The sequence below is a fragment of the uncultured Gilvimarinus sp. genome (genome assembly GCF_963975215.1).
GTDB lineage: Bacteria > Pseudomonadota > Gammaproteobacteria > Pseudomonadales > Cellvibrionaceae > Gilvimarinus.
The window spans coordinates 1-48,771 of record NZ_CAXBFW010000026.1 but is presented as its reverse complement, the minus strand read 5'-3'; the positions used below and the strand labels follow the sequence as shown (position 1 = coordinate 48,771).

Sequence of the window (48,771 nt, the reverse complement as noted above, 5' to 3'; positions counted from 1 at the left end):
CCCCCCAGCCGCTAAACCAAACGTGATTGTCGTGGGCGTAGTAAACCGCATCATCATGCAACAATCCACGCCTTACGCCATCACCGTAATCGTACTGGTTATTACCCGCGGTTTCGGCGACCAGTGTGCCCTTATCAATCATGGCACCATCCGGCCCATCCAGCCCCTTCAACGACACCATTTGCAGGCCGCTGTATTGCCATACGTCGGGTTCGCTGTTCACACTCACCGGAAACGACACGCGCATATCGCCATCCCCCACGGGCAAAAAGTTAAGCGCGCGCAAATCGTATAAGGCCTTACTGTGGCTGCCCCGCTCGCCGATTAACATCTCGCCCACCAATTCAGGTGTGCCCGCGTCCACTTTTACCAGCTGGGCCTTAATGCCTTTTGCCCACCCGGTCTGGTTATCGGCATCCTGCCCCAGGGTAAACAGGTAATTATCGTTAATCGGATGAATGTAAGTCGCAAACCCCGGCACCTCTAACTCACCGCTGATTTTAGGGTCGGCTCTGTCGGACAAATCCAGCACATAGAGCGGATCAACCCGTTCAAAAGTCACCACATAAGCGGTCGGACCGGCAAAACGCACCGCATAAATATCTTCACCCGGCTTACCAATTGGGGCGGGGCGGGCGCTGTTGGGCAACTCGGCCACAATGTCAAAACCCGAGCCCGACTGGCGCAAAATACTAAGGTGGTGCGAAGGCTGATTCCAGTCGCCCCGCGTGGTCACCACCCTTAAGTCGCCGTTGTATTCGTTTACCCGGTAAGGAGCGTCGCCGTTAATATGGCCCAGCACACTGGTGGTAGCGCTGTAGCTGGCGCCGCTATCGGTGAGATCAAACTTGTGAATAATGGTGCGCGATTCGCTCTCGCGCCAGTCATTAGAGGTTAGGTAGAGGGCGTTGGGGCTCATGGTCATGGAGTTAACGCCGGTGCTCAAGCACTCACTGGACACCACTTGCCGGGCGGTTAAATCAATGGCCGTGATATTCACCATAGAATAGTAACCGTGCTCGGGCTGGGTATCGCTGGGGGCGTAACAATCATCGCTTAACGGAGCCGCCATATCGCCCTGACGGTATTGCGGTAACAGTTCGGCAAGCTCGGTACCGCTTAACGCAGCCTCGTTGTCGCTGCGAGCTTGCCCGGCAACTTCCTCAAACTGCAAAGCTGCCAACCAAGGATCATAGCGGGTAATCACGTACAGGGTATCGCCCACCCGGCGGCTGTCGATTAACGTGCCGTCTAAAGAGATAGATGTGGCAAGGGCAGGCGTAGCGGGCTGATTGACATCGATAAACTCAATCTTGAGCTCGCTATTTCCGGGCCCTGGCCAAATACTCATATCCGACGTCGAAAACTCGATACCCCAGCCTGGAAGCTCAGGCTGCATCGCCCCCCAATGGCTACGCATAGCGATCAGGTGCGAGGCAGCATCATTGTCCTTTTGCAGATACAAAGAATAAGCAGGCCCCCAGGAGCCATCATCAAAACTGTAGGTGCCGGCGATTGAAGCGTCAGGAATATCCGGGTTGGTGGCGATAATCTGCACCCCCGGCAACTCACCATTATGGTTTTGTGGTTGATAAGCGACAAACCAGTGGCGGCCATCGTACTTGGCGACATCGGACTCGCCGACGCCCTCAACGTGAACATTGGTATCCGAATAGTGGTTACTATGGCCGCCATTAGCGCCATCGGGCGAAGCAGAAAAGTCGATACCGTCCGACTCGGCGCCACCGGCATAATCATAACGGCTGGCTAACTGCAGGCGCAGGCCATTTTTAACCAGACGCTCAAAGTCATCACTGGATAACAGCGCCAAAGGCGCCTCACTGGGTTCGCTGGGTCTAAGCTGGGTATAATCAACCGAATTGTCAGGCGCCCTAGGCTCAGGATTTGGACCACCGCCACCCGATGACGAGCCGCCACATCCACCAAGCCCTACCGCCAAAATTGCCGCTAACCACTGCGCTCTCATAAGTCACCTTTCCTGGTAATGTTATTCATCCCAGCAGCTTAACGCTTTTTAACGGAGATTCTGTGCGATTTTGTTAACGACGGGAAAGCTTGCGCTATCGCTAAACACCTTTGTATACGCCAGCCACAATGAAAAATCCGCCTGTCAATTTGTCATCCTGGGGGGCATAATTATCACTTTTACCGTGAGCAACCTCATGATCAATCAGCTGCAGGAAAAATATCAACTCTCCTTATTGTGGCTGCTTAGCTCTGTCGCGATTTTGGGGGTTTTTCCGTTTGGGGTTATACGCTACTTAGAGGGTAATCTTACGGCGGCCGTCATCGATATAGCTCTGGTAATCGGCATTCTTGTGCTAGTGGCCTATGCTCATCAATCAAAAAAAATCCGAGTCGTAAGCGCGATATTAGCCATATTTATTAATATCGGTGTAGTAGCCATCGCGCAAGCTAACGGTATCGATAGCTTTTTATGGGTTTATCCTGTTTTTGCCAGTACCTTTATTCTCGTTAAGCCCATTGAGGCACTCAGCATTAACGTAGTCGCCGGGGCTGCTCTCGCCGCCCTATCCGACATCTTTACGGCGGTATCAATCGAATCCTACGCGGTGACCATCTTAATGCTGTCACTCAGCGCCTTTGTCTACGCCAGCCACAGTGAAAAACAGTTTCGATTACTCGACACCCTCAATACCATTGATGCACTAACCGGAGTCTTTAATCGCAGGGCCATGAGCGCGGACATAAAAGCGGCCCTGGCCACCTCAGAGCGCAATGGCACCCAGCAATTACTGGCGATACTGGATCTGGATTACTTTAAGTCCGTGAACGATAAATACGGCCATGCCGCAGGCGACGAAGTACTAATGAATTTTGCCGCCATAATCACATCCAACATTCGCCAATATGACCGACTTTATCGCTTCGGCGGAGAAGAGTTTGTACTATTAATATCCCAAACAAACGATCAACAGCATACCTTTATCAACAATGTAAGGGCGGCCATTAAACAAGGGCTAAAAACACCAGACGGCAAAGAAATAACCGTCTCGTTAGGCGTAGCGCCCTGGACACCAGGCACCACGGAAGACACCTGGCTACAGCGCGCGGATGAAGCACTTTATAAAGCCAAAGCCGAAGGACGCGATCGCACCGTATTCAGCGACTAATGCGGGCATATGGCTCAACTTGGATTAAGTAAACTCTCTCTGTAACTCGAGCCCCGGAGGGGCGATGCTGCTTTTACTTTATAACAGTTTCTTGATCAATAGTTTTAATCTGTTTCTGCGCCTCATCTCTTAGCGCGTAATCTACTTCTGCTAGTTTAGAGAACAGCTGTCTGGCCTCAACAAGCTGCCCGGACTTCACTAGTGCTTTACCGCCAAAATAAAGTGCGTCAACTCTATTGGGATATTTCTCTCGAATTCTCTTAGATTCACGAAGGAGCGCATCGATTTCATCTTTATCCCAAAGCTCAGCCAGACGATCGATCTCCTCCTGTTCTGGCCGATTATACTCTCGACGAAAACTCTTCCAGTTGCAGGTAATGTTAATCCCCAAGAGCAATCCGATCACACCTAGAAGAAGCCAATTTTGAATTATTATAAGATCGAGTTTATCTTCCATTCTTGACCCTCGTATTGACGGCTAATGCTAAGCTAGGTGGCTGCCGAAACGTAGAGTGGGCAGTCCGTATTAAGCGCCTTGTTATAACTTTTTTAGTCACCGCCGCCATCAGAACCACCTCCAAATGATCCGCTATGAGCACCAGGCACTTCTTCGCCATTGCTTCCTGCACCACCAGTGCGAATAGACTTGTTCAATATAACTTTCCTTAAAGGCCATGGGATATAAAACCTATCTATCACTTCTGGGGAATGGCTATTTACCAGAAACAAAATGAAAGTCGCCCCAAAGAACGGAAATAAAACAGCAATGAAGGTTTGCCCCCAACGTTGTATAGGTTCGAGCTCTGGATCTAAGAAAAGGCATGCGATCGCCAATACATTTATCCAAAGCCACATACAGACAATAACAGCTATGATTATTGTTCCAAGATCCATCCTGTTTGGTTCCTTAAAAGTTATCACGCCCAGCACACGCGAAACTGGGTTGGCGTGGTTTTGGTTTAGAGTGTAGCGCCAGCGGAATGGAAACCAAAACCGCGACGGCCCAGTTTTCGCCGTGGTGCTGATTGTTATATTTACCGCGCACTCCCAAATATTTTGGCTACACAACGATCACACCCAAATATAGATGTGATTAAGCCAAGCAATGCTAGCCCGCCAAGAAAGCCGAATAGTGCGTTAAAGTAAATATTCTGAACACCTTCGTTAAGTACAACCTGATGCACAGCATAGCCACCGCCAAAAAGCATGATGGCACTCAAAACCCCTAAAATTGGTCGTTTCCATTTTTTCTGTGGCATGTCGCCCCAAAAGCACACGATGCTATTTAATGTGCAAAGAGAGCACTTTTCCTCGGAGTAGATCATCTAAGACTCGCAAATATAACGCCCGCAGCACGCGCGGCTTTGTAGTGAAGGCGCAGCCGCAACGAAAAAGCCGTCGCTGTGCCTGCGATTGTTATGAGCGGCCTTCATTCTGCGACAAAAGCCTTGACGGACTTGATGCTCAGTGACCTCTTGCAACCTGGAGACAAGCCAGCCATGCAACAGTATTGCAGAGTTATTGCCATGTCGTAGCCCGATGCCGGCATGTGGAGCAAAACACTTGGCGGAGAGCTTCCAACTTTATAGTCCATTGATGAGCTGGAAATTTCATTTTCACCAATGAAAAGCGATGTTTGGACTCGACCCGCTGAGCACTTCTCAAGCTTGCCAGAGAACTCAAGCTGATATAAAACGACATCTGGACTTCCAGAGCCGATCTGCTTCAGCTCGATAGAGTACGCCTCTGCGTTTTTAGGTGTAATTTCTGTATTAGTTGGAAACCCAGCCGCCAATGCACTGCTGTAAAGTATAAAAAGAAGAGCTACAAAAATTTGCCTCAACATAACGCTGGTTTCTCATAACAGCTAATTCATGCGACTAAGTCGCACTTTGTCCCGGCACCCTATCACCGCTAGAAGCTGGCTTAACGTATGCTCGGAGATGCTTGAAAAATAAGAAAAAATAGACATTTTTTGACAGCTCCTTGTCTGGGAAAAGTGCGACTAATGTTAAGTGAGAGTTTAATTTAATCTTTTTTATTCCACCGTGCAAGCTCTACTAACTTATTGAATTGTTTAGAAAATATTATTCTTACACCTCAATTCCATACCTAGCGCTCAAGGGTTTCCCCTGAATACTGGGTGCCGCGTTAATTATCCGATACCAACACGCAAATTCACAGCCAGTTACGAAGTGCCCCTACAGCGCCCGGCGACACGGGCATATAAAAAAGCCCGCTTTAGCGGCACCCCAACCAGATAACGCGATACAACCAAATCAAGTAAGCCACCATAGCACTTCGCTCGCTGGATACCGGCTCAAGGCCGGTATGACGCTGTAAGAAAATGTGCAACAAGTCAGCTACGAAGCACCGCTTTTAACTCCCCCGTAGATACAGCCGAACGGAGGCTTATTTTATCGGTTGAGCACACAGGACGTGTGCGAGAGGATTGTCAGGGCATGGACGCCCTGTCAATCCGTGCCGTTAAAATTAGCTGGAGTGAGGGAACCCGCAGGGCTGGATATGTGGGGGCGCGCCTTTTGAGTACTTTTCGTCGCGAAACGAAAAGTACTTCGCAACGCCCGGCGACACGGGCATATAAAAAAGCCCGCTTTAGCGGCACCCCAACCAAATGACACAATACAACCAGATCAAGTAAGCCACCATAGCACTACGCTAGCTGGATACCGGCTCAAGGCCGGTATGACGATGCAGCTTAGCCGGCGGCTGAGTGTACAAAAAACAGTAGCCAAGTAGCCAACCAACGCAATCGTATGGCCCCCAAGACACTCGGTAGGCACAAAAGCCTCTGGATTCCGGGCCAAGCCCGGAATCACGATAAAACGGTGCGGCCCCAGCCCGAGGCCTGCCCGTATACCCCGGCCATAAAGACAACCCCAAAAACCAAAAAGCCCCGCACTGATTTCTCAGCACAGGGCTTTCTAAAAGCACACGATTAAAACGTGTGCCTTAGCAAAAATTTAAAGCAACTTTCGCTATAACTAGCTTAGGCTTTAAATTCCGCACGGCCTTTATAAGGCGCGCTACCATTCAACTCGGCTTCAATGCGCAGCAGACGGTTGTACTTAGATACGCGGTCTGAGCGGCACAGTGAGCCGGTTTTGATTTGGCCGGCAGCGGTGGCTACCGCCAAGTCGGCGATGGTGGTGTCTTCGGTTTCACCTGAACGGTGCGAGATAACGGCGGTGTAGCCGGCGTCTTGCGCCATTTTAATCGCGTCCAGTGTTTCAGACAGCGAACCGATTTGGTTGAACTTGATCAGGATCGAGTTGGCGATCTTCTTGTCGATGCCTTCTTTTAAGATCTTGGTGTTGGTCACAAACAAGTCGTCACCTACCAGCTGGATTTTGTCGCCCAGGATTTTGGTTTGGTACGCCCAACCTTCCCAGTCGCTTTCGTCCAAGCCATCTTCGATAGAGATGATCGGGTACTTGTTGGTCAGCTCGGCCAGGTAATCGCTAAAGCCTTCGGCGTTGAAGGTTTTGTTCTCGCCAGAGAGTTTGTACTCGCCGTCTTTGTAAAACTCAGAGGCGGCGCAGTCGAGTGCCAGGGTAACGTCTTCGCCCAGCTTGTAACCGGCGTTGGCAACGGCGGTGCCGATAACGGCCAGCGCTTCTTCGTTAGATGGCAGGTTAGGGGCAAAGCCACCTTCGTCACCGACGGCGGTGCTAAGGCCTTTTTCGCTGAGAACTTTTTTCAGGGCGTGAAAAATCTCGGCGCCGGTTTGCAGTGCCTCAGAGAAGGTTTTAGCGCCTACTGGCTGAACCATAAACTCTTGGATGTCGACGTTGTTGTCGGCGTGCTCACCACCGTTGATGATGTTCATCATAGGTACGGGCATGGTGTACTTGCCCGGAGTGCCGTTAATGTCGGCAATGTGCGCGTACAAAGGCACGCCTTTAGCGATGGCAGCGGCTTTAGCAGCAGCCAAAGACACGGCCAGAATGGCGTTGGCGCCCAATTTGGATTTGTTCTCGGTGCCGTCGGCTTCGAGCATGGCGTTATCCAGCGCGCGCTGATCGGTGGCATCCATACCTACCAACAATGGCTTGATGGTGTCGTTGATGTTGGCAACGGCTTTTAATACGCCTTTACCCAAGTAGCGAGATTTATCGCCATCGCGCAGTTCCAGTGCTTCACGCGAGCCAGTTGAGGCACCCGATGGTGCACAGGCCGCGCCTACGGCGCCAGACTCAAGAATCACTTCAGCGCTTACGGTTGGGTTACCGCGGCTGTCCAGCACTTCAAAGGCTTTAATGTCTACTATCTTGCTCATTGGGGATTGGCTCCAATTGTCGTTTCAGTAATGTCGGTTAACTTTACAAATTAGGTTAACGGGTTAACGTGGTGCAGATGTTACAAAATCGGGTTTTGCTGGTGCTATTTAATATCCAGCGGCGCCATGGCTTTTACCAGCGCATCAATGCTTTGCATTTGCGCTAAAAAGGGCTCGAGCTTATCCAGCGGCAAAGCACTGGGGCCGTCGCACTTGGCGTTGTCCGGGTCTGGGTGCGCCTCTAAAAACAAACCGGCTAAACCCAGCGCCATACCGGCACGACCAAGCTCGGCCACTTGCTGGCGGCGGCCACCGGAGGCGGCGCCAAACGGGTCGCGGCACTGCAGTGAGTGGGTCACATCAAAGATGACCGGTGCGCCGCCCGAGGCCTCTTTCATGGTGCTAAAGCCGAGCATATCGACCACTAAGTTGTCGTAGCCAAAGTTGCTGCCGCGATCACACAGAATCAGGTTGTCGTTGCCGCACTCACGAAACTTCTCGCAGATGTTTTTCATCTGGCCGGGGCTTAAAAACTGTGGCTTTTTAATATTAATAACGCTGCCGGTTTCGGCCATGGCCTGCACCAAATCTGTTTGGCGCGCTAAAAACGCCGGCAGCTGAATAACGTCGGCCACTTCACTCACGGGCTGGCACTGATAAATCTCGTGCACGTCGGTAATCACCGGCACGTTAAAGGTGCTTTTGATCTCTTGAAAGATTTTTAAGCCCTCGTCCATGCCCGGCCCGCGAAACGAGTGGATGGATGAGCGGTTGGCTTTATCGAAAGAAGCTTTAAAAACGTAGGGGATACCGAGTTTTTGTGTTGCCTCAACATAGGCTTCGGCAGTGCGCAGCGCTAAATCGCGCGACTCAAGCACATTCATGCCGCCAAACAACACAAACGGTAGGTTGTTGCCGACACTGACACTTCCGGCATCAGTACCGCCAATACGAACAGTTTTATCAGTCACAGAGGAATCCTTACAGTAAAATCCCGCAGCGCCAAGCGTGCGGGATGATCGTATTTTAGCCTTTGGCTTTTAACGTAGCCGCCACAAAGCTGGTAAACAACGGGTGGCCGTCCCGTGGGGTCGAGGTAAACTCGGGGTGGAACTGACAGGCCACAAACCAGGGGTGATCGGCGATCTCGACCACCTCTACCAGGGTGTCGTCCGACGACCAGCCGCCAATACGCAAACCGGCTTGCTGCAGCATATCAACGTAGTTGTTGTTTACTTCATAGCGGTGACGGTGGCGCTCGACAATCACATCGTGGCCGTAAATTTCGCGGGCTTTAGAGTCTTTAACCAAACGGCACTCCTGTGCCCCCAGGCGCATGGTGCCGCCTAAGTCCGATTGCTCATCGCGCTTTTCTACGCGGCCGCTCTCGTCGGTCCACTCGGTAATCAAACCAATCACCGGGTCTTTACAGTTGCGATCAAACTCGGTGCTGTTGGCATCTTTAAGGCCTACCACATTACGCGCAAACTCGATCACTACCGACTGCATACCTAAACAAATGCCCAGATACGGTACTTTGTTTTCACGGGCGTAACGCACGGCGGCCAGCTTGCCCTCGACACCGCGGTTGCCAAAGCCGCCGGGCACCAGAATGGCGTCGGCCGTTTTTAACAGTTCCACGCCTTCTTGCTCAATGCGCTCGGCATCGATGTGATTAATTTTAACGCGGGTGCGGGTGTGAATACCGGCGTGGCTTAAGGCCTCATTAAGCGACTTATAGGCATCCAGCAGCTCCATGTACTTACCCACCATGGCCACGGTAATTTCGTGCTCGGGGTTAAGCTTGCCGTCTACCACTGCGTCCCACTCGGATAAATCCGCCGGGCCGCAGCTTAAGCCGAATTGATCGACCACGATCTGATCGAGGCCAAACTCGTTTAACAAACGCGGAATGGCGTAGATGGTGTTGGCATCGGGCACGGGCACGACGGCATTCATGGCAACGTTGGTAAACAGCGCAATTTTGCGCCGCGAGTCATCGTCAATCGACACCTCAGAGCGGCACAGCAATACCTCGGGCTGCAGGCCAATTGAGCGCAGCTCTTTAACCGAGTGCTGGGTCGGCTTGGTTTTGGTCTCGCCGGCGGTGGCAATGTAGGGCACCAAAGTTAGGTGCACCAGCATAGAATGCTGCGGCCCCAACTCGACTTTAAGCTGACGCACGGCCTCCAAAAACGGTTGTGACTCGATGTCACCCACGGTGCCGCCAATCTCGACCAGCGCGACGTCCACATCGCGGCCGCCCTCTAGGATGCGGCGCTTGATCTCGTCGGTGATGTGCGGGATCACCTGCACGGTGCCGCCTAAGTAATCCCCCCGGCGCTCTTTACGCAGCACCGTCTCGTAGACGCGGCCGGTGGTAAAGTTGTTGCGGCGGGTCATGCGGTTGCGAATAAACCGCTCGTAGTGGCCTAAGTCCAAGTCAGTTTCGGCGCCATCTTCGGTGACAAACACCTCGCCGTGCTGGAATGGGCTCATGGTGCCCGGGTCCACATTAATGTAGGGGTCGAGCTTCATGATGGTGACCGCCAGCCCGCGCGATTCCAAAATAGCCGCCAAAGAGGCCGAGGCAATGCCTTTGCCCAGCGAGGAAACAACACCACCGGTAACGAATATATATCGCGTCATGTAAAGCCTTGTAGAGGTTGATCAGTATGCGGTTAACCAGCACAAAGCCGGCAAGCGGGACCAAAACTGTACGAAACGAGCCGTATAAGGCCTGAAAAAATCGTATAGAACCGCCCTAGAGATGGGGCGCCAGAATACCAGAAAGTGCGCTTAAGCTCAATTACAAAGGAGCAAAAGAAACCGCTAATAGACGGAAATTTTGCCCTAACGGCGCTGCATGTCGGGCCACTGCCAGCAAAGGGCCCAACCGGGCTCCGCACCGCTCGCGGCAAAACGCTGGCAGACCCAGTAATCGCCCACCGCCGCCAACTCACCGGCAATGTAAATAAGGGGCACCCGCGCGCGCAGCCACACCGGCACTTGGTACTCTTGCAGCAACTTTTTAAGCTGCTGTGAATGAGCGCGCCCGGCCGGTTGACAGCGCTCGCCGCCGCAGCGCCACGCCACGGTAACCGTATCGCCCAGCCAGTGTGCGGCAATACCACTGCCGGTTGCCGGGCGCCACTGCACGCTATCGCCACCGGGCAAAGTCAGCGCGGCCGTTGTGTCGACCCAGCTAATGGCCGGCTCGTCAGCTGCAGGCTGCCACTGCAGCGGCAAACTAAGCGCCAAGAGCCGACCGTTAAAGCACTGCAGGCTAACCTGCCCTACCACCACCTCGGCCCGATGAGAGTCTCCGTGCCCTTGCATCAATTGCGCATCAATTTGCCCCAGCGCATTGCGGCTGGGCACCTCGGTAAAGTGGCGCTCTAACCAATAGCGCAATAGGTTGTGTCGCCGCGGCGCCGACATGGCGGCAAGCCCGGCCAACGGCAAGCTAAAACCCGTCGGTACTGCCGCGCTACCTAAACGCGATACATCATCCGCCGCGTACTCGGTAAGTAAAACATCACTGCGCCGCAGCAGATTGGCCGCGTCGGCCAGTGAGCGGGTCACCGCCGGCCAGCGCTGGCGCAGTACCGGCAACACCTGCTGGCGCAGATAATTGCGGTCAAAGCGAACATCCTGATTAGACTCATCTTCCACCCAGGTTAAACCCTGCTCTTGGGCGTAAGCTTCCAGCTCGGCGCGTGTCACTTGTAACAGCGGCCGGTGCAGCCGCGCCTCACCCAGTATTCGGCTGGCGGCCATGCCACTCAGCCCCTTGGCCCCGGCGCCACGCAGCAAGCGGTACAGTACCGTCTCGGCCTGGTCATCTTGGTGGTGCGCCAGCAGCAATACATCAGCCGGCGCCAAACATTGATTAAAAGCCTGATAGCGCGCCTCGCGGGCGCGGGCCTCTAGGTTGCCAGCGGCGGCATCCAGGTCCGGAGTGATTACCGCAAGCTCGACTCCCAACGCCTGGCACTGCTGCTCGCACTGACGTTGCCAGGCGTCGGCATTACCCGACAAGCCATGGTTAACGTGCACCGCCCGCACCGGCCACGCGGGCCGTTGCTGTGCCACCCAGTGCAACAGCACGGTAGAGTCCAGCCCGCCACTAAAACCCACCCAGCAGCAACCGGCTTCAGATGCCTGAAGAACGGCGTGGGGCAAATGGGCGGCTAAGGCCATAGGGGCTCCTTGGTGCGATAGTAAAGGCGGCCTTACAGTAGCTAGGCCGAAGAAACGCTGGGCAACATTAAAACGCAAAAGCGGGCGTAACAAAACGACTCTTGCACCCAGGCGCCACAATCGCTAGTGTTTGCCACCCACTCGACAAATAATTAACGAGCAGCATGAGCAAAGCAAAAGCCGTAAAAACCGCCCCTTATGGCCGCTGGGAGTCTCCCATCGAAGCCAGCACCCTAACCGCTAACGCCGTGCGTTTAGATGCGCCACAGCTGTGCAATGACGTGGCCTACTGGCTGGAGTCGCGCCCGGACGAGGGGGGCCGCAACGTACTGATGCGCCAACAACTGGGCCGCGAGCCGCGCGAGCTGCTAGACGCCAGCACCAGCGTACGCACGCGGGCCAATGAATACGGCGGCGGTGCTTACTTAGCCACCGAAGAGGCGGTATTTGCCGTATTCGATGCCGACCAGCGGGTGTATCAAATTCCGCTTAAGCAGGGCCACTCGCTCACCCCCGCGCCACTCACCCCTAAGGGCGATTACTGCTACAGCGACTTTTGCCTGGATAGCGCGCGCAACCGTCTGATTGCCGTACGCGAGGATCACTCGGGTGCGGGCGAGCCGGCCTGCACCCTGGTTGCCATCGATTTAAACGGCAGCCTGACGGTTACGGTTTTAGTCGAGGGGGCCGACTTTTACAGCAACCCGCGCTTAAGCCATCGCGGCGACAAACTCTGCTGGCTAAGCTGGTGCCACCCCAACATGCCCTGGGACAGCACCCAACTAACACTGGCCGAGCTGGACGCGGGCGGCGAGCTACACAACCCCCAGGTGGTTGCCGGCAGTGATGGCGAATCGGTTTTTCAGCCCAGCTGGAGTCCGTCCGATCAGTTATTTTTTGTCAGCGACCGCAGCAATTGGTGGAACCTCTATCGCCACGATGACACGGGCGCTGTTAGCGTACTGCCGATGGCTGCCGAATTTGCCACCCCGCAATGGGTGTTTGGTATGTCGACTTACGGTTTTTGCGGCGACGACAAAATTCTGTGCACCTTCACTGAAAACGGCCAGTGGCAGCTGGGGCTTATTACCCCCAAAAAGACGCAAAAGGGTTACCGTTTTAGCGCACTTAAAAGCCCCATGACGCAAATCAGTAACATCACCACCAGCGCCGAGCACTTAATGTTTATTGGCGCCAACGCCAATCGCGCGCCCGCGCTGTACCACTTGCTGTCACACTCGATTGGCCACGCTGCCGCACCGCCCATGGCCATTGTGCGCCGCTCGCAGGCGGACATGGTCGAGCCGGCTAATTTGGCCACCCCCAAAGCCGTTAGCTACCCTACCGGCGATGGCGAAACCTGCCACGGTTTTTACTACCCGCCGTGCAACGCCGGCTACCAGGCAGAGCCCGACACCCTGCCACCGCTTATTGTGATGTGCCACGGCGGCCCCACCGGCGCCACCAGCAGTGCGCTCAATTACAAACTACAGTTTTGGACCTCGCGCGGCTTTGCAGTATTGGATGTAAACTACCGCGGCAGCACCGGCTACGGCCGCGAGTATCGCGATAGCTTAAAAAGCCACTGGGGCGTTAAAGACGTCGCCGATGTGGTGGCCGGGGCGCAGTATTTAGTCGAGCAAAAACTCGCGCACCCCGAGCAATTAATTATTCGCGGCTCCAGTGCCGGCGGTTATACCGTGCTGGCCGCGTTAACCTTTAGCGACACTTTTAGCGCCGGCGCCAGCTTATACGGCATTGGCGATTTAACCGCACTGGCCGAAGATACCCACAAGTTTGAATCGCGCTATTTAGATACGCTGGTAGGCCCCTACCCCGAAACCAAACAGCGGTATTTGGATCGCTCGCCCATCGCCCACATCGCGCAATTAAATTGCCCGGTGATTTTTTTGCAGGGCTTAAAAGACAAAGTGGTGCCGCCGGCTCAGGCCGAGGCCATGGTAAAAGCGCTAACCGATAAAGGCATTGCCAACGAGTACGTTACCTTTGCCAACGAAGGCCACGGCTTTCGCGCCGCCGACAGCATTGAAGCGGCCATTACCCGCGAGCTGGCGTTTTACCGCAAGGTCTTAAATTTAGGCGAGTAATATTAGCATTTACCAGGGCCGCAACCGAACGGCGCGGCCCCTATGACACCGCGTTGGTTACGGCCTCTGGCTTAGCGCAACGGCAACCGATTTAAACGCCGGAGTTTTACTGCGGGGATCGTGTTGCGTGCCTATCAGCACATTGGCCTCGGGGTAGTAAGCCATCAGGCTGCCGGCCGGCAAATCAAAGGGCACAACCTCCAAATCTTTCATCTCGCCCTGAGGTGAGGTAAGGGTGACTTTGCTGCCTTTGGTTAAATTCAGCGTTTGGCAATCCACCTCCGACATCAACACACACCAGCGGTGGGTCGTGCCGCGATAACTGTCGGACTCTTCGTAAATAATCGAGTTAAACTGCCCTTCACTGCGAATACTGGCGAGTAAATAAGGGTAGTCGGCATTAGCCGTTTGCGTTAGTTGGTGGGTTTTAAAGTGGCCGCGCTGACTTTTGGTATTAAACACGGGGCGATGAACCAGGCGATTGCCCACCACAAACTCTTGTTTGCTTTGGCCAATGTCGGCCAGCGGTTCCATCCCCGGAATCGTAGCCGCAATAGCTTTGCGCACTTTGTCGTGCTGCTCAAACGCGGCAAAATCTAACGGCGAATCCGGCAGTAACCGTGCGCCCAATTGCGCCAGTATACTCACCTCAGAGCGGACGTTATCCAGCCGCGTAATACCGCCATCGCTTAAGCGCACGTAGTTAAACATGGATTCTTGCGTGGTGCTGTCGGGCTCTTCATCCCGGGCGCATACCGGAAAAATTAACGCTTCGCTGTTTTCCATGCCGTTAAAGTGGCCGCGGTTTAAGGTGGTGGTTAAATAAAGCTTAAAGCCCACGTTGTCTAACGCGCGGCGGGCAAATTCGGTATCGGGGGTGGCGGCAAATAAATTGCCGCCCATCATCCAGGCGTTGCTCATTTGCCCGGCCTCGGCCGCGCGCAAACAGGCCAGGGTGTCCATACCTTTTTGCGTTGGCAGGCTCACGCCCATATGCGTTTCGATCGCCTGCAACACATCCTTGGCCAGTACCGGCTTAACGCCAATGGTGCCAATGCCCTGTACATTACTGTGGCCTCGCAGTGGCAACAGCCCCGCACCGGGCTTGCCCACCATGCCGCGCAACATAGCCAGGTTAGCAATAGCTTCGACGTTATCGGCGCCGTTTAAATGGTGGGTAATTCCCATGCCCCAGGCAAAAATGACATTGTCGGCGCGGGCGTAATCAGCTACCAGCTCGCCCACGGCTTGCTCCGTTAAACCGCACTGTGCCAGCAGCTCGGTTAAGTTAAGGCCGGCTAAATAATCGCGGTAAGCGGCAAAATCCTGGGTATGGTTTTGCACAAACTCGGCGTTATAGGCGTTTTGCTCTACCAACATTTTTGCCATGGCCGTTAACAGCGCTAAATCGGAGCCGATTTTGGGCTGTAAAAAACGCGAGGCAATCCAGGTGCCGCCTACCAGCATAGATTTAGGGCTTTTGGGGACAGCAAATTTCACCAACCCCGGCTCTTTGGCGGGGTTAATCACCATAACTTTACCGCCGCGGTCGCGTACCCCTTTTAACTGGTGCACAAAGCGCGGGTGATTGGAGGCGGGGTTGGCGCCAATCACAAACACCATGTCGGCCAGCGCCAAATCCTCTAGCCCTACGGTGGCTGTGCCCGTACCCAAAGTGCTTTGTAAACCCACACCGGTGGCCTGATGGCAGTAGTAAGAACAGTTAGTGACGTTATTGCTGCCGTACAAGCGCGCCATTAACTGCAACAAAAAGCCCGCCTCGTTAGACGAGCGCCCCGAGGCGTAAAAAAAGCTCTGCTCGGCCGGCGCCGCCCTAAAGCGCTCGGCGGCCAGCGCCAATGCCTCATCCCAGCTTAACGGCTGGTATTTGTCGCTGCCTGCCGGCTTGTAAATTGGGGTGTTAAGCCGCCCCATGGTTTCCAGCTCACGGTTAGACAGCTCGTTAAACTCATTGAGAGTGTGGTCAAACAGCTCGGTGGGAATCGGCGGCTGAATATCGGTGGATTGCGCCTGAATGCTTTTGTTGCACACCGAGGGAAACTCGTCTTTCTCGTTTACCATGCCGCCGCGCTGCCCGCCCATACCCAGGCCGCAGGCCTTGCAGGCGTTATGGCTTTTTAAGGCTTTGGCCGAATCCAGCAGACCAATGCGCTTGATGGTTTGCAGCGTGTACAACACCTTTTTGGGGCCACCGCCGACGATCTTTACCGGAGCTTCTGTCGCTTTCACCTTTACCTCACATAGCCTGATACAGCCACTATCATTGCCGCTCAGTGTACGCCGAAAATAATGTCAGCAACATCCGTCAAATACCCCAAACGCCACTGTCGCTAGAAGTCGGCGGCCGTATAGGGTGCGCTGCGGCCTTTACTCTCACGGCGAGCACCAGCGATATCGTCGGAGCTAAAACCTTCACCGGCTTTGGCCTGATTGCCCCAGCTATTGCGGATAAAAACCGCCACCGCAGCCAGGTCTTGATCGGAGATGTCCGCGCGGCTGGCAAAACCCGGCATCACCGCCGATAAGTTGTAATAGTCCGGGCCAACCCAAATAGGCCCGGTTAAGCCGTGCAATAAAACCTTGGCCAGGGTTTGTTTGTTGTTCAGCCACTGGCTGCCCCAAAAGGTAGGCCCTAACCCAGGCACGCCGTTGCCGTGCTCACCGTGGCAACCGGCACACCCTGCGCGGCCGCTGTATAGCTGTTTACCTAAATCGTAAAGCGCTTGGCTTGCGGGGTTGAGTGAATCACGGTTACTGGCATCCTGCCGTTTTTTGCCTAAATTACCGAGCAGTGCCATGGTGGCTTGGTCGGGATAATGGCGCTCGATACTGGCCATAAACGCGCCGGACTCTGCCCCCAAACCACTGATAACCGCCTCGCGCACGTAGGGTTTATTCAGGTGGTGATCCAGCACCCATTTGCTTATATCTTGCCCGCCCGCAGTGGCGGCAACAGATATCGCGGCCTGCAGCGCGCGCGGGTAACCCTGCTGCGCTAAAGTGCGCAAAAGCTTTAAGTAAGCTTTGTGATCGCCCGGCGGGAGCCTCTCCCCTACCGCTGCCGCCAGCATGGCCAGCCGATCATCGGGCGAGCTTATAAAATGTTTAACAGTACTTAAGTCGATCGCGTGCAAGCCATACAACGTCCATAACCCGTTGGCCTGGGCGTAACTTTGCTCGGTTTTTTGCAGCAGCTTACGCACCGCCGGCGCCACCTCTTGGGCATTGCGCTGCACCAGTAACCGCCGCGCGGTATCCCGGTGCCAGGCGTTGGCATGAGCCAAATAAGGGACTAACTCTGCGGCGCTGCGCTGGCTCAGATCGGCCCTTGGGGCGATGGGGTTTTGCTGCCAGCGCAAGCGGTAAATTCGCCCCATGGTGTTATTGTGTTTATCCAGCTCACGGCTTTTAATTTGCTCGGCCAGATAGCTCGTCAGAAAGTCTTTGTGCTGCAAAATACCGTGATACATATCCACGATATACACGCTGCCGTCTGGTGCATTGTATAAACTCACCGGGCGAAAACGCTCGTCGGTGCTGGTAAGCAATTCGGCGGGGGCAAACAACGCCCGACCGCGCAGCTCGCCATCGCCCTCGATAATGCGTCTGGCGCTGATTAAATTGGCCGCCGGCTCCGGGGTTAAGCCCAGCCCATAAAACCGCGCCGGGAAGTTATCGCCGCGATACACAAGGCTGGCACTGGCGGCGGTAAAATTAACAAGCTTGCCTTTATCTTTGCCCTGACGAATCAGTACGCCATCCATATAACCACGGTTAACACCGGGCGTCATACGCGCGGGATACACCCGGTTGTCGCCAATACTGTGGGCTGGCATCTCGGGCCAAAAGCCCGGGTTTTTGAGTAGTGAGCCGGGGCGCAAATACTCGCCGTGAATCGGCGAGCTATTACCATTGTGATAGAGGCGGCCAAAATCATCCTGCGAAATACCCCACTGACCGCGATAGTCGGTATCGCCGCGCACCAGCTTCCAATATGGGTTGCGGTAAATTTCTTGTGCACCCTCGGGCACAGGCGCATCGTGCGCCAGCGTTTGATAGCGCTGATTACTTTTGGCGTTGTAGTACCAACCATCCATGCCATACAGCATACCGTTGGGTTTGTGCTCGACACTGCCGCGGCTGGCGTAATGCGCATCTACTTTCTCGTGCAGCCCCAGGCTTAGCACCACCTGTTTATCTGGCCCCTCGCCCTTAAGCTCTTTTTTTACCTCGGCAAAATACAGCGACTGGTGATCGGCGTAAAAAATGCCCCCGTCAACGATGCTAATAGTGCGCGGCAACAAGACGTTATCAATCAGTACCTGGCGGCGGTCTACGTGGCCATCGCCGTCGGTATCCTCCAGCACCGCTATATTGCCCTCGGGCTGCATCTCGCCGGCGCCGTGAATATCCGGCATATAGGTGGTCATCTCGGCGACCCAAATACGCCCGGCGGCATCAAAAGCCAGGGCTACCGGGCTAAACACCTGGGGCTCACTTGCCACCAGCTCCAGCGCAAACCCAGATTGCAGCTGAAACGTTTGCAGCGCCTGTGGCGGCGCAAGCACCGGGGCGAGCGGAATCTCACTTTTGGGGACCACGTCGGTCATAACGTGACCGTCTCTGTCGCCCTGAAAAGCCTCGGCCAAGCTAAGCGTTGGGGCGCACAGCACTATCGCCGCCAAGGCACACAGAGGCAGCCTCATGGCGACAACTCGCGAATGCTAATGTGACGAAACTTGACCGTATTGCGGGTCGCGCCCTGCTCGGCAAAGCTGCGACTGCCGTGATGTTGAATACCGATATGCCCTTCGCTTAGGTGTGTATCCTTCACGTGAGTGGTTAAAATATTATTGAGCCAAATTTTTATCTCGGGCCCCTGGGCGCGGATTTTATAGTGGTTCCACTGGCCGTGTTTAAACGCGGCCGACTTTTCTTCGCTCCACTCGGGCGAGTAATTTTCTTTAAAGTAGGAGCCTGGCTTAGAGCGCTCGGGGTGCAGCGGAAACAACCACTGGCGCTCGGTGGCCTGCTCGTACAAACCGCCGCTCCAGCGCCTGTCGCTGGGATCCACCTCAGCCTGATAACCAAACGCATACTGGCTATTTATATCGTCAGAGTAGGCCGTTTGCGCGCGAAAGATAATACCGGAGTTAACGTATTCATCGTCCAGCTGGGGCACCAAAACCTCGGCTTGCAACTCAAAATCCCGATAGCGCTTTTTGGTTAACAAAAACCAATTGTCACTCGACAGCAGGTGTATTTCGCGGCCCAGCCAGTGAGCCTCACCAAACGCCGATACATTCATCCACAGCTCGGGGTTAGCGCCGATATCAATCGGCTCTTCTGCGGCTAACGCCACCGAGCAATAGAGCATGATCGCCAATAACGCGGAAGATATTTTAATCATTAAGGTTCACCTTATTATTATGTAAATCGTCATCAATAGGCATAGCGACCGCTAATGCGAATGTCTTAAGGCCCCACGAGACGATTTCGCGTTGCGGGGCATTGCCTCACTCTTTAGTTAGCACAATAACCGTCGCGCGCCTTCGGAGGCCTTACCGTGATACACCGCAGGCTCTTTGCCAAACTGCGCGCGGTAACCGGCCTTAACGCGGGCCTCGATGGCGGGGGCTTTTGCCTTTGGCACCAAGGCTACCACACAGCCGCCAAAACCACCGCCGGTCATGCGCACACCGCCGTCGTTATCCAGCAGTGCATCGACGGTGGCGACAAGAAAATCAATTTCCGGCACGGTGATGGCAAAATCATCGCGCATCGAGACGTGAGAGTCATGCATGCATTGGTATACGGTGGCAAGGTCGTGGGCTTTTAACGCTGCAGCGCAGCGCTTTGTACGGTCATTTTCAGTCAGAACATGGCGGGCGCGGCGATACGCCAGTGCATCTAAAGCCCCGCGCTTTTGCTCCAGAAGCTCCATGCTGGCGTCGCGTAAGCTGTTAACGCCCAAGGCCGCTGCCGCCCGCTCGCAGTCGGCGCGCCGGTCGTTGTATTCACTGCCCACCAGATTGCGCTCTACCCGAGAGTCAATAATCACGATGCTTAAAGAATCGGCTATAGCGACTAAATCGAACGATAAATCGCGACAGTCGAGCAGTAAGGCGTAGCCATCTTTACCGCCAGCTGAGGCCAACTGATCCATAATGCCGCAGCTGCATCCGGCAAAATCGTTTTCGGCCATTTGAGCCACGCGGGCGACTTCACCAACGCTTAGGTTAAGATGATTAATATCACTGAGTGCTTTGGTAAATGCCACAGCCAAAGACGCCGATGAACTTAACCCCGCCCCGCGCGGGACATTGCCCTCGATATAAACATCCATGGCGTGCAGCGCGTGCCCCTGAGACAGCAAAATAGCGCAGACACCGCGCAAATAATTTGACCACTGACAGCTTGGGTCTTGCGCGATTGCGCCTTGCAGCGACCAGACATTAAACTCGTCATCAAAGTTACCGGCGCACACTTGCATTTGATTATCGGAGCGCGGCGCCAAGGCCACATAAGTGCCACACTCAAGCGCGCACGGAAACACAAAGCCATCGTTGTAATCGGTGTGTTCACCAATCAAATTAACCCGCCCGGGCGCAAAAAAAACATCGCTCGCCGGCCGTTCAAAAACAGCCTGAAATCGCTCAGCTATCGGCTGCATTGCGCTCGCTCCCCAGATAATGTGTGGTGCTGCAAGCGCGCAGTTGTTCGGCGGCTTGCTCGGGGGTAATATCGCGCTGCGCCTCGGCCAGCATTTCATACCCAACCATAAATTTTTTCACACTGGCACTGCGTAACAGCGGCGGGAAAAAGCTGGCGTGGAGTTGCCAGTGATCATTCAGCTGCCCATTAAAGGGCATGGCACGCCACCCCATTGAGTAGGGAAAGCTGCACTGAAACAAATTGTCATAGCGGGTTAAGGCCCGTTTTAAGATACTGGCTAACGCTTGTTGTTGCGCGGCATTTACGTCGGCAAAGGTTTTTGCGGAAAACCGCGGCAATAACATAACCTCAAACGGCCAACAGGCCCAAAAAGGTACCAGCACCGCCCAGTGCTCGTTTACCTCTACCAGCCGGTCTTGTTTTTTTATCTCCCGCTCGACGTACTCCAGCAATAGGTTACGGCCGTTACGCCGATAATAATCGAGCAAGTTGCGATCAATTTTTTCGGCGGCGCTGGGCAAGGTATTTTGCGCCCAAATTTGCCCGTGCGGGTGGGGGTTAGAGCAGCCCATAACGGCGCCTTTGTTTTCAAAAATCTGCACCCACTGGTAGCGCTCGCCTAGCTCAGCCATTTGCTCGCGCCAGGCGTCAATAACACGGCCAATGTCCTGCTCGGACAACTGCGGCAAACTTTTACTGTGATCGGGCGAAAAGCAAATCACCCGCGCCTCGCCCTGCGCCGGCTGCGAGCGAAATAGCTCGTCATCGCAAGCCTGTTCGTCGGTTGCCGGCTGCAGCGCCGGAAAATCATTGGTAAAAACAAAAGTGCCACTATAGGCCGGATTAATATCACCGGTAACACGGGTATTGCCCGGGCAGAGGTAGCAGTGCTCATCGTAACGAACGCTTTGAGGGGGCTGAGGCGCCTCTTGCTGGCCCTGCCAGGGGCGCTTACCGCGATGCGGTGAAACCAGCACCCACTCGCCCAATAGCGGGTTATAGCGCCGGTGGCTTTCATCGTTTAATAGAGGCATGGGCTCTCTCATGTACTTTTATCATTGTCTGTAGGCCTCGAACGCCAATGTACGGCAAAGGGTTTCGGCGGCGCTTTAGCTACATAGGTACGCTTAGAAGTATAAAAGATTAGACCGGCAAGATTCGAGAGCAATTTTACCCTCTTACGATCCTTTACACGGTGGGCAAATTATATTGGATACGGTCGATCTCCCACTCTTTATACGCCTCGCTGGTACGCACAGCAATTTCATCCCCCACGCGTTTACCCAGGCACGCCCTAACCACCGGAGCATTGACCGAAACATAGTGCTTTTTATTGTAAATCTCATCCGGCCCGACAATTCTAAAGCTCAGAGTGGCGTCATCTTGATCCACCAGAGTTACCCAGGCGCCAAAGTAGGCTTTGCCCTCTTGCACAGGGTTGTACTCCACGACCCTAAGCGCCTCGATACGTTTTCTCAAAAACCGCACCCGGCGGTCGATTTCGCGCAGCCTTTTTTTGTTGTACTGATAGTCGGCATTATCGGAGCGATCGCCCAGGCTCGCCGCCCACTGCACAAGCTTAGTAATCTCGGGCCGCTCTTTGCGCCACAAATGATCAAGCTCTTGCTTAAGTTCGGCAAAGCCTTCGGGGGTAATAACGTTGCTATCCATAAATCCTTACTGTCAGAGGTGTATTGCACCGGGGCGTATGGGAGAACTTACACTTGCTCAACCCGCTCGGTTAAGCGCGCTAACTCTTGTGCTAACGTGTTATCGGGGAAGGCCTCACCGGCGCGGCGATACCAATAACCGGCATTACCCAAGTCGCCCTCCTCGCGGTGCAAGTACGCGTGAATTAGACACGAGAGCGTATCATTGTCATCCTGCACGAGGCTATGGGCCCCATTCCAGTCGCCCGCCTTAATCAAGGCTATGGCACGTTTTACGCTGTCCATCACTACCTCTGGTACAATTGCTTAAACTCATTTAAGCATTATAAGTGAATGTTGCTACCACTTGTTACCCACCCTGCCTACTCGTTCCCGTTTCCGGGCCGGCACCGCTTCCCCATGGAGAAGTTCGCCTTACTAAACCGTTGTTTATCTGAGCAGGGGCTACTGACGCCCGCCAATACCTTTCGGCCGGGACAAGCGAGCCTCGCGGTACTTCACACTGCTCACTGCCCGCAATACCTCGAGCGTTTTTGCAGCAACCAGCAAACGCCACAGGAGGTTCGCCGCATGGGCCTGCCCTGGAGTGCGCCGCTGCGCAAGCGCACATTAATTTCACCCAATGGCACCCTGTTGGCCGCGCACTTAGCGCTTAGCCACGGGATTGCCTGCCACTTGGCCGGCGGCACCCATCACGCTCACTATGACTTTGCCTCGGGCTTTTGCATATTGAACGATCTGGCGGTAACCGCAAAAACCCTGCTGGCGCAGGGCAAGGTGGATAAGGTGTTAATTTTTGATTGCGACGTGCATCAAGGTGATGGCACGGCGGCGATACTGGCGCAAGAGCCGCGGGCGATTACCTGCTCGATTCATTGCGAAAAAAACTTTCCGGCGCGCAAAGCGCAAAGTGACCTTGATGTGGCACTGCCGCCTGACACCCGTGACGCGGAATACCTGGAGGTTGTCGCAAGCACCCTTAGCAACTTAATCCACCAACAACAACCAGATTTAATTTTGTACGATGCCGGGGTGGATATCTTTAGTGCAGATCCGCTGGGCTTACTAAACGTCAGTGAAGCCGGGATTCGTGAGCGCGACCGTTTGGTGCTGGAGCTTGCTAAAACTCACAACACGCCCGTCGCAACGGTGATTGGTGGTGGTTATGACGACGATCGCAAAGCGTTAGCCAAACGACACGCCCTGGTGGTAGAGCAAGCGCACCAGCTTTGGTGCGCTTAAGCACTTTAGACTTTACCGCTTACCAGGTTTTGTAGGGCAAAAACTTACCATTTAAGGTGAGCAGTACCCGATCCCCTTTGGGGTCTTCGATTTTATCGACCTCCATCGAGAAATCGATAGCGCTCATAATGCCGTCGCCAAACTTTTCCTGAATCACTTCTTTAAGCGTATCGCCATAAACGCCTACCACTTCGTACAAACGATAAATCAGCGGATCCGTGGGCACGGCCTGATCCCACACTTTGGTCGGAAACGCCTCAAGTGCCGTGGCGACGTCAGCATCCAACGATAAATAGTCGGCAATTTTTTTAGCGATTGGCGCCGGGGCACTGTTCATACCCAAACACGCCGAGGTCAGCCACACCGGCGACACCTCTATATCTTTTGCCATTACCTCCCAGGTTAAGCCGCGGGCGACTTTGGCACTTACGATGGCGTCGGTCATACTTTGCTTGTTCATTGGTTTCTCCCATTTGATGAAGGTCTGAATGAGAGAAGAGCAAATTGCAGGCCAGCGTTAACATGCACAGCAAATAGGCGTTAAACCGTGCGCTGCCGATGCAATTTTGGTGCACAGTCAGAGCAGAGCGCACCACGAGAAGACAAACCCATGTTAACGCCCGGCCGGCAAAAAATTTTGTGTTAGCCCAAAACAAAAAAACCGGGCCCAAGGGGCCCGGCTTATAAGAGTCAACCGACTAGAGTCAGTCTTCTCCCCACAGCTCAAGCAGCAGGTTCCATTTACGCTGCTCAAAGCCGTTCCAGGTGCCCCATGCTGCCGTATTGGACACGGGGTCGTAGGCATGCTTATACAAGCCACCGGTATCACCCGACTCTGGGTTGGTAGACCAATAACAAGCCTGAATGCTGTTTTCGGCCATATAGTCTACCAGGGCTCCCTGCCACTGCTCATCCACACCCGGCTGGATGTGTCCCCAGCGATCTTGATCGCGGATCGGCGCGCCTTCTGGCCAATCTAAATGACCACCAAACTCGCCCACGATCATGGCGTAGCCTTGCTCGCGCAGATAACCAAAGTGCTCGTCCCAACCTGGCTCAAGGCGAGAGGGGTCGATCACGATGTTACAACCGGCATCACCGGCTTCATCACCTTCCATGCCTTCACACTCGGGCTGACCCGGATCCATAAACTGCTTCTGCACAAACACCGATGGGCCATAGGTGTGCGGCGACAGAATCAAACGCTCCTTAGGAATATTGAGCGGATCATTCTGGAAGGGATAAAGGTTTTCACCCCAGTTAGGGTTAGTCTCATCCGAACCGTGCGGCACCTCTGTGCCATCTTTGGTCGAAGACGAAATACCTTCTACCATCACCAACACATCCTGGTTCACTTCATTGATAGCGGTATAGGCATTTTCAGCCAGAGTGCTCCACTCATTCCAGGTGTAATCCCAAGGCTCGTTAAAGATGTCGATCGCCATAATATTATCGACGCCTAACTGAGCCGAGAGGCCGGCGATTTCACGCAGATCATCCAGCCACAACTGCTCGTTGTACTCGTGCACCACAACGCCGCTGTCATCGACAACACCACAAGAGTAGCCCTCGCGGGTAAACTCGTAGTTTTCCCGATCGCGATCGGCGTAAGGAGGTGTAGAGTCTAAACGACCAGCACGCCAGCCCACGTAGTTAGAGCACGAGTGGATATCGATAATAACTTCGATATCGTTTTGATCGGCCTGAACAATAAAGTCTTCCAGTGCCTGGCGGGCGTTATCCTGACGCACCGATGGAGCATTTTTTAGCACCCCTCCCTGACGGATATCACCAATACCTTGCGGGTCGTTTGGATCGAGGGTTTGCGGCGCGATCGGCAAGCGAATGGTGTTAATACCAGCCGCCGTAATTTCATCCATGGTTTGCTGAATATCGCGACCGGAATCTACCCACCACATGTTGCCAACATACAGCTCCATGGGGGCACCGTCTGGGTTGTTTTCGGCATCTGGTGGCTCGTGCTGACCTTCAAGCCCAAACCAGGCAGAACATTTAACCGGGAAGACATCGCCGTTTTTGGTAATGTTGCCCGTCTCATCGACGCGGAAGGTACCATCGCCCGTTGGCTCACTCGAGCTGGAGCTGGACGACGAGCTGCTAGAGCTTGAGGAGCTGCTAGACGAGCTACTCGACTCGCTCGAGCTGGAGCTTGACGAACTAGAGGAAGATGCCACGCCACCGCACACATCACCCGTTACCACCGGAGTCTCGGCAGAGCTGCCGTTGGTGTTACCCTGAAAACCGAAGGTAACCGTCTGGCCCGGTTGGATAGTGCTGTTCCAACTAAGGTTGGACGCGGTGTAAGGGTTACTACCGCTCATGTTGGCGTTCCAGGTATTGGTCAGAGCGTTATTGTCGTACTGCCAATTTACTTCCCAGCCATTAATGGGAGTGTTGCCATTGTTGGTAATATTAATGGCACCGGTAAAACCCGATCCCCAATCGTTGCTAACAGTGTAGCTGCAGCTGGCGCTTTGGGCAGTAGCGCCTTGAGAAATCGCTGCAATCGCTAAACCCAGCATCACCGCCGAGCCACAGCGTTTTTTTGTGGTAATCATTACATTGCTCTCCTTTGTGTTAGAAATTTGCCATTCAATATTTTCTTAGTCGTGATGGCACTTTCATATTTACGCCAGCTAGCTATCCACTGGCGTATCCATTGCCGAAGCCCGATCCCTGATGCGCGCTTTCCAGTGCTAAGCGCTATGCAAGCCCCTGATGTCGACAATAATCTTTCACTCTGTTTAGCCGCCCTGTGCTTAGCAAAGCCACATGGCAGCGCTGTCAAATTGCGCTAAAAAATAAGCGCTCAAATAAAACCAACAAAGTGTTTGGGTTAGCTGGCGGCCGCGCTATTGGGCCGCCAGCAGGTACTCGATGACAGCCGTTGTATTAATCGTCCGCTTCGGTGATCACATCAATCAAAGCCGGCTCAATTTCGCTGCCGTTATAGCGGTCAAACAGGGCAAAACCACCGTCGCCGGCGTAGCCGTTATCCCAGTAAACCGGAACCATATCGTGCGCCACGGCCGAGCCTGTGATGTACTCGTTCCAGTAATTACGGTACACCTCGTGTCCTTGCACATTGGGGCGCGATATCACACCGTACTCGCCTAAAATAACCCCAATACCCTGATCGACAAAGTTGCTCTTCATGCGTTGAAACTGGGCATCCACATACGACTCGTTAGCCCAGGTTTCGGTAACGCTTGGGTCAGTTGCGATAGAGCCCCACTGCGTAATGTTGCTGCTTTGATTGAGCGTAAAGTTATAGGGATCGTAGTAATGCACCTCCATCATTAACCGGTCGGAAACGGTATCGGTTGGGATATCGGCGAAGTTAACCCCGTGATCGATATTGGTATTAAAGGCCTGTACCACCAGATAGCGATCGGCGTTATCGCCGCCGGTAGCGCGCACGGCATCGACAAAGGTTTGATTAAAACTATTTTGCACGGTGTAATACTCCTCGGTTGGAGTACCGTAGTCGCCTTCGACCATCACCTCGTTGGTACCGGCAAACAGTAAACGATCGTCGTAATCCTTAAAGTGATTGGCGATCTGGGTCCACATAATTTCCAGACGATTATTGACGTACTCTTGCTCGGCGTAAGTGGGCTGCATCCAGCCTTCGTCCCAGTGGATATTCATAATCACGTACATGTCGGCGTTTAACGCGTAATTAACCACCTCTTCCACGCGATTCATCCAAGCGTTATCAATAACAAAGTTTTCCGCATCGGAGAACTTACTCCAGGCCACTGGTAAACGCAGCGTATCGAAGCCCGCCGCTTTTACAGAATCAATAAGTGCCTGGTTCGCCACTGGATTACCCCATGCGGTTTCGCCGCCTATGGCCTCCAGGGTATTACCTAAGTTCCAACCAATACCCATTTCGCCGGTTAGCTCGACAGCTGTCAGCCCATCGGGCACGGAGCTGGACGATGAACTACTGGAGGAGACGCTTGAGCTTGAGGACACACTTGAGCTCGACGAGCTACTAGAGCTGGAGGACGAGCTAGAGCTACTGACACCGCCGCAGACATCGCCGCTAACGGTTGGGGTTTCTGCGCCGCCGCTACTGTTAACTTGCAAGCCAAACGACACGGTTTGCCCCGGCTGGATAGTGGCGTTCCAGCTTAAGTTGCTGGCCGTATACGGGTTTGAGCCGGTGATATTAGCGTTCCAGCTGTTGCCTAACTGATCCGCACTGTAGCCCCAGTTAACGCTCCAACCGTTAATGGCATTGGCGCCAGTATTGGTAATTTCGATTAACGCGGTAGCCCCGCCCCCCCAATCGTTGGTAATCGTGTATTCACAATTGGCGGTTTGGGCAGTAGCCAGGGTTGGCGACAGCAGGCCGAGAGAAAGTGCACAGGCCCACCCAATATTTTTCACTCTTGAAAACGTCATGGCGTATCCTCATTTTTTATCTGTTATTTTCGCTGCACGCTCACTACACAGAAGAACTCAAAAAATGACACGCTCGAACGCCGGCAGGGCATTTGCCAAAACGCGAGCTTAATCATTCTCCACATCTGCGCTAAACGTGAAATCCAAAATCTATGCGCAATAAATTTTGGAAAGAGCAACGAGTATAGCGATGTAAAGAATTGATAAAACGGATTAATGTGCCCACCTTCGAGACAAGAGTCACAAAAAAACTTGGCTCGTAGCGCATTAATCAGCAAAACGTTTTTGCGGTAACACTTTGCGTCGACTTAAAAACGCTATTTATTTTTTTAAAAAAAGAAACAACCAGAAGAGTCGGTAAAAAAGGGGGTTTAATGTATACATTCACGTTAATGTTAACATTTTATGCCATTATTCTAGAAAACATTAAAAGTGCCTGTATTTATTGTAACGATTCCATAACCGTATTTTTTTGCAGGTAAAACCCGTCATTTTTAAGGGTTTAAAAACTGTTGATATCGAGCTCTTTTGACCACCATTTTTAAGATTCTCTTCGCCCTCAACACGCCCTTGCCAGCGCCGCGCCGCATTCGCTGTAATGGATTGTAATTGCACGCATCAAAGCGGCATTAGAGACTGCTTCTACTATAAGTACCGCTAACACCTCTAGATTTAGCAAGGACGACACCATGAGCGAATATGACTCGGACAAACCCAGCGCCAACTCCGTGCCCTGCTGGGACTGCCAAACCGACCCCACGGCGCGCTTAAAACAGATGTTTGTCGATATGGGCCAAAAGCATCGCATAGCCCGTGGCGCCACCCCGGCCCGCCGGGCGGTGTTTCGCAAACAACACGGCATTGCCTATGGCGAGCTGGTGATCAACCAGGATATCGATCCGCGCTTTAAAGTGGGTATCTTTGCAGGTACTCGGTACGAGTGCGCGGCGCGCTTCTCTAGCGATACCGGGCCCAACGACCCGGATTTACATTCCACCATGGGCGTGGGCTTAAAGCTGTTTGGGGTGACCGGAGAAAAACTGATAGGCGAAGGCCCGACGGCCGACTTTATTTTTCAGAACATCGACCGTTTTTTTGCCACCGACGCAACGCAAATGTGCGTTTTTACCACGGCCGGCGTGGTAGATCATAATTACCCGCAGTATATAGAAGAGCACCCGGAGCTTGCCGAGGTACTGCAGGCGATGGAAAAACCCGAAGCCAGCTGCCTTACCGCCAGTTACTGGGCGATACTGCCGTTTAAGCTGGGCGAGGCCGAGATTGTTAAATACCGCCTGGTGCCCGATGGTACCGACCCCGGCGCGCCGTTTGACGACAACAACTATCTGGGGCTGGATTTACAATCGCGCCTGCGCAATGGCCCGGCCAGCTTTCGCTTTGAGATTCAGCGCCGCACCAGTGACGACATGCCTCTCGATGATGCCCGCGCCGTGTGGAGCACCACCGAAAGCCCCTATATTTGTATTGCCACACTGCACTTTCCACAGCAGGATATCTGCGCTATCGGCCAGGAGGAGTTTGGCCAAAACCTCGCCTTTAACATCTGGCGCACCCTACCCGAGCACGAGCCACTGGGCAGCATCGCCGCCGCCCGCAAGGTGGTTTACCAAGCCAGCGCCGAGGCGCGCCATCAAGCTAACGGGCAACAGCTTGGTGAACCCCACGCTATTAACCCAAATTTTAACGACACCGAGGGCGACGACAGCGACTGCATTGTCTACGCCGCCATTTATCCGCCCATCGGGGTGATGCGCGTCGGCAATGCCGAGAGCGAATACTTTATCGGCCCCGAAGTAAAAGACCCTGCCCCCAAAACCGACCCGCACGCCTACCGCGATAGCACCGGCGCCATAAAACGCCAGGCGGCGCGCTTTAGAGTGTATGGTTTTAACGCTGCAGGCAAAGCGGTAAAAGAGCTTACGGCGGGCAACGCCAGCATTGAATGGTGCGCTCATTTAGCCAACCAAAAATCCTCCTGGTATGAGTTTCAGTTAGCGCTGGATATCCCCGAAGCCGCCGACGCCCCGCCATCATTACTGCGCAACAACAATATTGCCAATCGCACGCAGCTGCTTATTGACGGTGGCGAGCGGCGCATTAGCGGCTGCGACTTAAGCGACTCTAAACATTACGGCTTTCGCGGTGAGTTTTTAGGCAAAGAGGTGTACTTAGGTGAAATGCGCACCGACGACAAAGGCCGGCTGATTATGCTTGGCGGTCACGGCAAAGCTGAAAATATCAACGGCGATATCGCGGTTACCTTTGCCAACAACGAAGGCTGGCACGACGATATTGCCGATGGCCCGATAACGGCAAAAGTAAGCTACAACGGCAATGAATTAAGAGTGCTCCCCGCCTGGGCCATCAGCGCCCCACCAGACTTTGCGCCACTGCAAAAATCCGTGCGCACCATGTGGGATTTAATGCGCGACGTGGCCATTAAATGCGGCCAGCTTAACCGGCCCGCGCGACCATCGTTTATGCAGGATATTTTACCAATCTTTCAGCGCATGACCGACCTGCAGTGGGTTAACGCAGGCTTTGCCGCCGGCTTTGGCTGGGAGGGGCCCTTTAATTACACCTCACCCGAGTGGCTGGCGCGCCTCGGCGATCCGTCGTCCGCCCATTACGAACTGCGCCGCACGCTGTCCAATAACTTTAGGCGCTACTCGGTATCCGGCAGTCAGGCGCCGCAATTGTGGCCCTGGGTATATGGCGATGCCATGAGCGTTCCCGCCTCGGGCTCGCCGCGTCAGCACGCTACCTTATCGGATTTACAGCTGGCGTTTTTAGAGCAGTGGGTCGAAGGGGATTTTGACGCAGACTACCAGCCAGACGCCACCCCGGTGCAGTGCCTTAATCAATTGCCCATAGCGCAGCAACCGGACATGCTCACTCAGGCGGCCATGGAGTTTTGCCTGGCCGACGCGTTTCACCCAGGTTGCGAGATGACCTGGCCCATGCGCACGCCCGAGATGTACTCCGAGGCCTTTAGGCTGAAACACGCCGACGACACTATGCCCACCAACGGCCACTACTACGGCCCGCTGATGAACTCCGATGTTATTAGCCTGCCCAAAGGCCCGCTGCAGGGCGGTCAGGTGGCCGGCGGCATCACCCGCTGGATGGCGATACCCTGGCACTGCGATACCGCCAGTTGCCGCGATGGTTACGAGCCGCAATACGCCCCCTACGTGCCAACGTTTTGGCCCGCCCGTGTGCCCAACAATATTCTTAACGAATCGATGCACGCAAAAGCGGTAGACCCAAGCCTACCGGAGCAAGAGCGCCGACAATCGTTTGCGCTTCGCCAAGCCTGGCTAGACGACTTACCCATTGCCGAGCCCGTGACTTACACCAAACAAATTAACGCCATGATTGATCACTTTGATTCGCTCGCGGTAGTACAGGCGCGCGCGGGCGCAACCGATACCCCCACCCTGCCCGATCATATGCAAGTGGGGCTAGTGTCGCCCAAAGAGCAAAAAGGGCAGCACCAGCCTGGGCTGCTTAGCGGTGTGGCAACGGCTGAAAACGCCAGTGCTAAGGTATCGCTACACGGCGAGCGCGCGCACCGCCAGGTGGATTTAACCACTATTGCAAAAGCGCACCGGTTAAAACCCTAAACCATGGCGGCCCACTCCAGTGATATTGTGATCATCGGCAGCGGCATCGCCGGTGCCACCGCGGCGCTCGCACTTGCGCCAAGCGCCCGGGTTACCATAATCGATAAACTCGCTCAGCCACCTGCGCGGCCCGGCGAATGTTTACCGGCACCGGCGGGGCGTATTTTGCGTAAGCTCGGTTTGTGGCAGGAGTTTTTGCAACAAAGCCACAGGGTGAGCCTGGGCGTGCAATCTTACTGGGGCACGGCGCAAGCTCATATTCAGGACAGCTTACGCAACCCCGACGGCCACGGCTGGCACTTAAACCGCCCGGAGTTTGAATCGTTACTGCAACAAACAGCCGAGGCGCGCGGAGTAAACTTGCTGAACCCCGCCACTGTAACAGCGGCCAGGCGCAACGCGGCAAGCTGGCAATTAACCTTAAACAATGGCGATGCCATTAATACCGGTTGGGTTATCGACGCCACCGGGCGCAACGCTTGTTTTGCCCGGCAACAAGGTGCCCAGCGCACCAGCGATGATTCACTGATCGCCGCGTGGGGCATTATTACGCAGGATATAGCGCGGGGCATGCAGCGCTCGATGGCGACGATTGCCGCGGCAGAAAACGGCTGGTGGTACTCCGCGCCGCTGCCCAACAATCAGCGGCTACTTGCCTATCACACCGATCAAACCCTGCTTAACACTGCCCAATGGCGCCACCCCGAGCCCTTTAAACGCGCCGCGCTGCAGCAGAGCGCACTCGCCGATTTAGGCATTGATGCCTCGCTGGCAACGCTCGATTACCGGGGCATTACCGCCGCCCACTCCACTAAGCTTAACCAGGTGTGCGGCAATCGCTGGGCGGCCATTGGCGACGCCGCCATCAGTTTTGATCCGCTGTCCTCACAAGGGATGTACAACGCCATGGCCAGTGCCATGCAGTTTGCCGAGCTTTTTCAGGCGGGAGCCGTAACGCGAGAATACCCCAAACAAGTTCAGGCTATTTGGCAGCATTATGTAAACCACAAAGCATTTTTTTACGGGCAAGAGCGGCGCTTTGTCACGCAGCCATTTTGGCAAGATCGGCAACGAGATGCACGTTCATCAACTGCTTAAGTAAAGGATACACCAACCTTCAGAGCCGTCACTTAACAGTGTCAGAATAATCAACATCCGTGCCTGGCATCGACGACACATCAATCTCTCGCCGTTTAATTTTGTACATTTTTGCGCTTTTTGCCTCGGCCACATTGAGATCAAAAATCGCGATATTTTCATGCAGACCGCCATCAATAGTTTGCTCTAGACCCTTAATCTCAAATTGCGACTGATATACAACGCCGTCATACCCCATCTTTTTAAAATACTCAGATATTATTTGAGTTGGAATATAATTCAAACGACTATCGCGTGAAGTCACCGGCTTAGAAAAACATCCATTCAACTCGATCCATGTAAAGGATTCGTTTTCTTCACCCGTTTCCGGGCTATACTGATTAAACCACCAATAATAGTCAGGCCTATCCTGTAATAAGTTGACCAACCTCAAATCCGCTAGTATTTCAAACGCTGCAACTGTGACGCTTTCGTTATCTGCCGGCCTAGATTCGGCGACACAAACTTCTGGCCGATTCGCTAAATATAAAACATTGAGATTGAAAGGGTTAACTCTCCCTTCTGCTTGCAAGTTGGGAATTGGCTTCATTTCGGCTTTATCGTAAGGGGTGTTCACTCCAGCCGGATTTACTCGAGCACGATAATATACACTTCCCTTTGATATGATTTTTACTCTACTTTTACTGGACTCGTAAAGCGCATCTAAGAACTTTAAGTTTCGTTCAGATAAAAAGTGCCGCTCACTAGATGAGGTACTTTCTAGAAAATGCCAAAAATCTTCCAGATTTACTTTATTCATTTACAGCCCCTGCTCTTTTGCCTTATCCCACAAGGCGTCCATCTCGGCCAGGGTCATATCGTCCATGGGTTTAGGGGCGTTGTCTTCGATAAAGCGAAAACGCCGTTCAAATTTATGGTTGGCGCGGCGCAGTGAGCCCTCCGGGTCTTGCCTTAGAGTGCGGCTGATATTGGTAACAGCAAACAATAAATCGCCTACTTCGGCATCTACCGCCTCCATATCGCCGCTGGCCAGAGCCTCTTCTACCTCGGCCAGCTCTTCTCGGACTTTGGCGATGGGGCCGCTGACATCTTTCCAGTCAAAACCGGTACGCGCAGCGCGTTTTTGCAGTTTTGCCGCGCGGGTTAGGGCCGGCAAATTAAGCGGGATATCGTCTAAGGTGCCCCGCACACCTTTGGCCTCGCGCTCTTCTTGTTTGATGTCTTCCCAGCGCTGTTTAATGGCGGCCTCGTCCACCGGCTGATCGCCAAAGCGCTGCAGCAGATCATTATTGGGAAACACATGCGGGTGACGCCGTACCAGCTTCGCCACCAGCGTATCGACGACGGAATAAAAATCAAAGCGCTGTTCTTCGGCGCCAAACTGACTGTAAAAAATCACCTGGAATAATAAATCACCCAACTCTTCTTGCAGGTGATCAAGATCGCCCCGCTCGATGGCATCGGCCACCTCGTACGCCTCTTCAATCGTGGAGGGCACAATCGTCGCGTAGGTTTGTTTTTGATCCCAAGGGCAACCGTCGACCGGATCGCGCAGACGTTGCATGAGGTAGATGAGGTCGTCGAGGGTGTAGGTTGGGGATGACATTTTATTTCCTCGGGGTACGGGGTACGGCTAATTGTAAACGCCCTCAGGTGCTAAAAAACACCCTTCGTTCTCCGTTAACCGTTATCCGTTCCCCGCCCCTCACAACTTCCGCCGCGCCGAGGCAATATTGGGCAACTGATTCAAACGCGTGAGCACCCGACTCAACTCATCAAAGCCGCGTATCTCCACGGTGATTTGCATATCAACCGTATTTTTACGCTTGTCCGATAAGGTTTGCATGGCGCTGATGTTGATTCGCTCGTGATCGAGCAGCGCGGTAATATCCAACAACAAACCGTGGCGGTCGTAGGCCTCGACGATTAAATCCACCGAATAACTGCTTTGCGGCGTAGCGCCCCAGTCGACTTTAATAATGCGCTGCGGCTCGTCCGCTTGCAGCTGCAATACATTGCTACAGTCGGCGCGGTGAATAGACACGCCCCGCCCCAGTGTAATGTAGCCGGTAATGGCATCGCCCGGTACCGGGGTACAACAGCTGGCGATTTGGGTTAATAAATTACCCACGCCTTCGATGAATACATCGGAGTCTTTTTTGCGCTTGGACGATTTTGCTTTAAAAGGAATCGTCGGCTCTTTGGGGTGCTTGCTGTCAATTAATCGCTGCGCGGCACTGATAACTTGCCCCACGCCAATATCGCTGGCCCCTACCGCGGCATACAGGTCGTCGAGCGACTGCATGTTAAGTTTTTGCGCCAGCACCTCAAAGTCTAAATCGAGCAGCGCCAGGCGTTTAAACTCGCGATCGAGCAGTGCCTGGCCCTCGGCGATATTGTCATCGCGCGCCTGCACCTTAAACCAGTGTTGCACCTTGGCGCGGGCGCGGGCGGTATTAACATAACCAAGCGCGGGCGAGAGCCAATCGCGACTGGGCGCCTCACGCTTACCGGTTAAAATCTCCACCTGGTCGGCCGTATTTAAATGGTAGTTTAACGGCACGATGCGCTCGTTTACCTTGGCGCCGCGGCAACGGTGGCCCACATCGGTATGAATGCGGTAGGCAAAATCCAGCGGCGTGGCGGTTTTGGGTAAATCCACCACGTGCCCTTCGGGGGTAAAGACGTAGATACGATCTTGATCGAACGCCTTTAAATCATCTTGCAGTTGCTGGCTGGTGCCACCCAGCTCGTCGTGCCATTCAAGCACTTGGCGCAACCAGGCGATTTTTTGCTCGTAGCCATCCTGGCCGGCTTCGGTATCGGTGCCTTTGTAGCGCCAGTGCGCGCATACGCCCAGCTCTGCCTCTTCATGCATGGCAAAGGTGCGCACCTGAATCTCAAGTACTTTGTTCTCGGGGCCGATGACCGCGGTATGCAGCGAGCGATAACCGTTTTCTTTGGGCGAGGCGATATAGTCGTCAAACTCGTGGGGGATGTTGCGCCACAGGCTGTGGACAATACCCAACACGGTGTAGCAGTCCCGCACGCTGGGCACCAAAATGCGTACCGCGCGGATGTCGTACACCTGAGAAAAGCCAATACCTTTGCGCTGCATTTTGCGCCAGATACTGTAAATATGTTTTGCCCGCCCGGCCACTTCGCCATCGATGGCGGCGCTTTGCAGCTCGCCGCGCAGCAACGACAGCACGTCGTCGATAAACTCCTGCCGGGCAATGCGCCGCTCATCCAATAGCGCGGCAATACGTTTGTAATCGGCGGGCTCTAGGTAGCGGAAGGACAAATCCTCCAGCTCCCATTTGATGTGGCCAATACCTAAGCGGTGCGCCAAGGGGGCGTACACGTCAGAGACCTCGCGAGCCACCTGCCGGCGCCGGGTTGGCGAGGCGGTTTTAACCGCCCGAATCGCACAGGTGCGCTCGGCCAGTTTTACCAGCGCCACGCGCACGTCATCGACCATGGCCACCAACATTTTACGGATATTGTCGGCCTGCTCGTCGGACTGCTTGCCAAATACCCGCTCTTCGCGCTCGTTGCGCTGGTAGCTGATGGCGGCCATGCGCAGCACACCTTTAATAAGCTTGGCGACCGCCTCGCCAAAACTCGCCTCGACCTCGGCCAGCGCCAGCTTTTCTTCGCGCACCGCGCGGTACAACACGGCGGCCACCAAGGTGTCGTGATCGAGCTGTAAATCGGCGAGAATTTCGGCCATCTCCATGCCAATACGCAAGCAGCTGGTACCCTCGCCCCAGCTGTGGGGCGCGGCACAGGTGACGGCTTCGTCGGCTCTCTGGCAGAGCTCGCAAGCGCGTTTAATTTCACTCAAGGTGGGGGAGGTTTGCTGCTCAATGCCGGCAAAGCGTTGCAGCCAGGCATCGATATCAACACTGCCGTCGGGGGCAATGGGGTGGTCTTGGCGGACTTTTACCATAGTAACTTCACTGTGCACTGCTGCTGGCTGTTATGGTTTGGGCAGACCACACTCCGTGTGATGCGGTGTGAGCGTCCTGAAACAGCCGTTGGACTCGTGAGGCGCCATAAAGTTGCACGCAGTTAAGCGTGCCAGCGCTCGGGCGGCGCCTATGGTAGTCGAAAACGCCGCCCGATCAAAATACAAAACACCGCTCGATTGCGGCGATGTTTAGCTCTTTATTACCTCGATCCCCGCCAGCCCGCTCGCGGCGCCCTTCTCCAGCGCCACCCGCGAAAAACTCAAATCCAACTCGCCCTCGGTAACCAATGTAAACGGCTCCAAAATACGGTGAAAAAACTCCTCGGGGGGCAGCACCAAACCAAAATCCGAGCCCACATCGGGAAACAGTCGTAAAGGCACGCGCACCTGAGCCCAAGCGTTACCAGCCAGCGCTTGCACCGTATCGGTAATATCCAGGTCGGAATTGCTGTCGGGGCCGCAGCCCAAGCGTAAAGTAACGCTCTGGCTGGGCGCGGCGTCGACTTTAACGTCAAAAATCAAGGCGCCGTCGCTGTCGAGGTAGTCCACCAGTACCTGCCGGTCACGTGTGGTAAGGGCCACTAAACCAACACCACTGCCGTTCCACTGGGCGCGGCGGGCATCCTCTTGCACCTCACGGTCCACCGCGGTGACACAAATACTGGATACCTCTACCCGGTTGCCCTGCATCAGTTGCCTGTCGTTTTGGCGCCCCTGCACCATTATGCCGTAGGGCTCCATAGGGCGACGATTAAACACCAGCAGCTCATCGAGGGTTTCGCCGCCGGCATCGTAGTCTTCGGGCAAATCATCGCCCAAGGTATCGGCATCGCCATAGGCCAGGCCGTAGCCATAGGCAAACAGTGGGTCGTAATCATCGTCGCCACGGTTTAGCGGCACCTGATCCGGCTCGCGCGGCCAGGAGAAGGTCAGCTTGCCTTTCATGGGGTAATTGACCGCACCATCGGCGCGGGTGAAGAGCACATCGGCCACACCGGCGCCCTCGGTGCCCGGCTGCCAAATCGCCACAAACGCATCCGAAGCGTTGATCTCGCGGTTCACCCACATGGGCCGGCCGGTCATAAACAGCGACACCACCGGGATACCCTCGGCCTGTAATTTTTGTAACAGTGCCCAGTCGCGCCCCGCCCCTTCTTTAAACAGCAGGTTTTGAATATCGCCCTGCATCTCTGCGTAGGCCGCCTCGCCCCAAACGACAATAGCCACATCGGGTTTGACGCTGTACTCACCCGTCTCACTCAGCTCGATCTCGCCGCCGGCGGCATTAACTCTGGCCGCTAAACCGTCATACACCGAGGTGGCGCCGGGAAAGTCGCGGCGATCGGTGCCGGTGCCCTGCCAGGTCACCGACCAACCACCGGCTTGCTTAGACAAATTGTCGGCGCCATCCCCGGCCACCAGCACCCGCTGCCTGGGCGACAGAGGCAACAGGTTATTTTTGTTTTTCAGCATAACCAGCGATTCGCGCACGGCGCGGCGCGCTACGGCGCGGTGCCCGGGGGCACCTATTAGCTCATCGCGGCCGGCCAATGGGCGGCTCGAGGGCTTACCGCGCTCAAACAAGCCGGCGCGCAATTTAACCCGCAAAATACGGCGCACGGCATCGTCGGCGCGCGCGGCGTCGATCACGCCGGATTTAATCTGCTCGACCGTGTTGTTAAACAGTATTTTCCAGTCCGGGTCGGGCACCATAAAGATGTCCAGGCCGGCGTTAATGGCCTGCGGGCAATTTAACACTTCGGCACCTTCGATAAAGCCGTGGCCGTTCCAGTCACCCACCACCAGGCCGTCAAAGCCCAGCGTATCTTTTAACACAGTAGTTAACAGGTGCTTGTGGCCGTGTAGCTTTTCACCGTGCCAGCTATTAAAAGAGGCCATCACGCTTTGCACGCCCGCCTCGATTGCACTGAAGTAGCCTGCGCCGTGAATATCGCACAGGGTCTGCTCATCGTCCTGGCAGTCGCCGCGGTCGATACCATTAATAGTGCCGCCATCGCCAATAAAGTGTTTGGCGGTGGCAATCACATGCTGCTCGTTTAAAAAGTCGCCCGAGCTCGCGGCGCCCTGCAAGCCCTCGACCATTTGCCCGGCGTAGGCGCGCACAATTTCCGGGTCCTCCGAGTAGGCTTCGTAGGTGCGTCCCCAGCGATCATCACGGGCCACGGCTACAGTGGGCGAGAAATCCCAGTCGATACCAATGGCGGCAATCTCGCGGGCGGTTACCTCGCCTATTTCGCGGATTAGCTCGGGGTTATGGGTGGCGCCCAGTGCGATATTGTGCGGAAACAAAGTCGCCCCCACCACGTTGCCCACCCCGTGGACCGCATCGGTGCCCCATATAATAGGCACATACACTTTGCCATCGCTGCAGTCGGCTGCGGCATCAAAAAAACTATCGGCCAGCGCCACCCAATCGGACGCTTTTGCGTAGCGATCATTATTGGGCACCGAGCCGCCCCCGTTGAGCACAGAGCCCAGGTGGTAGTCTTTGATATCTTGCGGGGTAACTTGCTTGATTTCAGGCTGAATCATTTGCCCGACTTTTTCCTCAACGCTCATTTGCGCCAGGATCTCGTCTATTTTTGCTTCAAGTGCAGCGTCAGCGGCAAGCGCCGACGTCAAACGGGGCCAGGGCACGGGTAACCTCCAGAGGTGTCAGGTGTGTCTCTTCATGTTTAGGGGCGGCGCTTAGCGCTCTTTTAATTACGTTTAACGCTCTGTGTGGGCAACACTGGCGGTTAAAAAGCCCCGTAAGCTTAACGGAACGAGGGCAAAACTACACCACTATTGACAGCGCTGTCAATAAAACCTACACTTCTCCACCAGCTTTATCGATAACATGGGCATTTTTTATGCGAGGCTTAATCACAAGCCCCATAAAGCCCCCATCTGGCCCCCTAATACCGCCGTCATTTGAGGGTATTAGGCTCTAATGACAACACAATCGACCTAGGCAGCTTAGGTACAAGCCATTAAGCTGAGCAACAATAAACAGCAGCAAGGCAGATAAGCGAGGAGCACAACCGCATGAGTAAAATTCTAGTCGCCGATATTGGTGGAACCAACGGCCGCTTTGGCCTGGTAGACGCCTGTGAGCACGACACCGGCTACAACGCTGTGCAGCAGCTTAGCCTACCCAGTGCCGAGCACGACTCTCTGGCCGACATGATCCGCGCTTACTGCGACCAAACCGGCATTAATATGCCTAAGTTTGCCTGCTTGGCGATTGCCGGCCCTATTCAGGACGGACACGTAAAAGTTACCAACCTTAACTGGGAGTTCTCGATTGGCCGCCTGCGCGACGAGCTAAACATGCAGGCACTGGATGTACTTAACGACTTCTCGGCACTGGCTTACGCGGCACCACATTTACAAGCGCAAGACAAAACCACCCTGTACAACGTGAAGGGTAACCCCCACGCCCCGATTGGGGTTATGGGCCCCGGCACCGGCTTTGGCGCCGCCATGCTCGCGCCCGTGCGCAGCGGCTGGAAGATTCTGCCCACCGAGGGCGGCCACTGCAGCTTTGCCCCCACCACCGGCAAAGAGATTGCGATTTTGCAGCATATGCGCCGCGAGTTTGATCACGTATCCATCGAGCATTTGTTGTCGGGTATTGGACTGGTGCGCATTTATAAAGCGCTGGCCGCCATCGACGGTAAAGAGTCCGAAGACTTAAAGCCCGCCGAGGTCAGCAACCGCGCGCTCAGCCATCAGGACCCACAGTGCGAAGAGGCGCTGGAAACCTTCTGCAACATTCTGGGCAGCGTGGCCGGCGATAAAGCCCTTAGCTGGGGCGCTCTGGGAGGTATTTATTTGGGCGGCGGTATTGTGCCCAAAATCGCCAACTACTTACCGCAAACGGACTTTGTGAAGCGTTACGTACACAAAGGCATTATGCGCGGCTACGTCGAAGATATTCCGGTGCATATGGTCACCAACGATAAAGCCGCCTTAATTGGCGCCGCCGCCTGGCTGGTGGATAACACCCAAGCCCTGCAATATTAAGATGTCAGCGACAGCCCCTTGCAGCATTCAGGGGCTGTCGCCAACCACCCCCCCATACCAGAAAGCCATAACGCCTCCGGCGACTACTGCTCGACCAACACCTCGCATTTAAAAAAGCCATCATCCTCGGCCAGCGTTGCCTGTAACAGCGGCAGCAGCGCCTGCATGGTGGCAAACAAGGTCCAGGGCGGATTAATCACAAATAACCCTGACGACGTCATGCCAGCCCCTTTAACCTCAGCATCGGCCTCTAACCCCAGCTCATAACGCTGAATATTGCGGATGCCACTGCGCACCAGCTTTCTCTCCATCGCATCAATCTGCTCCCGCTCAACCACCGGATACCAAATAACGTAGACGCCTGAATTGAACTTTTTGTGGGCTTTTATAACCGTCTCAACCACTTGGGCGTAATCGGCCTTCACCTCATAAGACGGGTCAATCAATACCAACCCGCGGCGAGCCTTGGGCGGTACGCGCGCAAGTAAACCGCGCAACCCATCACTGCACTCAACCCGAATATTGCCATAGGCCTTGGTATTGTCCTCCAGCTTTTTAACATCACTGGGGTGCAGCTCATACAACCAAGCGCGATCTTGCGGCCGCAAAAACTGCTGCGCGATCATCGGCGAGCCGGGGTAGTAATACAGCTTGTCAGTCCGATTCACCTCGCGCACTTGCGTCAAATAAGGCTCTAGCAGCGGCCAGGGCTTGGTCATCAACTTGCCCACACCGGTGCGATACTCCCCCAGCTTAACCGCATGCTCCGAGCGCAAGTTATACAAGCCCGAGCCCGAGTGCGTGTCGATGTACTCAAAGGGCGCCGGCTTTTTACCGAGATAAGCCAGAATTTCGATAAGCACAATATGTTTAAGCACATCGGCGTAATTACCGGCGTGGTAGGAGTGGCGATAACTTAACAAAGGCAGCTCTCAGGTAGCGAATCGAAACGCCAGGCGCAAGCCCGACAGGCAATTGCGCTATTATCAGCCGCCCCCCGCCAAATTGCACCGCCTTTTTGCACCTTAAACTGCACCGGCAGCGCGGGATCACAACGACACCACCCCTTTTAAACGCGCATAAAAAAAGCCCACCTCTTTCGAGGTAGGCTTTTGTATATGGCGCACTCGGGAGGATTGTCTGGCGCACTTCCCTGTGCGCCACCGCTATGCGGCGCCTATGGCGGACCAGAACGCTCCCGGCGTTCTGTCGAACCTGCGGAGGCTGATGCACACGGATGTGCGAATGCCGCGGTTGTAGGGAGACAAAGGAGCTGCCTCACCCCCCACTCGCGCGCATAAAAAAAGCCCACCTCTTTCGAGGTAGGCTTTTGTATATGGCGCACTCGGGAGGATTCGAACCTCCGACCGCTCGGTTCGTAGCCGAGTACTCTATCCAGCTGAGCTACGAGTGCGTTGTTAAGAGGCGCGTATATTAGTGATTCAACTTGTTATCGTCAAGCGATACGCGCTGTATTTTTTGTGTTTTTTGCGATTTAATCCGTTATTGATTGTTGTCTGGCCAAGCTGATGAAATTCTCTACAGCTAAGCGGCCAACTCACCGCCAATACAACAAACCGATCAATCGCTTGCGAACACCTGACCTTAATCCCTTTGACCATCGCAGGCTAACAAAGCATGCAGAAACTTTGCTCTGCTACCGTGCAACCATAAAACCTCACCTAAAGCGCGGCTTTTTTATATGGCGGTGAGGGAGGGATTAACCAAAACACGTCGTGTGTTTTGCCCTGCGGGCTCCCTTCGGTCGGTTCAAACCGCTCCCGGCGGTTTGTCGAACCCGGCGAGGGCTCTCACCCTCCCGCACCTTTATAAACAAAGCCCCGCGTGGGCGCGGCTGTTTTATATGGCGGTGAGGGAGGGATTAACCAAAACACGCCGTGTGTTTTGCCCTACGGGCTCCCTTCGGTCGGTTCAAACCGCTCCCGGCGGTTTGTCGAACCCGGCGAGGGTTCTCACCCTCCCACACCTTTATAAACAAAGCCTCGCGTAGGCGCGGCTTTTTTATATGGCGGTGAGGGAGGGATTCGAACCCTCGAACGGTTGCCCGTTACACGCTTTCCAGGCGTGCGCCTTCAGCCACTCGGCCACCTCACCATACAATTGCAAAAAAACCTCAAAGAGACCTTTTTGCGAGGCGCGAATCCTACACAAATCGCACGCTAAACGCAACGGCGAGTATCAGGATTGCGGCCAGCTCTGGCAGCGGCCCGATAAATCGGAGGCGGCGGCCTGGGGCAATGCTTTAACCGGTGTGCCCAGGTACATATAACCGATCAATCGCTCATTGGCCTGTAAGCCCAACCCAGCCAATACATGCTCGTTATAGGCCATATCGCCGGTGCGCCAGATAACCCCTAACCCCTGAGCGTAAGCGGCATTGACGATATTCTGCGCGGCGGCGCCGGCGCACAGCAGCTGCTCTAACTCCGGAACCTTGGGGTGATCCTGCAGCTGTGCAATAACGACCAACAACATCGGCGCCCTTAATGGCATGTTGCGCAGCTTGGCCTGCAGGGTTTCGCTTAAAGTCGGCGCGTCTCGCAGCGCCGAACGGCAAAATAGCTCGCCCAGCGCCTCGCGGGCCTCACCTGCGATCGTCAAAAAGCGCCAGGGGCGTAACAAGCCGTGATCCGCCGCACGGGCGGCACACTGCAGCAAGACATCGAGTTGCTGTGCAGTGGGGGCCGGGGCATCCAACTTGGCAACCGAGGCGCGCTTAGTCAGGGCGTCTATCGCATCCATATTTGCTTCGCTCTTACTGGTAAATTAGGCCGCATTGTAACACGGCGTAAAACAACCCAAGCTCACAAGTGTCGCCAAAATCAACACGCTAAGCTCATAGGTCTAACTATCACATACCCGCCCCATATCAACTATACTTAGTAAAATGTGCCAACCCGCTGCAGCCATAGACGACCACAAGGCTTCGCGTATAAGATGTTGGCCGTCGCTTTACTCTTTAAGCATGCTAGCCAGGCACATAACACAATGACAAAAGCTGCACTACCGGACGCTGAACACTCAGAATCGATTCTGCAACAGTATTACTTCCGCACTCTCATCTGCTTTGCCGCCGGCGGTACTTTAGCGGCGATGATGGATTGGAATAATATTAACTGGGTGTACGTCGGCGCCATTATTTATATGCTGATATACGCCTACGCCAGCTTCACTTATACAAAGCAGCTACCCGCCGAAGCCGTCCCGAAAGCGACCCGAATGCTCTCTTACGCCGACGCCGCGCTAATTGGTGTAGTGCTTAACCTTATTAACTTTTCGTTGTTGCCGTGCATTTTATTTCTGGCAATGATTCAGTTTAATGCGTTGCTTACCGGTGGTTTGCGCCGCTGGCTAGAAGACAACGCCGCAATGGCAACCGGCGTGGTTATCAGTATGTTGATACACCGCCCCCAGTGGATCTTTCACAGCAACATTCAAATAAGCGCGGTTAGCCTTATTGGCATTATTACCTACTTTCTCGCCTACGCGCTGTATATGCATCAAAAGTTTCACAAATTAAAGCTCAGTAACAGCAAGCTGCTAAACGAGCAGAAGTGGCACAAAATCCGCGCGTACAAACTATCGCGTTATCTGGCTCCCGCCGTATGGCAAGCCGTTAACCAAGGGCGCGACGAAACACTGCAGGCAGAGCGCAAAAAAATTACCGTTTTCTTTTCTGATATTAAAAACTTTAGCCAGTTATCGGAAGAGATGGAGGCCGAGGCGCTCACTGAGCTACTTAACCAGTACCTCACCGAAATGACCAAAATCGTGACCCACTTTGGCGGCACCATCGATAAGTTTATGGGCGATGCGGTGATGGTGCTGTACGGCGACAGTGGCAGCAAAGGCGTAAAGGATGATTGTTTACGCTGCGTAAGCATGGCCATTGCCATGAAAAAACGCATGAAATCCCTGCAACAAGAGTGGCACAACCAAGGCATCAAAAAGCCCCTGCAGATTCGCATGGGCATCAACACCGGTTACTGCACCGTGGGCACCTTTGGTACCTCGAGCCACCTCGACTACACCGTACTCGGTACCCATGTGAACCTGGCCAGCCGCCTAGAATCGGCCGCCGACCCGGATGAAATTTTAATCTCTCACGAAACCTGGTCTCTGGTAAAAGATTCCGTATTGTGTCGCGACAAGGGTGAGATTACGGTCAAGGGCTTTAGCGCCCCGGTTAAGGTGTATCAGGTGGCTGGGTTGCGCAAAGATATGGGCCGCAACCAGACCTACTTTGAGGATCGCGCCGAAGGTTTCTCGATGTACCTCGACCTGGAGAAAGTGCGCAATTACGATAAAGAGCAAGTGTTAACGGCGCTGAAAAAAGCCGCCGAAAAACTCAAAGATAAGGTGATTGTTTAACCCTCGACTATTGCCGCACTAAACGTACCGCACCCGGAGCCTCACCCGGCTCACTGCTGCGATACGGGTTGATATCCAGACCGCCGCGGCGGGTATACCGAGCGTACACCTCAAGCTTACGCGGGGCGCAGCGCTCGGTGATATCGCAAAACATCCGCTCGACGCAGTGCTCGTGAAAATCCTGGTGCTCGCGAAACGAGACGATATAACGCAGCAGCCCAGCCGGGTCTATCTCGGCGCCCTCGTACGCAATCCACACACTGGCCCAGTCGGGCTGGCCGGTCACCGGGCAGTTGGTTTTTAGCAAATCGCTGTGCCAGGCACGCGTTACAGGCGCACCGCCGGATGCACGCAAATAATCAGGGTGAGGATGATAGTGCTCGATGGTGACATCCTGCTGATCGAGGCACTGGGCGTTAAAAGGCGCGGCCGAAAAGTCGGCCTGCAAGGTGCCACCTGCAGCCAGCGGCGCTACAGTCACCTTTACCTCAGCGCCCGCGGCGGCGGTTAAGTCTTGCGCAATTTGGCTTTGCAGCTGCGCCACACTAGCCACGGATGTTTGGTTAAACGAGTTAAGGTACAGCTTAATGGATTTTGACTCGACAATATTGGGGCTGTCGCAAGGCAAGGTGAACTCGATAAGCGCCACTTGCGGCAAGCCCTTGTCGTTAAGCCAGGACAACTCATAACCGGTCCACACATCTACCCCGTAAAACGGTAGTGCGCTATCCACTACACTCAGCGCACGGCGCGACTCGGCCCGCGCAATGGGGTACAGCAAGGCCGGATCATACTGGCTTATGTAGGCCGATGTTTTACCCAGCGGGCTATCACCTATGGTGTGACTCATACTTAACTCCTAAGCCTTAAGCGCGCAGGCGCGAGCCATTTTTTAACAGGTATAAACTCACCGCAAACAACACTGCGGTAAACAGCAGCAAACCGGCAAAGGCGTAGCCGATATTTTCGCCGCCGGTGCCGAGCAAACCGTAACGAAAGGCACCCACCATATGTAAAATCGGATTGAGCTGCGACACCCACTGCCAAAACTCGGGCAATACACTCACCGAATAAAAAACACCCCCCAAATAAGTAAGCGGTGTTAAGACAAAGGTGGGCACAATGGAGATATCGTCAAAAGTATTGGCGTAAACGGCGTTAATAAACCCCGCCAGCGAGAAAAACAGCGACGTTAGTACCACAATAGTAATCGTCAGCGGCCAGCTGTGCACCTGAATATCGGTAAACAACAAAGACACTACCGTCACCAATACACCAACGCTTAAACCGCGCGCCATGCCACCCATGCAATAGCCCAATAAAATAATCACATTGGGGGTCGGGCTGACTAAAATTTCTTCTATCGAGCGTTGGAACTTAGCGCTAAAAAACGATGAGGTAACGTTGGAGTAAGAGTTGGTCAGCACCGCCATCATAATTAAACCCGGCACCACAAACTGCATATAGGGAATGCCATCCATAGTACCAATACGACTGCCAATCAACTTACCAAAAATCACAAAATACAGTGACATAGTGATAACCGGGGGCAGTAACGTCTGCACCCAGATACGGGAAAATCGCTTAACCTCTTTACGAACGATGGTGGACAGGGCCACCCACTGCTGTGCCATCTGCATTACTCTGCCCCCTGCTCGTCCAACTGACCGTTAATTAATGACACAAACAACTCTTCCAGGCGATTGGCTTTGTTGCGCATACTCACCACCTGCACCCCTTGCGCCGAGAGCTGATCAAACAACTGATTGAGCGACTGCCCCTTTTCGACCTCCACCTCAAAGCAGTGCTCGTCCACCAACTCAACGGCATGACCGGCAATAACCGGCGCCGCTGTTAACGCGCCCGAACAGTCAAACACAAACACCTCTTTGTTTAACCGCTGCAGCAGTGAGCGCATGCTGGTGTTTTGCACAATCTCGCCGCGATCGATAATTGCCACGTTGCGGCACAGGCTCTCGGCCTCTTCCAAATAGTGGGTGGTTAAAATAATGGTGGTGCCCTGGGCGTTAATCTCACGCAAAAACTCCCACATGGAGCGACGCAGCTCGATATCCACCCCCGCTGTAGGCTCATCCAAAATAAGCACACGCGGCTCGTGCACCAGCGCCCGGGCAATCATTAACCGGCGCTTCATACCGCCCGACAGCATCCGCGCCGGCGTATTGCGCTTGTCCCACAGGCCCAGTTTCTCCAGGTATTTATCGGCCTGCACCTCGGCTTTAGCACGTGGCAAACCGTAGTAGCCCGCCTGCTGCAGCACGATATCGCGCACCTTCTCAAACTGGCTGAAATTAAACTCCTGGGGTACGATGCCCAGCTCCTGCTTGGCCTCAGAAAAGTGAGTATCAATATTGTGGCCAAACACGCTTATCTCGCCCGCGCTTTTGCGCACCAGCGAGCTGATAATACCAATGGTGGTCGACTTGCCCGCGCCATTAGGGCCAAGTACCGCAAAGAAATCACCGGCCTGTACCTCCAGTGAGATGCCTTTTAGCGCCTCAAATTGGTTGCCGTATACTTTGCGAAGATTTTTAATCGAAAGAGCAGCTGTCATAATTGCCTACTTTTGTCACCGGAGCCTTGCTCCGCCTGATCAATGTATTGAGGAATACGCCATGAGCCAAACCGGCGCCGAAGCACAGTACCTTGCGTATATGCGCAAACTGGTCACGCAATTTACACAGAGCGTGCAACAGCAACCGCCGTTTATCGAAGACGACTGCGACGAACAACACCTGGCGTTTTTGCGGCGTTTAGAAGCACTGCCGCAACAGCAAGGAGACGAGTACGCCGAAGAGGGGCAAGCACTGATGTGCCAGAGCATTGCCGCCTATCCGCACTTAACACCGCTGCTGCCGCGCGATCTGCTCTGGCACTTTGGCGGCGATTGCCTGCACTTTATGCCCGATGAGGAGATCGATCGCTTCCAGCAGCTGGATGAACAGCGCCACGAGGCCGAGCAGGCGGGACAAGACTTCGACTACGAGCGCGAACGAGCAAGAGTGCTCGGGCTCCATTAACGAGCGGCATTGTAACAGAGCGGGCTCAATGCAGGTAACCGCCCGCCCCCAAAGACAGCATAGAGCGCCTGCCACGTAGCTTTAAGGCCAGGTTGCCAGCCAATTCCGTAAAGGCCGGGGCCTCGGCAACTGAAGACACTAGATCCCCGCCTTCGCGGGGATGACGAGATTTAAGCAAAGCCCCCTGCTGGACAACCCCTGCCCTCGCCCACTTAACGGCATTAAACCTAACAGACACAAGAGAAGCCAGCCGAAGCTGACCTCTTTTGTAGAATATGGAGCGTATTTGCACGGCGAATGCCGCCCGCAGGGCGAGGGCCACGGATGGCCTGAGTGCAACGAGGCGTAGCCTCGGTTACCGCCCATCTAACGGCACAAAACCTACAGGCACAAAAAAAGCCAGCCGGAGCTGACTTCTTTTGTAGAATATGGCGCGGGACCAATACGCCGGGAGCGTATTGACACAGCGAATGCTGCCCGCAGGGCGAAGGCCACGGATGGCCTGAGTGCAACGAGGCGTAGCCTCGGTTGCCGCCCACCTAACGGCACAAAACTTACAGGCACAAAAAAAGCCAGCCGGAGCTGACTTCTTTTGTAGAATATGGAGCGGGACCAATACGCCGGGAGCGTATTTGCACAGCGAATGCTGCCCGCAGGGCGAGGTCCACGGATGGCCTGAGTGCAACGAGGCGTAGCCTCGGTTGCCGCCCATCTAACGGCACCAAACCTACAGGCACAAAAAAAGCCAGCCGGAGCTGACTTCTTTTGTAGAATATGGAGCGG

36 protein-coding genes and 2 tRNA genes are annotated in these 48,771 nt (G+C 54.4%); 8 read left to right on the top strand and 30 right to left on the bottom strand.

Features of this window, described 5'->3' with window-relative positions:
* On the bottom strand, positions 1–1,987 hold a 1,987-nt coding region (locus AAC019_RS14610), incomplete at its 3' end, for a beta-propeller domain-containing protein (protein WP_339899831.1).
* A gap of 70 nt (positions 1,988–2,057) precedes the next feature.
* On the opposite strand from AAC019_RS14610, the gene AAC019_RS14605 reads away from it, so the two are divergent.
* Positions 2,058–3,155 carry a GGDEF domain-containing protein gene (locus AAC019_RS14605; protein WP_339899830.1) on the top strand — a complete coding sequence of 366 codons (1,098 nt, stop codon included), beginning with the start codon at positions 2,058–2,060 and terminating at the stop codon, positions 3,153–3,155.
* A 73-nt stretch (positions 3,156–3,228) separates the two neighbouring features.
* Here AAC019_RS14605 and AAC019_RS14600 read toward each other — a convergent pair whose 3' ends face one another.
* From AAC019_RS14600 to tilS, 8 genes are all read right to left on the bottom strand, one after another.
* Positions 3,229–3,612 carry a hypothetical protein gene (locus AAC019_RS14600; RefSeq protein ID WP_339899828.1) on the bottom strand — a complete coding sequence of 128 codons (384 nt, stop codon included), beginning with the start codon at positions 3,610–3,612 and terminating at the stop codon, positions 3,229–3,231.
* 92 nt (positions 3,613–3,704) lie between these two features.
* Entirely contained in the window at positions 3,705–4,049 is a 345-nt protein-coding gene (locus tag AAC019_RS14595) for a hypothetical protein (RefSeq protein ID WP_339899827.1), read from the bottom strand.
* A 140-nt stretch (positions 4,050–4,189) separates the two neighbouring features.
* Positions 4,190–4,480, bottom strand: a complete 291-nt coding sequence (locus AAC019_RS14590; protein WP_339899825.1) for a hypothetical protein — start codon at positions 4,478–4,480, stop codon at positions 4,190–4,192.
* Between the two features lie 104 nt (positions 4,481–4,584).
* Positions 4,585–5,001 carry a hypothetical protein gene (locus tag AAC019_RS14585; protein WP_339899824.1) on the bottom strand — a complete coding sequence of 139 codons (417 nt, stop codon included), beginning with the start codon at positions 4,999–5,001 and terminating at the stop codon, positions 4,585–4,587.
* A 1,164-nt stretch (positions 5,002–6,165) separates the two neighbouring features.
* Entirely contained in the window at positions 6,166–7,455 is a 1,290-nt protein-coding gene (eno, locus tag AAC019_RS14580; protein ID WP_339899822.1) for a phosphopyruvate hydratase, read from the bottom strand.
* A gap of 104 nt (positions 7,456–7,559) precedes the next feature.
* A complete protein-coding gene (gene kdsA / locus AAC019_RS14575; RefSeq protein WP_339899820.1) occupies positions 7,560–8,426 on the bottom strand; it encodes a 3-deoxy-8-phosphooctulonate synthase in 867 nt (288 codons plus the stop codon).
* 55 nt (positions 8,427–8,481) lie between these two features.
* Complete coding sequence (locus AAC019_RS14570) at positions 8,482–10,104, bottom strand: CTP synthase (RefSeq protein WP_339899819.1); 1,623 nt, start codon at positions 10,102–10,104, stop codon at positions 8,482–8,484.
* Between the two features lie 204 nt (positions 10,105–10,308).
* Entirely contained in the window at positions 10,309–11,658 is a 1,350-nt protein-coding gene (gene tilS / locus AAC019_RS14565) for a tRNA lysidine(34) synthetase TilS (protein ID WP_339899817.1), read from the bottom strand.
* Between the two features lie 164 nt (positions 11,659–11,822).
* On the opposite strand from tilS, the gene AAC019_RS14560 reads away from it, so the two are divergent.
* The gene (locus AAC019_RS14560) at positions 11,823–13,766 is read left to right on the top strand and encodes a prolyl oligopeptidase family serine peptidase (protein WP_339899815.1); all 1,944 of its coding nucleotides are present in this window, start codon (positions 11,823–11,825) and stop codon (positions 13,764–13,766) included.
* Positions 13,767–13,823: 57 nt separating this feature from the next.
* Here the strand turns inward: AAC019_RS14560 and AAC019_RS14555 are convergent, their stop codons facing one another.
* From AAC019_RS14555 to AAC019_RS14525, 7 genes are all read right to left on the bottom strand, one after another.
* Positions 13,824–16,016: an FdhF/YdeP family oxidoreductase gene (locus AAC019_RS14555; RefSeq protein ID WP_339899813.1), complete on the bottom strand. Its 2,193-nt coding sequence runs from the start codon at positions 16,014–16,016 to the stop codon at positions 13,824–13,826.
* Positions 16,017–16,117: 101 nt separating this feature from the next.
* A complete protein-coding gene (locus tag AAC019_RS14550; protein WP_339899812.1) occupies positions 16,118–18,493 on the bottom strand; it encodes a PVC-type heme-binding CxxCH protein in 2,376 nt (791 codons plus the stop codon).
* On the bottom strand, positions 18,490–19,197 hold the full coding sequence (locus tag AAC019_RS14545) for a DUF1080 domain-containing protein (protein WP_339899811.1): 708 nt from the start codon (positions 19,195–19,197) through the stop codon (positions 18,490–18,492). Before AAC019_RS14545 ends, AAC019_RS14550 begins: the two co-directional genes overlap by 4 nt.
* A 117-nt stretch (positions 19,198–19,314) precedes the next feature.
* Positions 19,315–20,460 (bottom strand): galactokinase, encoded by a 1,146-nt coding sequence (galK, locus tag AAC019_RS14540; protein WP_339899810.1) that lies wholly within the window; start codon positions 20,458–20,460, stop codon positions 19,315–19,317.
* Positions 20,444–21,496, bottom strand: a complete 1,053-nt coding sequence (locus AAC019_RS14535; RefSeq protein ID WP_339899809.1) for a UDP-glucose--hexose-1-phosphate uridylyltransferase — start codon at positions 21,494–21,496, stop codon at positions 20,444–20,446. Before AAC019_RS14535 ends, galK begins: the two co-directional genes overlap by 17 nt.
* Before the next feature lie 154 nt (positions 21,497–21,650).
* The gene (gene greB / locus AAC019_RS14530) at positions 21,651–22,133 is read right to left on the bottom strand and encodes a transcription elongation factor GreB (protein ID WP_339899808.1); all 483 of its coding nucleotides are present in this window, start codon (positions 22,131–22,133) and stop codon (positions 21,651–21,653) included.
* A gap of 47 nt (positions 22,134–22,180) precedes the next feature.
* A complete protein-coding gene (locus AAC019_RS14525) occupies positions 22,181–22,417 on the bottom strand; it encodes a hypothetical protein (RefSeq protein ID WP_339899807.1) in 237 nt (78 codons plus the stop codon).
* Between the two features lie 48 nt (positions 22,418–22,465).
* On the opposite strand from AAC019_RS14525, the gene AAC019_RS14520 reads away from it, so the two are divergent.
* On the top strand, positions 22,466–23,374 hold the full coding sequence (locus AAC019_RS14520) for a histone deacetylase (RefSeq protein ID WP_339899806.1): 909 nt from the start codon (positions 22,466–22,468) through the stop codon (positions 23,372–23,374).
* A gap of 19 nt (positions 23,375–23,393) precedes the next feature.
* Here the strand turns inward: AAC019_RS14520 and cynS are convergent, their stop codons facing one another.
* The 3 genes from cynS to AAC019_RS14505 form a co-directional block, all read right to left on the bottom strand.
* The gene (gene cynS / locus AAC019_RS14515) at positions 23,394–23,834 is read right to left on the bottom strand and encodes a cyanase (RefSeq protein WP_339899805.1); all 441 of its coding nucleotides are present in this window, start codon (positions 23,832–23,834) and stop codon (positions 23,394–23,396) included.
* 244 nt (positions 23,835–24,078) lie between these two features.
* Positions 24,079–25,953, bottom strand: coding sequence for a cellulase family glycosylhydrolase (locus AAC019_RS14510; RefSeq protein WP_339899804.1), 1,875 nt, complete (start codon positions 25,951–25,953; stop codon positions 24,079–24,081).
* 334 nt (positions 25,954–26,287) lie between these two features.
* Positions 26,288–27,808: a cellulase family glycosylhydrolase gene (locus AAC019_RS14505; protein ID WP_339899802.1), complete on the bottom strand. Its 1,521-nt coding sequence runs from the start codon at positions 27,806–27,808 to the stop codon at positions 26,288–26,290.
* A gap of 689 nt (positions 27,809–28,497) precedes the next feature.
* Here AAC019_RS14505 and AAC019_RS14500 point away from each other — a divergent pair.
* Positions 28,498–31,455, top strand: coding sequence for a LodA/GoxA family CTQ-dependent oxidase (locus AAC019_RS14500; RefSeq protein WP_339899801.1), 2,958 nt, complete (start codon positions 28,498–28,500; stop codon positions 31,453–31,455).
* A 3-nt stretch (positions 31,456–31,458) separates the two neighbouring features.
* On the top strand, positions 31,459–32,553 hold the full coding sequence (locus tag AAC019_RS14495) for a tryptophan 7-halogenase (protein ID WP_339899799.1): 1,095 nt from the start codon (positions 31,459–31,461) through the stop codon (positions 32,551–32,553).
* A gap of 28 nt (positions 32,554–32,581) precedes the next feature.
* Here AAC019_RS14495 and AAC019_RS14490 read toward each other — a convergent pair whose 3' ends face one another.
* From AAC019_RS14490 to AAC019_RS14475, 4 genes are all read right to left on the bottom strand, one after another.
* On the bottom strand, positions 32,582–33,352 hold the full coding sequence (locus tag AAC019_RS14490; protein ID WP_339899798.1) for an RES family NAD+ phosphorylase: 771 nt from the start codon (positions 33,350–33,352) through the stop codon (positions 32,582–32,584).
* Positions 33,353–34,159 (bottom strand): nucleoside triphosphate pyrophosphohydrolase, encoded by an 807-nt coding sequence (mazG, locus tag AAC019_RS14485; RefSeq protein WP_339899796.1) that lies wholly within the window; start codon positions 34,157–34,159, stop codon positions 33,353–33,355.
* 99 nt (positions 34,160–34,258) lie between these two features.
* Positions 34,259–36,505, bottom strand: coding sequence for a GTP diphosphokinase (relA, locus tag AAC019_RS14480; RefSeq protein WP_339899795.1), 2,247 nt, complete (start codon positions 36,503–36,505; stop codon positions 34,259–34,261).
* Positions 36,506–36,715: 210 nt separating this feature from the next.
* Positions 36,716–39,184: a glycoside hydrolase family 3 N-terminal domain-containing protein gene (locus AAC019_RS14475; RefSeq protein WP_339899793.1), complete on the bottom strand. Its 2,469-nt coding sequence runs from the start codon at positions 39,182–39,184 to the stop codon at positions 36,716–36,718.
* Between the two features lie 369 nt (positions 39,185–39,553).
* Here AAC019_RS14475 and glk point away from each other — a divergent pair, with 369 nt between their 5' ends.
* Positions 39,554–40,555, top strand: a complete 1,002-nt coding sequence (gene glk, locus AAC019_RS14470) for a glucokinase (RefSeq protein WP_339899832.1) — start codon at positions 39,554–39,556, stop codon at positions 40,553–40,555.
* Between the two features lie 83 nt (positions 40,556–40,638).
* Here glk and rlmJ read toward each other — a convergent pair whose 3' ends face one another.
* The 4 genes from rlmJ to AAC019_RS14450 all read right to left on the bottom strand — a co-directional run bounded on the left by rlmJ (position 40,639) and on the right by AAC019_RS14450 (position 43,318).
* The gene (gene rlmJ, locus AAC019_RS14465) at positions 40,639–41,478 is read right to left on the bottom strand and encodes a 23S rRNA (adenine(2030)-N(6))-methyltransferase RlmJ (RefSeq protein ID WP_339899791.1); all 840 of its coding nucleotides are present in this window, start codon (positions 41,476–41,478) and stop codon (positions 40,639–40,641) included.
* Between the two features lie 414 nt (positions 41,479–41,892).
* Positions 41,893–41,969: transfer RNA gene (locus tag AAC019_RS14460), tRNA-Arg, on the bottom strand.
* 613 nt (positions 41,970–42,582) lie between these two features.
* A tRNA-Ser gene (locus AAC019_RS14455) sits at positions 42,583–42,670 on the bottom strand.
* An 84-nt stretch (positions 42,671–42,754) separates the two neighbouring features.
* Positions 42,755–43,318, bottom strand: a complete 564-nt coding sequence (locus AAC019_RS14450) for a nitroreductase (RefSeq protein ID WP_339899790.1) — start codon at positions 43,316–43,318, stop codon at positions 42,755–42,757.
* A gap of 246 nt (positions 43,319–43,564) precedes the next feature.
* Here AAC019_RS14450 and AAC019_RS14445 point away from each other — a divergent pair, with 246 nt between their 5' ends.
* Entirely contained in the window at positions 43,565–44,947 is a 1,383-nt protein-coding gene (locus AAC019_RS14445; protein WP_339899789.1) for an adenylate/guanylate cyclase domain-containing protein, read from the top strand.
* Between the two features lie 7 nt (positions 44,948–44,954).
* Here AAC019_RS14445 and queF read toward each other — a convergent pair whose 3' ends face one another.
* From queF to AAC019_RS14430, 3 genes are read right to left on the bottom strand one after another with little or no spacing between them, the layout of a single operon-like run.
* A complete protein-coding gene (queF, locus tag AAC019_RS14440) occupies positions 44,955–45,797 on the bottom strand; it encodes an NADPH-dependent 7-cyano-7-deazaguanine reductase QueF (RefSeq protein ID WP_339899787.1) in 843 nt (280 codons plus the stop codon).
* Positions 45,798–45,813: 16 nt separating this feature from the next.
* Positions 45,814–46,587: an ABC transporter permease gene (locus AAC019_RS14435; protein WP_339899785.1), complete on the bottom strand. Its 774-nt coding sequence runs from the start codon at positions 46,585–46,587 to the stop codon at positions 45,814–45,816.
* A complete protein-coding gene (locus tag AAC019_RS14430; RefSeq protein WP_339899783.1) occupies positions 46,587–47,522 on the bottom strand; it encodes an ABC transporter ATP-binding protein in 936 nt (311 codons plus the stop codon). Before AAC019_RS14430 ends, AAC019_RS14435 begins: the two co-directional genes overlap by 1 nt.
* Before the next feature lie 61 nt (positions 47,523–47,583).
* On the opposite strand from AAC019_RS14430, the gene AAC019_RS14425 reads away from it, so the two are divergent.
* Complete coding sequence (locus AAC019_RS14425) at positions 47,584–47,988, top strand: PA2817 family protein (RefSeq protein WP_339899781.1); 405 nt, start codon at positions 47,584–47,586, stop codon at positions 47,986–47,988.
* Positions 47,989–48,771: the final 783 nt, after the last annotated feature.

Excerpts from the sequence above, each read along its gene's own strand:
- queF (WP_339899787.1), bottom strand. The coding sequence starts at position 45,797 with ATGAGTCACACCATAGGTGATAGCCCGCTGGGTAAAACATCGGCCTAC.
- AAC019_RS14450 (WP_339899790.1), bottom strand. The coding sequence starts at position 43,318 with ATGGATGCGATAGACGCCCTGACTAAGCGCGCCTCGGTTGCCAAGTTG.
- AAC019_RS14595 (WP_339899827.1), bottom strand. The coding sequence starts at position 4,049 with ATGGATCTTGGAACAATAATCATAGCTGTTATTGTCTGTATGTGGCTT.
- AAC019_RS14525 (WP_339899807.1), bottom strand. The coding sequence starts at position 22,417 with ATGGACAGCGTAAAACGTGCCATAGCCTTGATTAAGGCGGGCGACTGG.
- AAC019_RS14430 (WP_339899783.1), bottom strand. The coding sequence starts at position 47,522 with ATGACAGCTGCTCTTTCGATTAAAAATCTTCGCAAAGTATACGGCAAC.
- AAC019_RS14545 (WP_339899811.1), bottom strand. The coding sequence starts at position 19,197 with ATGATTAAAATATCTTCCGCGTTATTGGCGATCATGCTCTATTGCTCG.
- AAC019_RS14435 (WP_339899785.1), bottom strand. The coding sequence starts at position 46,587 with ATGCAGATGGCACAGCAGTGGGTGGCCCTGTCCACCATCGTTCGTAAA.
- AAC019_RS14600 (WP_339899828.1), bottom strand. The coding sequence starts at position 3,612 with ATGGAAGATAAACTCGATCTTATAATAATTCAAAATTGGCTTCTTCTA.
- AAC019_RS14585 (WP_339899824.1), bottom strand. The coding sequence starts at position 5,001 with ATGTTGAGGCAAATTTTTGTAGCTCTTCTTTTTATACTTTACAGCAGT.
- AAC019_RS14425 (WP_339899781.1), top strand. The coding sequence starts at position 47,584 with ATGAGCCAAACCGGCGCCGAAGCACAGTACCTTGCGTATATGCGCAAA.
- greB (WP_339899808.1), bottom strand. The coding sequence starts at position 22,133 with ATGGATAGCAACGTTATTACCCCCGAAGGCTTTGCCGAACTTAAGCAA.
- AAC019_RS14550 (WP_339899812.1), bottom strand. The coding sequence starts at position 18,493 with ATGAGGCTGCCTCTGTGTGCCTTGGCGGCGATAGTGCTGTGCGCCCCA.
- AAC019_RS14510 (WP_339899804.1), bottom strand. The coding sequence starts at position 25,953 with ATGATTACCACAAAAAAACGCTGTGGCTCGGCGGTGATGCTGGGTTTA.
- AAC019_RS14535 (WP_339899809.1), bottom strand. The coding sequence starts at position 21,496 with ATGCCTCTATTAAACGATGAAAGCCACCGGCGCTATAACCCGCTATTG.
- relA (WP_339899795.1), bottom strand. The coding sequence starts at position 36,505 with ATGGTAAAAGTCCGCCAAGACCACCCCATTGCCCCCGACGGCAGTGTT.
- eno (WP_339899822.1), bottom strand. The coding sequence starts at position 7,455 with ATGAGCAAGATAGTAGACATTAAAGCCTTTGAAGTGCTGGACAGCCGC.
- AAC019_RS14520 (WP_339899806.1), top strand. The coding sequence starts at position 22,466 with ATGTTGCTACCACTTGTTACCCACCCTGCCTACTCGTTCCCGTTTCCG.
- AAC019_RS14445 (WP_339899789.1), top strand. The coding sequence starts at position 43,565 with ATGACAAAAGCTGCACTACCGGACGCTGAACACTCAGAATCGATTCTG.
- tilS (WP_339899817.1), bottom strand. The coding sequence starts at position 11,658 with ATGGCCTTAGCCGCCCATTTGCCCCACGCCGTTCTTCAGGCATCTGAA.
- cynS (WP_339899805.1), bottom strand. The coding sequence starts at position 23,834 with ATGAACAAGCAAAGTATGACCGACGCCATCGTAAGTGCCAAAGTCGCC.
- AAC019_RS14500 (WP_339899801.1), top strand. The coding sequence starts at position 28,498 with ATGAGCGAATATGACTCGGACAAACCCAGCGCCAACTCCGTGCCCTGC.
- mazG (WP_339899796.1), bottom strand. The coding sequence starts at position 34,159 with ATGTCATCCCCAACCTACACCCTCGACGACCTCATCTACCTCATGCAA.
- AAC019_RS14490 (WP_339899798.1), bottom strand. The coding sequence starts at position 33,352 with ATGAATAAAGTAAATCTGGAAGATTTTTGGCATTTTCTAGAAAGTACC.
- galK (WP_339899810.1), bottom strand. The coding sequence starts at position 20,460 with ATGCAGCCGATAGCTGAGCGATTTCAGGCTGTTTTTGAACGGCCGGCG.
- AAC019_RS14495 (WP_339899799.1), top strand. The coding sequence starts at position 31,459 with ATGGCGGCCCACTCCAGTGATATTGTGATCATCGGCAGCGGCATCGCC.
- AAC019_RS14570 (WP_339899819.1), bottom strand. The coding sequence starts at position 10,104 with ATGACGCGATATATATTCGTTACCGGTGGTGTTGTTTCCTCGCTGGGC.
- AAC019_RS14590 (WP_339899825.1), bottom strand. The coding sequence starts at position 4,480 with ATGATCTACTCCGAGGAAAAGTGCTCTCTTTGCACATTAAATAGCATC.
- AAC019_RS14505 (WP_339899802.1), bottom strand. The coding sequence starts at position 27,808 with ATGACGTTTTCAAGAGTGAAAAATATTGGGTGGGCCTGTGCACTTTCT.
- AAC019_RS14560 (WP_339899815.1), top strand. The coding sequence starts at position 11,823 with ATGAGCAAAGCAAAAGCCGTAAAAACCGCCCCTTATGGCCGCTGGGAG.